46 protein-coding genes and 2 tRNA genes (2 of these 48 running past the window's edge) are annotated in these 57,671 nt (G+C 72.5%); 38 read left to right on the forward strand and 10 right to left on the reverse strand.

What is annotated here, in order from left to right; all coding sequences use genetic code 11:
• The 4 genes from AB0411_RS15165 to obgE all read left to right on the forward strand — a co-directional run.
• Window positions 1–2,665, forward strand: the 3' portion of a protein-coding gene (locus tag AB0411_RS15165) for an Rne/Rng family ribonuclease (protein WP_366417723.1). The gene continues 971 nt to the left of window position 1, outside the view; the window shows 2,665 of its 3,636 coding nt (coding positions 972–3,636); its start codon lies beyond the left edge, outside the window; it ends in the stop codon at window positions 2,663–2,665.
• 282 nt (window positions 2,666–2,947) lie between these two features.
• Window positions 2,948–3,268, forward strand: a complete 321-nt coding sequence (gene rplU / locus AB0411_RS15170; protein ID WP_006605648.1) for a 50S ribosomal protein L21 — start codon at window positions 2,948–2,950, stop codon at window positions 3,266–3,268.
• 14 nt (window positions 3,269–3,282) lie between these two features.
• Entirely contained in the window at window positions 3,283–3,540 is a 258-nt protein-coding gene (gene rpmA / locus AB0411_RS15175; RefSeq protein ID WP_018088248.1) for a 50S ribosomal protein L27, read from the forward strand.
• Between the two features lie 159 nt (window positions 3,541–3,699).
• Window positions 3,700–5,136 carry a GTPase ObgE gene (gene obgE, locus AB0411_RS15180; protein WP_366417724.1) on the forward strand — a complete coding sequence of 479 codons (1,437 nt, stop codon included), beginning with the start codon at window positions 3,700–3,702 and terminating at the stop codon, window positions 5,134–5,136.
• 132 nt (window positions 5,137–5,268) lie between these two features.
• Here the strand turns inward: obgE and AB0411_RS15185 are convergent, their stop codons facing one another.
• Complete coding sequence (locus AB0411_RS15185) at window positions 5,269–7,356, reverse strand: hypothetical protein (protein ID WP_366417725.1); 2,088 nt, start codon at window positions 7,354–7,356, stop codon at window positions 5,269–5,271.
• Between the two features lie 441 nt (window positions 7,357–7,797).
• On the opposite strand from AB0411_RS15185, the gene proB reads away from it, so the two are divergent.
• The 5 genes from proB to AB0411_RS15210 all read left to right on the forward strand — a co-directional run bounded on the left by proB (window position 7,798) and on the right by AB0411_RS15210 (window position 12,946).
• The gene (proB, locus tag AB0411_RS15190; RefSeq protein ID WP_437042113.1) at window positions 7,798–8,922 is read left to right on the forward strand and encodes a glutamate 5-kinase; all 1,125 of its coding nucleotides are present in this window, start codon (window positions 7,798–7,800) and stop codon (window positions 8,920–8,922) included.
• Between the two features lie 237 nt (window positions 8,923–9,159).
• Window positions 9,160–9,654, forward strand: a complete 495-nt coding sequence (locus AB0411_RS15195) for a hypothetical protein (RefSeq protein ID WP_366417727.1) — start codon at window positions 9,160–9,162, stop codon at window positions 9,652–9,654.
• Between the two features lie 72 nt (window positions 9,655–9,726).
• Window positions 9,727–10,995, forward strand: a complete 1,269-nt coding sequence (locus tag AB0411_RS15200) for a glutamate-5-semialdehyde dehydrogenase (protein ID WP_366417728.1) — start codon at window positions 9,727–9,729, stop codon at window positions 10,993–10,995.
• Between the two features lie 62 nt (window positions 10,996–11,057).
• Window positions 11,058–11,714 carry a hypothetical protein gene (locus AB0411_RS15205; RefSeq protein ID WP_366417729.1) on the forward strand — a complete coding sequence of 219 codons (657 nt, stop codon included), beginning with the start codon at window positions 11,058–11,060 and terminating at the stop codon, window positions 11,712–11,714.
• 107 nt (window positions 11,715–11,821) lie between these two features.
• Window positions 11,822–12,946, forward strand: a complete 1,125-nt coding sequence (locus AB0411_RS15210; protein ID WP_366417730.1) for a hypothetical protein — start codon at window positions 11,822–11,824, stop codon at window positions 12,944–12,946.
• On the opposite strand, the gene AB0411_RS15215 is transcribed toward AB0411_RS15210, so the two are convergent.
• Window positions 12,943–14,034, reverse strand: coding sequence for a M48 family metallopeptidase (locus AB0411_RS15215; protein WP_366417731.1), 1,092 nt, complete (start codon window positions 14,032–14,034; stop codon window positions 12,943–12,945). The genes AB0411_RS15210 and AB0411_RS15215 overlap by 4 nt on opposite strands.
• A 153-nt stretch (window positions 14,035–14,187) precedes the next feature.
• On the opposite strand from AB0411_RS15215, the gene AB0411_RS15220 reads away from it, so the two are divergent.
• The 9 genes from AB0411_RS15220 to AB0411_RS15260 all read left to right on the forward strand — a co-directional run bounded on the left by AB0411_RS15220 (window position 14,188) and on the right by AB0411_RS15260 (window position 19,572).
• On the forward strand, window positions 14,188–14,337 hold the full coding sequence (locus tag AB0411_RS15220) for a hypothetical protein (RefSeq protein ID WP_366417732.1): 150 nt from the start codon (window positions 14,188–14,190) through the stop codon (window positions 14,335–14,337).
• 117 nt (window positions 14,338–14,454) lie between these two features.
• Window positions 14,455–14,616, forward strand: a complete 162-nt coding sequence (locus AB0411_RS15225; RefSeq protein WP_366417733.1) for a hypothetical protein — start codon at window positions 14,455–14,457, stop codon at window positions 14,614–14,616.
• Between the two features lie 52 nt (window positions 14,617–14,668).
• Window positions 14,669–15,280, forward strand: a complete 612-nt coding sequence (gene nadD, locus AB0411_RS15230; RefSeq protein WP_366417734.1) for a nicotinate-nucleotide adenylyltransferase — start codon at window positions 14,669–14,671, stop codon at window positions 15,278–15,280.
• A 24-nt stretch (window positions 15,281–15,304) separates the two neighbouring features.
• Complete coding sequence (locus AB0411_RS15235) at window positions 15,305–17,140, forward strand: LytR C-terminal domain-containing protein (RefSeq protein WP_366417735.1); 1,836 nt, start codon at window positions 15,305–15,307, stop codon at window positions 17,138–17,140.
• Window positions 17,141–17,395: 255 nt separating this feature from the next.
• A complete protein-coding gene (rsfS, locus tag AB0411_RS15240; protein ID WP_086718168.1) occupies window positions 17,396–17,830 on the forward strand; it encodes a ribosome silencing factor in 435 nt (144 codons plus the stop codon).
• On the forward strand, window positions 17,827–18,480 hold the full coding sequence (locus AB0411_RS15245) for a histidine phosphatase family protein (protein ID WP_366417822.1): 654 nt from the start codon (window positions 17,827–17,829) through the stop codon (window positions 18,478–18,480). The genes rsfS and AB0411_RS15245 overlap by 4 nt, the downstream gene beginning before the upstream one ends.
• 113 nt (window positions 18,481–18,593) lie before the next feature.
• A tRNA-Ala gene (locus AB0411_RS15250) sits at window positions 18,594–18,666 on the forward strand.
• A 420-nt stretch (window positions 18,667–19,086) separates the two neighbouring features.
• On the forward strand, window positions 19,087–19,335 hold the full coding sequence (locus tag AB0411_RS15255) for a hypothetical protein (RefSeq protein WP_366417736.1): 249 nt from the start codon (window positions 19,087–19,089) through the stop codon (window positions 19,333–19,335).
• A 3-nt stretch (window positions 19,336–19,338) separates the two neighbouring features.
• Complete coding sequence (locus AB0411_RS15260) at window positions 19,339–19,572, forward strand: hypothetical protein (RefSeq protein ID WP_366417737.1); 234 nt, start codon at window positions 19,339–19,341, stop codon at window positions 19,570–19,572.
• A 103-nt stretch (window positions 19,573–19,675) separates the two neighbouring features.
• Here AB0411_RS15260 and AB0411_RS15265 read toward each other — a convergent pair whose 3' ends face one another.
• Window positions 19,676–21,043, reverse strand: a complete 1,368-nt coding sequence (locus AB0411_RS15265) for a glycosyltransferase 87 family protein (RefSeq protein ID WP_366417738.1) — start codon at window positions 21,041–21,043, stop codon at window positions 19,676–19,678.
• Between the two features lie 153 nt (window positions 21,044–21,196).
• On the opposite strand from AB0411_RS15265, the gene AB0411_RS15270 reads away from it, so the two are divergent.
• From AB0411_RS15270 to AB0411_RS15305, 8 genes are all read left to right on the forward strand, one after another.
• Window positions 21,197–21,269, forward strand: a tRNA-Ala gene (locus AB0411_RS15270).
• 362 nt (window positions 21,270–21,631) lie between these two features.
• Entirely contained in the window at window positions 21,632–23,590 is a 1,959-nt protein-coding gene (locus AB0411_RS15275) for a S53 family peptidase (RefSeq protein WP_366417739.1), read from the forward strand.
• Between the two features lie 312 nt (window positions 23,591–23,902).
• Entirely contained in the window at window positions 23,903–26,800 is a 2,898-nt protein-coding gene (locus tag AB0411_RS15280; protein WP_366417740.1) for a leucine--tRNA ligase, read from the forward strand.
• A 403-nt stretch (window positions 26,801–27,203) separates the two neighbouring features.
• Window positions 27,204–27,968 carry a hypothetical protein gene (locus AB0411_RS15285; RefSeq protein WP_366417741.1) on the forward strand — a complete coding sequence of 255 codons (765 nt, stop codon included), beginning with the start codon at window positions 27,204–27,206 and terminating at the stop codon, window positions 27,966–27,968.
• Window positions 27,969–28,295: 327 nt separating this feature from the next.
• On the forward strand, window positions 28,296–29,141 hold the full coding sequence (locus AB0411_RS15290) for a DegV family protein (RefSeq protein WP_366417742.1): 846 nt from the start codon (window positions 28,296–28,298) through the stop codon (window positions 29,139–29,141).
• A 554-nt stretch (window positions 29,142–29,695) separates the two neighbouring features.
• Complete coding sequence (locus tag AB0411_RS15295) at window positions 29,696–30,637, forward strand: ComEA family DNA-binding protein (protein ID WP_366417743.1); 942 nt, start codon at window positions 29,696–29,698, stop codon at window positions 30,635–30,637.
• Window positions 30,634–33,912, forward strand: a complete 3,279-nt coding sequence (locus tag AB0411_RS15300; protein ID WP_366417744.1) for a ComEC/Rec2 family competence protein — start codon at window positions 30,634–30,636, stop codon at window positions 33,910–33,912. The genes AB0411_RS15295 and AB0411_RS15300 overlap by 4 nt, the downstream gene beginning before the upstream one ends.
• Window positions 33,893–34,687, forward strand: coding sequence for an arylamine N-acetyltransferase family protein (locus AB0411_RS15305; protein WP_366417745.1), 795 nt, complete (start codon window positions 33,893–33,895; stop codon window positions 34,685–34,687). The genes AB0411_RS15300 and AB0411_RS15305 overlap by 20 nt, the downstream gene beginning before the upstream one ends.
• 145 nt (window positions 34,688–34,832) lie before the next feature.
• Here AB0411_RS15305 and AB0411_RS15310 read toward each other — a convergent pair whose 3' ends face one another.
• Window positions 34,833–35,099 carry a hypothetical protein gene (locus AB0411_RS15310; RefSeq protein WP_366417746.1) on the reverse strand — a complete coding sequence of 89 codons (267 nt, stop codon included), beginning with the start codon at window positions 35,097–35,099 and terminating at the stop codon, window positions 34,833–34,835.
• A gap of 185 nt (window positions 35,100–35,284) precedes the next feature.
• Here AB0411_RS15310 and holA point away from each other — a divergent pair, with 185 nt between their 5' ends.
• Complete coding sequence (holA, locus tag AB0411_RS15315) at window positions 35,285–36,268, forward strand: DNA polymerase III subunit delta (RefSeq protein WP_366417747.1); 984 nt, start codon at window positions 35,285–35,287, stop codon at window positions 36,266–36,268.
• A gap of 886 nt (window positions 36,269–37,154) precedes the next feature.
• On the opposite strand, the gene AB0411_RS15320 is transcribed toward holA, so the two are convergent.
• Together AB0411_RS15320 and rpsT are read right to left on the reverse strand one after the other, a co-directional pair.
• On the reverse strand, window positions 37,155–38,057 hold the full coding sequence (locus AB0411_RS15320; RefSeq protein ID WP_366417748.1) for a hypothetical protein: 903 nt from the start codon (window positions 38,055–38,057) through the stop codon (window positions 37,155–37,157).
• Between the two features lie 878 nt (window positions 38,058–38,935).
• Window positions 38,936–39,202 carry a 30S ribosomal protein S20 gene (gene rpsT, locus AB0411_RS15325; RefSeq protein ID WP_152104422.1) on the reverse strand — a complete coding sequence of 89 codons (267 nt, stop codon included), beginning with the start codon at window positions 39,200–39,202 and terminating at the stop codon, window positions 38,936–38,938.
• A 475-nt stretch (window positions 39,203–39,677) separates the two neighbouring features.
• Here rpsT and lepA point away from each other — a divergent pair, with 475 nt between their 5' ends.
• The 4 genes from lepA (at window position 39,678) to hemW (ending at window position 47,482) form a co-directional block, all read left to right on the forward strand.
• Window positions 39,678–41,552, forward strand: a complete 1,875-nt coding sequence (gene lepA, locus AB0411_RS15330; protein ID WP_366417749.1) for a translation elongation factor 4 — start codon at window positions 39,678–39,680, stop codon at window positions 41,550–41,552.
• 306 nt (window positions 41,553–41,858) lie between these two features.
• Entirely contained in the window at window positions 41,859–43,748 is a 1,890-nt protein-coding gene (locus AB0411_RS15335; RefSeq protein WP_366417750.1) for an AMP-dependent synthetase/ligase, read from the forward strand.
• A 312-nt stretch (window positions 43,749–44,060) separates the two neighbouring features.
• Window positions 44,061–46,181, forward strand: coding sequence for an ATP-binding SpoIIE family protein phosphatase (locus tag AB0411_RS15340; protein WP_366417751.1), 2,121 nt, complete (start codon window positions 44,061–44,063; stop codon window positions 46,179–46,181).
• A gap of 68 nt (window positions 46,182–46,249) precedes the next feature.
• On the forward strand, window positions 46,250–47,482 hold the full coding sequence (hemW, locus tag AB0411_RS15345; RefSeq protein ID WP_366417752.1) for a radical SAM family heme chaperone HemW: 1,233 nt from the start codon (window positions 46,250–46,252) through the stop codon (window positions 47,480–47,482).
• 20 nt (window positions 47,483–47,502) lie between these two features.
• On the opposite strand, the gene AB0411_RS15350 is transcribed toward hemW, so the two are convergent.
• The gene (locus AB0411_RS15350) at window positions 47,503–48,336 is read right to left on the reverse strand and encodes a DUF3097 domain-containing protein (protein ID WP_366417754.1); all 834 of its coding nucleotides are present in this window, start codon (window positions 48,334–48,336) and stop codon (window positions 47,503–47,505) included.
• Between the two features lie 46 nt (window positions 48,337–48,382).
• Window positions 48,383–49,117, reverse strand: coding sequence for an MBL fold metallo-hydrolase (locus AB0411_RS15355; RefSeq protein WP_366417755.1), 735 nt, complete (start codon window positions 49,115–49,117; stop codon window positions 48,383–48,385).
• 194 nt (window positions 49,118–49,311) lie between these two features.
• Between AB0411_RS15355 and hrcA the strand changes: the two genes are divergently transcribed.
• The 4 genes from hrcA (at window position 49,312) to AB0411_RS15375 (ending at window position 53,391) form a co-directional block, all read left to right on the forward strand.
• Window positions 49,312–50,328: a heat-inducible transcriptional repressor HrcA gene (gene hrcA / locus AB0411_RS15360; protein ID WP_086720412.1), complete on the forward strand. Its 1,017-nt coding sequence runs from the start codon at window positions 49,312–49,314 to the stop codon at window positions 50,326–50,328.
• Complete coding sequence (gene dnaJ / locus AB0411_RS15365; protein WP_260638721.1) at window positions 50,329–51,465, forward strand: molecular chaperone DnaJ; 1,137 nt, start codon at window positions 50,329–50,331, stop codon at window positions 51,463–51,465.
• A gap of 97 nt (window positions 51,466–51,562) precedes the next feature.
• Window positions 51,563–52,651 (forward strand): nitronate monooxygenase, encoded by a 1,089-nt coding sequence (locus AB0411_RS15370; protein ID WP_366417756.1) that lies wholly within the window; start codon window positions 51,563–51,565, stop codon window positions 52,649–52,651.
• Window positions 52,648–53,391: a 16S rRNA (uracil(1498)-N(3))-methyltransferase gene (locus tag AB0411_RS15375; RefSeq protein ID WP_366417757.1), complete on the forward strand. Its 744-nt coding sequence runs from the start codon at window positions 52,648–52,650 to the stop codon at window positions 53,389–53,391. Before AB0411_RS15370 ends, AB0411_RS15375 begins: the two co-directional genes overlap by 4 nt.
• A gap of 65 nt (window positions 53,392–53,456) precedes the next feature.
• Here AB0411_RS15375 and AB0411_RS15380 read toward each other — a convergent pair whose 3' ends face one another.
• Complete coding sequence (locus AB0411_RS15380; protein WP_366417758.1) at window positions 53,457–53,885, reverse strand: OsmC family protein; 429 nt, start codon at window positions 53,883–53,885, stop codon at window positions 53,457–53,459.
• Between the two features lie 192 nt (window positions 53,886–54,077).
• Here AB0411_RS15380 and AB0411_RS15385 point away from each other — a divergent pair, with 192 nt between their 5' ends.
• Both AB0411_RS15385 and AB0411_RS15390 read left to right on the forward strand, forming a co-directional pair.
• Window positions 54,078–54,437: a histidine triad nucleotide-binding protein gene (locus AB0411_RS15385; RefSeq protein WP_086720407.1), complete on the forward strand. Its 360-nt coding sequence runs from the start codon at window positions 54,078–54,080 to the stop codon at window positions 54,435–54,437.
• 6 nt (window positions 54,438–54,443) lie between these two features.
• Window positions 54,444–55,349, forward strand: coding sequence for a ribonuclease Z (locus AB0411_RS15390; RefSeq protein ID WP_366417759.1), 906 nt, complete (start codon window positions 54,444–54,446; stop codon window positions 55,347–55,349).
• 40 nt (window positions 55,350–55,389) lie between these two features.
• Here the strand turns inward: AB0411_RS15390 and AB0411_RS15395 are convergent, their stop codons facing one another.
• Window positions 55,390–56,205: an HAD family acid phosphatase gene (locus AB0411_RS15395; protein ID WP_366417760.1), complete on the reverse strand. Its 816-nt coding sequence runs from the start codon at window positions 56,203–56,205 to the stop codon at window positions 55,390–55,392.
• Between the two features lie 204 nt (window positions 56,206–56,409).
• On the opposite strand from AB0411_RS15395, the gene AB0411_RS15400 reads away from it, so the two are divergent.
• On the forward strand, window positions 56,410–57,671 hold the 5' portion of the coding sequence (locus AB0411_RS15400) for a glucarate dehydratase family protein (RefSeq protein WP_366417761.1). It continues 46 nt past the right edge of the window; only the first 1,262 of its 1,308 coding nucleotides appear in the window; it begins with the start codon at window positions 56,410–56,412; the stop codon falls past the right edge of the window.

Here is a 57,671-nt window from a genome sequence, read left to right on the forward strand (position 1 = left end):
CGCCGAGGAGGAGCCCGCCCAGGAGGCGCCGCAGCGCGGCCGCCGCCGGGCGCAGCGCCCGCCGACAGCCGTCTTCCAGGCGCCGGTCTTCACCGAACCGATGTTCCAGACGCCGGAGACCGCGGCCGCCGCCCATGCCGCGGCCCGCCAGGAGGAGACCGCGGCCGAGCCGGCCGTGGAGGAGCAGCCCGCCGCCGGTGCGCGCCGCCGTCGCCGCCGTGGCGCCCCGGCCGAGCCCGAGCAGGTGTCCGCCGCCCCCGTGGCGGAGCCGGCGGCCGAGGAAGCCGAAGCAGCGGCCGAGCCGGAGACCGCGCAGGCCGAGGGCGGCCAGGGCGAGGACGAGTCCGGCGACCGTCCCTCGCGCCGTCGCCGCCGTGGTGGCCGTCGCCGCCGTCGCGGTGAGGCCGCCGAGGGCGCCGACGAGCAGCCCGCCGAGGAGCGGGAGGGCGCGCAGGCCGAGTCCGAGGAGGCCGAGGAGGAGTCCGGGGCCGACGAGGAGGCCGAGGAGCAGTCGGCCGGCGGCTCCAGCAGCAGCCGCCGTCGCCGTCGCCGCCGCCGTCGCACCGGTGACGCGGGCGAGGAGGGCACCGGCGGCACCGACGACCCGGAGCGCACGGTCGTCAAGGTCCGCGAGCCCCGCAAGAAGGACGAGAGCACCAGCGCCGACGAGGTGCAGTCGATCAAGGGCTCGACGCGCCTGGAGGCCAAGAAGCAGCGCCGCCGGGAAGGCCGCGAGCAGGGCCGCCGCCGGGTGCCGATCATCACCGAGGCGGAGTTCCTCGCCCGCCGCGAGGCCGTCGAGCGGGTGATGGTCGTCCGCCAGAGCGGCGAGCGCACCCAGATCGGCGTTCTCGAGGACAACGTGCTCGTCGAGCACTTCGTCAACAAGGAGCAGGCGACCTCGTACGTCGGCAATGTCTACCTCGGCAAGGTGCAGAACGTCCTGCCGTCGATGGAGGCCGCCTTCGTCGACATCGGCAAGGGCCGCAACGCCGTGCTGTACGCCGGTGAGGTCAACTTCGAGGCGCTCGGCATGGCCAACGGCCCGCGCCGCATCGAGACCGCGCTGAAGTCCGGCCAGTCCGTGCTGGTGCAGGTCACCAAGGACCCGATCGGCCACAAGGGCGCCCGGCTCACCAGCCAGGTCTCGCTCCCCGGCCGCTACCTGGTCTACGTGCCCGAGGGCTCGATGACCGGCATCAGCCGCAAGCTGCCCGACACCGAGCGGGCGCGGCTCAAGCAGATCCTCAAGAAGATCGTCCCCGAGGACGCGGGTGTCATCGTCCGCACCGCCGCCGAGGGCGCGAGCGAGGACGAGCTGGCGCGCGACGTCCAGCGGCTGCAGGCGCAGTGGGAGGAGATCCAGAAGAAGGCGAAGGCCGCCTCCACCAGCTCCCCGTCGCTGCTCTACGGCGAGCCGGACATGACCGTCCGGGTCGTCCGCGACATCTTCAACGAGGACTTCTCCAAGGTCATCGTCAGCGGTGACGACGCGTGGCAGACCATCCACGGCTATGTCGCGCACGTCGCCCCGGACCTCACCGACCGGCTGCAGAAGTGGACTTCGGACGTCGACGTCTTCGCGACGTACCGCATCGACGAGCAGCTGATGAAGGCGCTGGACCGCAAGGTCTGGCTGCCCAGCGGCGGTTCGCTGGTGATCGACAAGACCGAAGCGATGGTCGTGATCGACGTCAACACCGGGAAGTTCACCGGTCAGGGCGGCAATCTCGAGGAGACCGTCACCAGGAACAACCTGGAGGCGGCCGAGGAGATCGTGCGCCAGCTGCGGCTGCGCGACCTCGGCGGCATCGTCGTCATCGACTTCATCGACATGGTGCTGGAGTCCAACCGGGACCTGGTGCTGCGGCGGATGCTGGAGTGCCTGGGCCGGGACCGTACGAAGCACCAGGTCGCCGAGGTCACCTCGCTCGGCCTGGTCCAGATGACCCGCAAGCGGGTCGGCCAGGGTCTGCTGGAGTCCTTCTCCGAGTCGTGTGTGCACTGCAACGGCCGCGGCGTCATCGTCCACATGGACCAGCCGACGACGGCCGGCGGCGGTGGCAAGCGCAAGAAGAAGGGCAAGGGCACCCAGCCCGAGCCGCACGTCCACGAGGTCGAGGCCGCCGAGCCGACGCCGGACGGCGGTGCCCCCGAGCTGGAGCCCGCCCCCGTGACGGAGGCCGAGCTGCAGCCCGCGGTGGACGGGACCGACGAGTGGTTCAGCAGCCCGGCCGAGGCCGAGGCGGCCGCCGGGCGCGGCCGGGGCCGCCGCCGGGCGAGCCGGAAGGTGTCCGCCCCGGCGGGCGCTCCCAAGGCTGCCGAGGAGGCCGCGGAGATCGTGGTGCCGGCCGAGCAGGCCCCGGCGGCCGAGCCGGTCGCCGAGCCGGAGCCGGCCGAGGTCCCGGAGCCCGCCGAGGGTGCCGAGGCGGAGCCCGCGGCCAAGAAGACCGCGAAGAAGGCGACGACCAAGAAGGCCGCCGCCAAGAAGACCGCGGCGAAGAAGACCACGGCCAAGAAGACGGCGGCGAAGAAGACCACCACCGCCAAGAAGGCCACGGCGAAGAAGACCACCACCAAGAAGGCGACGACCAAGAAGGCGGCGGCCAAGAAGACCGCTGCCGCCGGGGAGTCGTCGGTGGCGCAGGCGGAGGGCGCGGCGTAAGCCGCTCCGGCCGAGCCCCCGGTGCCGCACCGGGGGCTCGGCCGGAGGCCCGAGCAGCAGGGCCGTGCCCCGGACCGCCTCGGCGGCCCCGGGGCCGGTTTGACCCCCTGGTCAAGGCCCCGTAACCTTGACCGTCGGTGTCTGTGACACCAAACCCCTGAGCACACACCTCTCGGTCCGCCGAGGGAGGCCGCTCGTCCTTTCGGATTCCACGGGCCCTATCCCGAGCCCGTGTGAGCGGCTGGCATCAGAGGATCCGTTTCTAGCGAAAGAGAGTTCCGCGTGTACGCGATCGTGCGCACCGGCGGACGCCAGCAGAAGGTTGCTGTTGGCGACGTCATCGAGGTTGACCGTATTTCCACCAGCAAGGTCGGCGACACCGTCGAGCTCTCGACGCTGCTGGTCGTCGACGGCGACTCGGTCACCAGCGACCCGTGGGTCCTGGCCGGCGTGAAGGTCCAGGGCGAGGTCGTCGACCACCACAAGGGCGACAAGATCCGGATCCAGAAGTACAAGAACAAGACCGGTTACAAGAAGCGGATCGGCCACCGCCAGCTCCACACGGCGCTGAAGATCACCGGCATCGACGCTCCGGCGAAGTAAGGGACTGAGGAGACATGGCACATAAGAAGGGCGCATCGTCCACTCGGAACGGTCGCGATTCCAATGCTCAGCGGCTCGGCGTGAAGCGCTTCGGCGGTCAGGCCGTCCTCGCCGGTGAGATCCTGGTCCGCCAGCGTGGCACCCACTTCCACCCCGGCACGGGCGTCGGCCGCGGCGGCGACGACACCCTGTTCGCCCTCGCTGCCGGTGCGGTGCAGTTCGGCACCCACCGTGGCCGCAAGGTCGTGAACATCGTTCCGGTCGCCGAGTAATTCCGGCCTGACCGAGCGATAGCTCAGCATCAGCACCACTCAGGGGCGGACCGCCTTCTCCCGCGCGAGCGGGAAGGCCGGTCCGCCCTTGCGTGTTAGTACAGACATATGCGCGCAAGCACAGCGACACACCCGTAGTTATCTGGAGGCACCCCCACCATGACCACCTTCGTGGACCGCGTCGAGCTGCACGTCGCCGCGGGTAACGGAGGCCACGGCGTGGCCTCCGTGATGCGGGAGAAGTTCAAGCCACTGGGCGGCCCGGACGGCGGCAACGGCGGCCGCGGCGGTGATGTGATCCTGGTGGTCGACCAGGACGTCACCACGCTGCTCGACTACCACCACCACCCGCACCGCAAGGCCACCAACGGCCAGCCGGGCGCGGGCGACAACCGCTCCGGCAAGAACGGCCAGGACCTGGTCCTGCCGGTCCCCGACGGCACCGTCATCCTGGACCGCGCGGGCAATGTGCTCGCCGACCTCGTCGGCCAGGGCACCACCTTCGTCGCCGGGCAGGGCGGCCGCGGCGGCCTCGGCAACGCCGCGCTGGCCTCCGCCCGCCGCAAGGCGCCCGGTTTCGCGCTGCTCGGCGAGCCCGGTGAGGCCCGCGACATCGTGCTGGAACTCAAGACCGTCGCGGACGTCGCGCTGGTCGGCTACCCGAGCGCCGGCAAGTCCTCGCTGATCTCGGTGCTCTCCGCCGCCAAGCCCAAGATCGCCGACTACCCCTTCACCACCCTGGTGCCCAACCTCGGTGTGGTGACGGCCGGTTCGACCGTCTACACCATCGCGGACGTCCCCGGCCTGATCCCCGGCGCGAGCCAGGGCAAGGGCCTGGGCCTGGAGTTCCTGCGGCACGTCGAGCGCTGCGAGGTGCTGGTGCACGTCCTGGACACCGCGACCCTGGAGTCCGACCGCGACCCGGTCTCCGACCTCGACGTCATCGAGGAGGAGCTCACGCAGTACGGCGGCCTGGAGAACCGGCCCCGGATGGTCGTCCTCAACAAGATCGACGTCCCGGACGGCAAGGACCTCGCCGACCTGGTCCGCCCCGACCTGGAGGCGCGCGGCTACCGCGTGTTCGAGGTCTCCGCGGCCGCCCACACGGGTCTGAAGGAGCTGTCCTACGCGCTCGCCGACGTGGTCGCCAAGGCCCGCGCCGCCAAGCCCGTGCAGGAGGCCACCCGTATCGTCATCCGGCCCCAGGCCGTCGACGACGCCGGCTTCACGGTGACGGAGGAGGGCGAGAACTTCTTCCGCGTGCGCGGCGAGAAGCCCGAACGCTGGGTCCGCCAGACCGACTTCAACAACGACGAGGCCGTCGGCTACCTCGCCGACCGCCTCAACCGTCTCGGTGTCGAGGACGCGCTGCGCAAGGCGGGCGCGCACGCGGGCGACGGCATCGCCATCGGCCCCGAGGACAACGCGGTCGTCTTCGACTGGGAGCCGATGATGGCGGCCGGTGCGGAGATGCTGGGGCGGCGCGGCGAGGACCACCGCATGGAGTCGCCCCGGCCGGCCGCGCAGCGCCGCAAGGACCGCGACCTGGCACGGGACGAGGCCGACCAGGAGTACGACGGCTTCCAGCCCTTCTGACGGTCCGCCCGGCCGTACGGGCCACGCGCAGGCCAACGGGGAAGGCCCCCGGGAGTTCTCCTCCCGGGGGCCTTCCCCGTTGCTGCGCCGCGCCGCGGTGCCGGCGCGAGGCCGTGAGCGGCCCGCTGCGGCCTAGACGGCGGCCGTGGTGTCCGAGGCGCCGTTGGACTCCTGTCCGGCCGTCTCGGAGGCGTCCACGTCCTCCTGGGAGCGCTGGCCGGGGATACCGGACAGCCGGTTCTCCATCCGGACGCGCCGCTCGTCGGCCTTCGCGGCCAGATCCAGGGCGGCCTGGTTGAAGCGGACCGACGACGGCGGGTCCGACGGGCCCAGCAGGTGCTCCTTGAGCTCGGCCCGCTCCGCGGCCAGGGTGTCCTGCCCCGGGTCGCGGACCGCGCCGAGGAGACCGGCCACGCCGTCCGCCTCGGGCGTGAGGATCGTCGCCGCCCGCACCGTCGGGAAGTTCGCGCGGAAGTCGTCCTCGGTCATCCCCGAGGTGTTGGCGACCGCGTAGGGCTTCTCGCTGCTGAGGTAGTCCGAGACGACGCTGGAGACATCGCTGATCAGCACGTCCGCCTGGTTGAAGCAGCTGAAGATGCCGGGGCGGGCGGTGGTGATGATGCGGTGCTCCCACTCGGGGAACGAGTTCCAGTACGCGGCCTCCCAGGCGGTGACGGCCGCGTCCACGGCGGCGGCGCGGCCCTCCTGGGGAGTGCCCTGCAGCCGCATCCGCTCCAGCTCGTCCGCGCTCTTGCGGAACGCGGAGGTGGTCAGCGCGTTGAGCTCCTCGGTGCGGCGGGCCAGTTCGGCGGCGGCCTCAGGGCCGGGCCGCGCCCCGCTGCGCCGGGTGTTCGCCTCCGTGATCATCGTCTGGATGCGGGTGTTGGCGGCGCCCGCGCGCGGGTCCACGGAACCGGTCATCGGGTGCGGCTTGTACAGCAGCCGCACGTTCTCGTCGGCGAGCAGCTCGCGGACGATGTTCTCGCCCGCCAGGATCACCGAGGTGTTGCCCGGGTTGCCGTCCCAGCCTTCCCAGGTCGGGGCGTACAGCACGGTCGTCATCCGGTCGGCCGGGGCGCCCGCGTACGGCTGGATCGGGGCCAGCTGGGGGCGGCCGACCTCGATGACGTCCTTGTCCTCGACGCCGATGTCGGCGAGCTGGTAGCGGTCACGGGCCGCCGGGCCCGCCACCCACACCTCGTCGTACGCCTTGGCGTACGGGTTGCAGGAGGACAGCTTGTCGCTCTCGCCGTGGTTGGTGAAGGCGTGCTTGATGGAGGGGATGCGCAGGATCTGCGAGGTCTTGCCGGAGTTCGCCGGGTGCAGCAGGACCTTGAGCGTGGAGTGCTCCAGGCGCATCAGGTTGGCGACCTTGGGGATGCAGACGATCGGCACGTCCGTGGCCTCGATCTTCTGCACCATGAAGCGCTCGCGGAGCACGATGATCGGGTTGCCGTCCAGGGAGGCCAGGGTGCTCAGCCACATGTTGGCCTGGTAGGCGGAGGAGGAACCGCCGGAGAAGTACATGCCGACGGTCGGCTGGTACTCCGTCAGCCAGTTGTCCAGCCACGCCAGGGCCTGCTTCTCGCCGGCCACCCGCTTCTTGGGCAGCAGCCAGGTGCCCAGGTAGAGGGTGCCGCCGGCGGACAGGGCCAGGGAGACGGCGAGGCCGATGCCGCCCCAGTACGCGTCGGTGGTGATCGCGGTGAGCATCATGCCGGTGGTGGTCGGCACCGAGAAGCGCAGCAGGCGGCGGCCCGTCTGGCGGGAGAGGATGCGCGGCGGGGCGTCGGACAGCCGCAGCGCGCTCGCGTCGATGTTGCGGGTCACGAACGGCAGGCTGCGGGTCCTGCGGACCAGCACCGCGACCGCCTGGCACACGAAGTGGGTGCCGTAGAAGAGCAGCAGCGTGATGGTGAGCGGCGCCTGCTCCTCGAGCGGGTTGATGCCGTCGATGTGCAGCAGGCCGACCAGTATCAGCATGTCGCGCAGCAACTGGCGCACCGTGACGTCGAACCGGATCCGGCCGAGCACCGCGAGCAGGCCGGGCTGCTTGTGCTGGAGGACCAGGTCGAGACCCAGGTTGACCACGGATGCGGCGATGAACAGCGGGATGACGGGCAGCAGCGCACCGACCAACTGGGCGGTGAACGCGACCATCATCGCAAGGAGTGCCGCGAGCTGGACGGCTCGGCGGGGGGCGATTCCGGCGGAAGGCACGGGGGAGGGCTCCTGGCAGCACGAAAGGTCAAAGGGGAGGCCGAGGGGGGCGGCCGGGTCCCGCGCTGCGACGCCGCCGGAGCGGCGATACGGGACCGATGGACACCCGACCGTATGACCTTGTTGGCCTTGGTGACAATCTGCTGTGGCTCTCATCACCGCGAAAGCGGACCAATCGAACGCAACCTCTTGGCCTCGGCTTCCGTCTTAAGGAAAACCGTATAGGGGAGAAAAAGCCAGGAACTCCGGCGCCCATTCTGCGCCCCTTCCGGCGCGCCGTGGCAGGGGGGTCCGGGCCCCGGCCGGGTGTCCGCAGGGCGTCCGCCAGGCGATATCGCGAAGCGCCGGTGGGCCGGCCTGCCGTAGATTGCGCCCGTAGGGCCGTGGTGCGGGCCGGACGGCAGTCCCCCGTACGGCGGTGGGATCGGCAAGCACAGGGGTATGCAGGTGGCAGGCGCAAGGCAGGACGTGAAGGATGCTCGCCGGATCGTGGTGAAGGTCGGCTCGTCCTCGCTGACCACGGCCGCCGGGGGACTGGACGCGGACCGTGTGGACGCGCTGGTGGACGTGCTGGCCAAGCACCAGGACAAGGAGATCGTGCTGGTCTCCTCCGGAGCCATCGCGGCCGGCCTGGCCCCCCTGGGGCTCGAACGGCGCCCCCGCGACCTGGCCCGGCAGCAGGCCGCCGCCAGCGTCGGCCAGGGCCTGCTGGTCGCCCGCTACACCGCGTCCTTCGCCCGCTACGGCCGCCGGGTCGGCCAGGTCCTGCTGACCTCCGACGACACCAGCCGCCGGGCCCACTACCGCAACGCCTACCGGACCCTCGACCAGCTGCTGGCCATGGGCGCCGTGCCGGTCGTCAACGAGAACGACACCGTCGCCACCGACGAGATCCGGTTCGGCGACAACGACCGCCTGGCGGCCCTGGTCGCCCACCTCGTCCGCGCCGACCTGCTGATCCTGCTCTCGGACGTGGACGGCCTCTACGACGGCGACCCGTCCGCCCCCGGCACCTCCCGGATAGCGGAGGTGCGCGGGCCCGGGGACCTGGAGGGCGTCTCCATCGGCAGCGCGGGCAAGGCCGGTGTCGGCACCGGCGGCATGGTCACCAAGGTCGAGGCGGCCCGGATCGCGGCCGCGGCCGGCATCCCGGTCGTCCTGACCTCCGCCGTGCACGCCGCCGAGGCGCTGGCCGGCGGCTCGACCGGCACCCACTTCCTGCGCACCGGACGCCGCTCCGCCGACCGGCTGCTGTGGCTCGCGCACGCCTCCACGCCGCGCGGCGCCCTGGTCCTGGACGACGGGGCCGTGCGGGCCGTCGTCGAACGGCGCTCCTCCCTGCTGCCGGCCGGCATCGCCTCCGTCGACGGCGAGTTCTCCGCCGGTGACCCGGTCGAGCTGCGGGACGCCGAAGGCCGCGCGGTCGCCCGGGGCCTCGTCAATTTCGATGCCAGGGAAATCCCCCGATTGATGGGGCGTTCGACCCGCGATCTCGCCCGTGAGCTGGGCCCCGCCTACGAGCGGGAGGTCGTGCACCGCGACGATCTGGTGCTGCTGCACCCCTGACGGCACCCGCCGGCCGACCGTCGTCACGTTCCGTGCACACCCGCCACCGCGCGGTGCGGAGACCAGCCTTTCCGTACAGACCTTGGTGAAAACGCCCCCGCGACGGGCCGCGGGCTGGTCAACTTTGTTGCGGGGGCGCCGTGGGGAGCGGCGCCCGCAGCGCGCGAGCGCACCCGCCGACGTACGACGGCTCCGCACCCCCGGGGGCGGAGCGATTCTCATCACAGGAGGCCGCCGGTGAGACGAGGGCGCCCAGGGGCGCTGCCCCGAGGGACGGCGGAGCGCGCACTGACCAGCGTCGGCACCGGCGAGGACACCGTCCGGCCGGACGACCGCGGTGCCCGGCCGGACGGGACGGCACGGCACGGCCCGGAGGGCGGGCGCCGCGAGACCTCCCGGCTGTGGCACATCACCCTCAGCGTCTCGGGCGCCGAGTCCCCGCTGAAGGAGGTCCGGCGGGCGCTGGAACAGCTCGCCCACGACCATCCCTTCCTGCTGACCAGCCGCTACGCCAACGACCACGCCGAGATCCGCTACTGGGAGGAGGCCCGGGACCTGCACGACGCCGCGGCGGTCGCGCTGCGGCTGTGGGGCGAGCACCGCTCGACGGCCAAGCTGCCGCCGTGGGAGATCGTCGGCCTGGAGGTCATCGACCGCGAGACGTACCACCAGCGCGTCGCGGAGGGTTACGGTCCGCCACCGGCCTCACCGGTCGGCGTCCATCCCTTCTGACCCGCGGTCGTCCGCGTCCCGCGCTGTGAGATACCGCGTGGCCGCGGCCCGCCGCCCCGTTAGGCTGCGGCCATGACCAGCAGCGCATCGCACACCTCGCCCGTCCTCGAGACCGCCCGCCGCGCGCGGGAGGCCGCCGCCGTCCTGGCGCCGCTGCCGCGTACGGCCCGTGACGCAGCGCTGCTCGCCATCGCCGACGCCCTGGTGGAGCGGACCGGGGAGCTGGTCGCCGCCAACGCCGAGGACATCGCCAGGGCGCGGGCCGCGGGCACCGCCGAGTCGATCGTGGACCGGCTCACCCTCACCCCCGAGCGGATCGCGGCCATCGCCGCCGACGTCCGCCAGGTCGTGGCGCTGCCCGACCCGGTCGGCGAGGTGGTGCGCGGCTCGACCCTGCCCAACGGCCTCGACCTGCGGCAGGTCCGGGTCCCGCTCGGTGTGATCGGCATCATCTACGAGGCCCGGCCGAACGTGACGGTGGACGCCGCCGCGCTGTGCCTGAAGTCCGGCAACGCGGTGCTGCTGCGCGGCTCGTCCTCCGCCTACGCCTCCAACAGCGCCCTGGTGGAGGTGCTGCGCGACGCCGTCCAGAGCGCCGGGCTGCCCGCCGACGCGGTGCAGCTGGTGCCCGGCGAGAGCCGCGACTCGGTGCGCGAGCTGATGCGCGCCCGCGGCCTGGTCGATGTGCTGATCCCGCGCGGCGGCGCGTCCCTGATCCGTACGGTCGTCGAGGATTCCACGGTCCCGGTGATCGAGACCGGCACCGGCAACTGCCACGTCTACGTCGACGAGGCCGCCGACCTCGACATGGCCGTCGACATCCTGGTCAACTCCAAGGCCCAGCGGCCCAGCGTCTGCAACTCCGCCGAAACGGTCCTGGTGCACGCCGGGATCGCCGAGAAGTTCCTGCCGCGCGCCCTGGAGGCGCTGACCCAGGCCGGCGTGATCGTGCACGGCGACGCCGCCTGGCAGCAGGCCGGCCCCGGGCTGGTCGCCCCCGCCACCGACGAGGACTGGGCGACGGAGTACCTCTCCTACGACATCGCGGCCGCCGTGGTGCCCGACCTGGACGCGGCGGTGGCGCACATCCGCCGCTGGACCTCCGGCCACACCGAGGCGATCGTCACCACGTCCCAGGCCGCCGCCCGCCGCTTCACCCAGTTGGTGGATTCCACCACCGTCGCGGTCAACGCCTCCACCCGCTTCACCGACGGCGGCCAGTTCGGCTTCGGCGCGGAGATCGGCATCTCGACGCAGAAGCTGCACGCCCGCGGCCCGATGGGACTGCCGGAGCTGACCTCCACCAAGTACATCCTCACGGGCGACGGCCACACCCGCTGAAGCGTCCCCCGGATTCCCCGTTCTCCCTGCCCAAATCGACGGCCCGGGGCTAACCTGGACGGGTGCCGGACGACGTGGGGGGCAAGCCGTTCCCGGACGGTGAAGAGCCCGACGAGCACCACCACGGGAGCCACGGAAACGCGGACGAAGAATTCGCCTCCGTGGTCTTCGACGAGGAATTCGTCCGGTCCGCGCAGATCCACGAGCCCTCGGCGGTCGAGCGCATGCTGGCCGCCGCCGAGGCGCGGGCCGAGGCCGAGGCGGCCCGCTCCGGGCCCGGCTTCGGCCCCGAGGGCGACGACCCCGACGAGCCCGGGTTCCGCGGCCACCGCCGCGCCCGCGGGGACGCCTACGACGGGTACACCGACTACGCCGAGTACGACGACGGCGAGCTCGGCGACTACCCGCCCTACGGCCCGTACGGCCCCTACGGCGGCGCGCTGCGGCCCTACCGCAGCAGCACCCGCTGGCACCGCCCGGTCGCCTGGGTGCTGGCCGTGGTGATGGGCATCGGGCTGGTCGCGCTGGCCTTCAGCGCCGTCTACCGCGGCTCCTCGGGGCGGAACCAGAGCCCGGCACCGGCGCCCACGTCCAGCGGCGTGGACGCCCCCACCACCAGCGGGGTGGACAGCGTCCGCACGGCGCGCCCCGGCCTGCCGTCGCTGCCGTCGGCCGAGCCCCTGCGCCCGTCGTTCTCGGCGGTGCCCAGGCCGGACTGACGGCGTGGCGCCGTGCCCGCAAAACGGGATTTCGAAACGCGATCCCGCGGCAAAGTTGCCCGCCGCCCCGGCGTTTACCTTCGCCCCGGCCGACCTACTCTTGTTGTATGACCGGGCCTGGTGACCCTCCCGAAGGGACGCCCAACGGCGCCCCGGGAGGTGGTGAGGACGAGTACCGATCCGTCGTCTTCGACGAATCGTTCGTCCGGGCTGCGCGACTACAGGAGTTCTCCGCCGACGAGCGGCTGGGCGAGCACCACTCGCCGGCCGTCCGGACCCGGCACGCGTGGATGCGGCTGGGCGGCTCCCGGCAGGCCGTCCTGCTGGTGCTGCTGATCGTGCTCGCCTTCGGCACCGCCGTCTACATGGGCATCCGCCACCCCTACAAGACCCCGGAGACCGTCCGGGCGCAGCCGCTGCGGTCCGCGGTGGTGCCGCTCGCGCCGTCCGGGGCGGTACCGGGCGCAAAGCCCGCCGACCTCTTCGCCCACAGCCCCGCGGCCAACTACCGGATCGGTGCCGCGGGCATCAACCTGCCCGCCGTCGTCCGCACCGAGCACTTCTCCGACGGCCAGATCGTCTCCGCCCTGACCATCGCGAAGGACTACATCGTGCGGTCCTCGCTGGACCCGGGCACCCTCACCGGCGGGTCCGTACGGCCGGTACGGCTGCTGCTCGACACCGGCCAACTCGACCAGTTCGACCGCAGCCTGGCGCGTCCCGACGACAACGGCCACGACGCGGCGACCGGGTGGCTGGTCCGCTTCGACCCGAAGCAGACCCGGCTCGCCGACCGGAGCGTACGGGTCAACGGCACGCTCGCCGCTTCGGAGTTGAGCCCGGACGCGCTCGACGTGACCGCCGACTACACCTTCGTCTACGCCGTCCGGCCCGCCCCCGGCGCGCCGGGCACCGGCCCGGGCCAGGGGGTCGGCAAGCCCACCCCGGGCGCCGCCTCGCTGGTCACCGTCCGGCGCGAGGTGCACTTCCGGCTGAGCCGGGAGAACCTCAACGACCACCGCCTGGAGGTCGTGCAGAGCAGCCTGCAGGCCGGGCCGCTGGCCTGCTCCTCGCGGCCCGCCGACGCGCTGCGCCCGCTGTTCGCGGGACAGCACGCCGGCCAGGACCGCCCCAGGGGCACCGACCCCTACGCCAGGGACCGCGCCAACCCCTCGCTCTGCGGTGAGCTGGCGTCCTCCGCCCAGCCGAAGCCGAGCCACCCGCTGCGTTAGGAGTCCTCCGGACGGCCGGTGCCGCCGGTGCCGTTGCTGCCCGGGCCGTCGGGGCGGCCGCCGCCGCGGAAGACCGTGTCGCGCAGCTTGCCGCCCAGGTCGCCCGCACCGCCCGCGATGTCGCGCACCAGGCCCATCAGCGGGTCCTTGCTGTTGCGCACCGAGTCGGCGTAGTGGGCCGCGGAGTCCCGGAACGAGTCGGAGACCGAGGTGTCCTTGTCCTCGTCCCGCCGCGGGTAGTGGCCGTCCATGATCCGCTGGTAGTCGCGGCTGGCCGCCCACTTCTTCAGCTCGGCCGCCCGCACGGTCGTGAACGGGTGGCTGCGCGGCAGCAGGTTGAGGATCTTCAGCACGGAGTCGCGCAGATCGCCGCCCGCCTCGTACTCGTCGGCCTGCTTCAAGAAGGCGTCGACGTTCATCTCGTGCAGGTGGTTGCCGCCGGCCAGCTTCATCAGCCCGCGCATCGAGGCCTGCAGGTCCTGCCCGACGAGCAGCCCGGCGCGGTCCGCCGACAGCTCCGACTTGCGGAACCATTCGCGCAGCGCGGTCACGATCGCCATGATCGCGACGTTGCCCAGCGGGATCCAGGCGACCTTCATCGCCAGGTTCGTCAGGAACAGCAGGATCGTGCGGTAGACGGCGTGCCCGGACAGCGCATGGCCGACCTCGTGGCCGATGACCGCCCGCATCTCCTCCTCGTCGAGCAGCTCGACCAGGCCGGTCGTCACCACGATGATCGGCTCGTCCAGACCGATGCACATGGCGTTGGGCTGCGGGTCCTGGTTGACGTACATCGGCGGGACCTTCTCCAGGTCCAGGATGTAGCAGGCGTCGCGCAGCATGTCGTAGAGGTGCGCGAACTGCTGCTCGCCCACCCGCACCGAGTCCGACAGGAACAGCAGCCGCAGGCTGCGCTCCGGAAGCAGGCCGCTGAGCGTCTTGAAGACGGTGTCGAACCCGCTCAGCTTGCGCAGCGCCACCAGCGCCGAGCGGTCCGCCGGGTGTTCGTACGACCGCGACGAGATGCCGGGGAACCGCCGCCGGTCCCGGCTCGGTACGTTCGCGCTGCCGCCTGGGCTCTCCGTCATTGGGGCCTCCCCCTGTTCGACTGCGTGTGATTCAGACTAGAGGACGCCACCGACAGGAGATTGGATGCTCGGGCGTACGCTGGCGATCGCACCGATGACCGCACAGACCCGCCCGGATCACCGCGCGGGCCGTACCCGAGGGAGCGCACCGTCATGCCGTATCCGAGCGTGCTGCTCGCCGCAGCCCAGGAGACCGCCAGGGACGGCGGACCCGGATGGATCCTGCGCACCGTGATCATTGCCGGCGTCGTGGGCGCCGCCCTGCTCGCCTGGTTCCTGCTGCGCGGCTACGGCCAGGACTGAGGCCGCGAGGCCTCTTCCGGGGCGCGGGGACGGAGTCGGCGTGAGCCCGGGGTGAGGCGGCGCTTACGATGTGGTGGAAGTCTCTGCCCGCCCCAGCCCGGATTGGTCCTGCTGACGATGAGCCTGCACACCACCGCACAGTCCCTGGTTTCCCTCGCCGCCGAGCCCGGACACGAGGGCGGTCACGCCAGCCTGAGCCCCTTCGTGACCGGCGGCGGCGCCCTGTTTGTCCTGATCCTCCTGCTCTGGATCACGACCCGTTTCAACCGGGACCGCTGAGCCCCGGCACCCGGCCCCCGGCATCACGCGGCGCCCAGTAGGGTCTGCACGCATGGGAGAGCACACAGGGCCCGTGAAGCGGCGACTCGGAGTGATGGGCGGGACGTTCGACCCGATCCACCACGGACACCTGGTCGCCGCCAGCGAGGTGGCCAGCCAGTTCCACCTCGACGAGGTCGTCTTCGTGCCGACGGGACAGCCGTGGCAGAAGAGCCACAAGCAGGTGTCCCCGGCCGAGGACCGGTATCTGATGACGGTCATCGCGACCGCGTCGAACCCGCAGTTCTCCGTCAGCCGGATCGACATCGACCGCGGCGGCAAGACGTACACGATAGACACGCTGCGTGACCTTCGTGCGGAGCACAGTGACGCGGATCTGTTCTTCATCACCGGCGCCGATGCGCTCAGCCAGATCCTGACCTGGCACGACGCCGCGGAGCTGGTCTCGCTCGCCCACTTCATCGGGGTGACCCGGCCCGGCCACGTCCTCGCGGACCCCGGGCTGCCCGCGGGTGCGGTGTCCCTGATCGAGGTGCCGGCGCTGGCCATCTCCTCGACCGACTGCCGGGCGCGCGTCGCCCAGGGGGATCCGGTCTGGTACCTGGTGCCGGACGGTGTGGTGCGCTACATCGACAAAAAACAGCTGTACCGCAACGACCGCTGACGGGGCTGACGGAAAGGGGCACCGGTGAGCGACCGACACGATCCGTACGGGCCGCAGGACCCGTATGCCCACGACCCCTATGCCCAGGAGCAGCAGGGGCAGACGAGCTACACCTACGACGCCTACGGGCAGCCGGTGTACCGCGACGCCGCACAGCCGTCGTACGAGCAGCACTACGACGCCTACGGGCAGCAGCCCGCCCCGTCCGCCTACGAGGGCTACGACCCCTACGGCGGCCAACAGGGCGGCGGCCAGGCGGCGCAGGGGCAGCACGGGCACGGGACGTACCAGGGGCAGACGGAGTACGGCTACGACGCCTACGGCCGTCCCCAGGTGCAGGACCGCCACGGCCACCCCCAGCAGTACGACCCCTACGCCCGGCCCGAGCAGGCCCCCCAGCAGCAGCCGCACCAGCAGGAGTGGATCCCGCAGCAGGCCCAGCAGTCCCCGTACGAGCAGGCCTCCTACGCGGAACAGCCCCGCTACGACGAGCCCGCCCCGCAGCACGACGCGCAGCCCCGGCCGCCGGCCCAGCGCCGCGCCCCGGCGCAGGAGGGCGCGGAGCCGGCCGCGGCGGGCGGCCCGCCCGGTCCCCCCGGCGAGGGCGAGGAGTACCACACCGAGCAGTTCTCCTTCATCGAGGAGCCGGACGAGGACTCCGAAGACGTCATCGACTGGCTGAAGTTCACCGAGAGCCGCACCGAGCGGCGCGAGGAGGCCAAGCGGCGCGGCCGCAGCCGGATCGTCGCGCTGTCCGTCGTGCTGGCCCTGCTGGTCGCCGGCGGCGCGGGCTACCTGTGGTGGGCGGGCGAACTGCCCGGCCTGGCCGGCTCCGCCGCGGGCCCGGCGGCCGCCGCCGGCGGGCAGAAGCGCGACGTCCTCGTCGTCCACCTCCGGGACACCAAGACGGGCAGCAGCTCCACGGCGCTGCTGGTGGACAACGAGACCACCCACAAGGGCACCACCGTCCTCCTGCCCAACAGCCTGGTCGTCCCCAAGGACGACGGCAGCAGCACCACCCTCGGCAAGTCCGTCAAGGACGACGGCACCGAGCCGACCCGCGACTCCCTCAACAGCCTCCTGGGCGCCGATCTCAAGGCGAGCTGGCGGCTGGACACTCCGTACCTGGAGAACCTCGTCGAGACGGTGGGCGGGATCACGCTCGACACCGACGCCACCGTGCCCGGCGCCAAGAAGGGCGCCTCCCCGGTCGTCAAGCAGGGCAGGGCCCAGGACCTGGGCGGCCAGGCCGCCGTCGCCTACGCCACCTACCAGGCGCCGGGCGAGCCCCAGACCCGCCAGCTCCAGCGGTTCGGCCAGGTCATGCAGGCGACCCTGAAGAAGGTCTCCAGCGACGCCGACGGTGCCACCGCCACCGTGAAGTCGCTGCTGCAGGTGCTCGACCCGCCGCTCACCGAGGGCCAGCTGGGCAGCTCGCTGGCGCAGCGGGCGGAGCTGGCGAAGACCGGCGCGTACCGCACGGCGCTGCTGCCCGTACAGGCCAACGGCACGCTCAGCCAGGCCGCCGCGACCGGTGTGGTCAAGAACGTGCTCGGCGGCACGGTCAAGAAGACCGCTCCCGACGCGACCGCCCGGGTCGCCGTCCGCAACGCCACCGGCACCAAGGGCGCCACCGGCAAGGCGCAGGTCGCGCTGCTCAACGGCGGCTACAGCTTCGTCGACGCGGGCACCGCCGGCCCGGCCGCCGCGTCCAAGATCACCTACGCGGACGCCGCCCAGAAGGCCAAGGCCGCCGAGGTCGCCAAGACCCTGGGCCTGCCCGCGGGCGTGGTCGGGCAGGGCAAGGGCGCCTCGAACGCCGACATCACCGTGGTCCTGGGACAGGACTTCAAGGGCTGACGGGAGGCGCGCCCGGCCCCGTCGGTCCTGACCGGCGGGCCGGGCGCCCCTGTGCCCCCGCGCTGACCAGCCCGGACACCGGAACCGACCGGCTGGTTCGAAAACCCAGTCGGGAGTGTCGGTGGTCCGTGAGACCCTTGAGGGGTACTTGACCGCCGATCCGGTCGCCCATGGGGACCGCGGCCCGCGCCGCGGCTCAGCAGTGAGCCATGCCCCTGCCGCCGGAGAGGCTGCCCTCGACCCGGAAAGCCGCTTGTGACCGCCACGGACCGTTCCCTCGAGCTCATCAACGCCGCCGCGCAGGCCGCGGCCGACAAGCTCGCGCACGACATCATCGCGTACGACGTCAGCGACGTCCTCTCGATCACCGACGCCTTCCTGCTGGCCTCGGCGCCCAGCGACCGCCAGGTCAAGTCGATCGTCGACGAGATCGAGGAACGCCTCAACAAGGACCTCGGCGCCAAGCCGGTGCGCCGCGAGGGCGACCGCGAGGCCCGCTGGGTCCTGCTGGACTACGTCGACATCGTGGTGCACGTCCAGCACAGCGAGGAGCGGGTCTTCTACGCGCTCGAGCGCCTGTGGAAGGACTGCCCCGAGATCGACCTCCCCGAGGAGGCCAAGGCCACCCGCGGCAAGGCCGCCGAGCACGCCGAGGCCACGGCGGGCGAGCAGGACGGAGAGCTGCGCTGAACGGCACCAAGGGCGGCCGGGGCCGCCGCATCGTCCTCTGGCGCCACGGCCAGACGGCGTGGAACCTGGAGCGCCGCTTCCAGGGCTCGACGGACATCGAGCTGACCGAGGAGGGCCGCGGCCAGGCGCGCCGCGCCGCCCGGCTGCTCGCCGCCCTGCGGCCGGACGTCATCATCGCCTCCGACCTGCAGCGGGCCGCGACCACCGCGAGCGAGCTGGCCGCGCTCACCCGCCTGGAGGTCACGCACGACGCGGCCCTGCGGGAGACCTACGCGGGCTCCTGGCAGGGGCTGACGCACGACGAGATCCTCGCGCAGTACGGCGAGCAGTACACCGCCTGGAAGCGCGGTGAGCCGGTACGGCGCGGTGGCGGCGAACTGGAGACCGAGGTCGCCGACCGGGCCGCACCCGTCGTCCTCAACCACGCCGACAAGCTGCCCGACGACGGCACCCTGGTCGTCGTCAGCCACGGCGGCACCATCCGCACCACCATCGGGCGGCTGCTCGGCCTGGAGGCCCACCACTGGGAGGGCCTGGGCGGCCTGTCGAACTGCTGCTGGTCCGTGCTGGGCGAGGGCGCCCGGGGCTGGCGCCTGCTGGAGCACAACGCCGGCACCCTGCCGGAGCCGGTGCTCGGCGACGACGACTGACCCCGTCGGACCGCCCCGGCCGACCCGGATTTCACATCCGGGCAGGTCGCAGGCTAAAGTTCTTCTTGTTCGCGGCGCCGCCGGGGGAAACCCGGGGGAGCGGAACAAGACCCGGGGCTATAGCTCAGTTGGTAGAGCGCCTGCATGGCATGCAGGAGGTCAGGAGTTCAATTCTCCTTAGCTCCACAACCCGGAAGATCCCGCCTCCAGACGGAGGCGGGATCTTTGCGTAGGACGCGATCTCCGTCTCCGTGGCCGAGCGCTGCCGGTGTGGTGCCCGGCCTCCGTACGGGCCGGGCCGTGCGCCCCGGTCCGCGCGAGACCGCCCCGTGCCGCCGTCTCCGGCCGTGTCTCCCGTGCGGCGATGTCATGGGGGAGGCGGCGTGGGGCTGCCGAGGACCGTGCCGCGGCACGACGTCCTCGGCAACGGCCGTCACAGGAGGATGCCGCCCCCGCGGGGCGCCGGACCGCCCGCCAACGCCGCGGCGCAAAAGTCCCGTTGGCAGGGCGCATGGGAGGCTTGCCGCGATGGCGAGAAGGCGGACCTGACCCGGTCCGTGGTCCGTGGCAGAATCGGACGGCGCCGGCAGGGGAGGAGACAACGCGATGCCCACGAGCATCCTCGAGGAGGTCAACGACCTGCTCGAAGTGGCCGAGGCGCAAGGTGATGACTGGCTTCCGGAGTACGCGCTCCGCTTCACCTGCCCCGTTGATGCTCCCCTCCCCCTGGCCGCCGGCGACGACGGTGCTGCGCTGCAGTGCCCGTCCTGCGGCTCCTCCCATGTGGCACAGGTGCTGGGGGACCACGGGGGCATCTCCTTCGTTTGTACGGCCTGCGGCCACAGTTGGAGCTGATGGATGGGCGCCCACAGCAGGAAATGCGACTGGTGCGGCAGCGGTACGCCGATCGTCCGCGACATGGAACCGCTCAACACCGACTACCAGTACTGGTGCGAGGAATGCGCCCGCGCCCTGGTCATAAAGGGCGACCCCATCGAGACCTACCGGGAGCTCGACGGGGAGCCGATCTACGGACGGCTGCTGGACGAACACTGCACGCTGAAGCGGTTCTACTCGTTCGCCACGGCCTGAGCGGGACCCGCCCCGGCGAAGGCGGCGGCAGCCAGGACGCGGCGGAACTTCCCCAGTCGCGGGCGGCGTTGGAACCGGGGGCTCGACGGCCGCCACGTCCTTGTCACTCCGCCGCCCGGGCGGACGGTTCCGCACCCCCGCCGGCAGCGGCCGTCCGGGGCCCGTTGCCCTTTTCCGGCCGTCTGCCGTGCCGCCACAGCCGGGCGCCGGTGAGTGCCAGCAGGGCCAGGCCGGCGAGCGGATAGACGTCGGAGAGCAGCATCTGGACGCCGTTCTGGTGCAGTTCCTCGTGGCGGTGCCAGCGGTGCGGCACCCACCACAGCGCGAAGGAACCGAAGCACAGGCCCAGTGCGAGGGTCGCCGCCCACCAGCGGCGGGCGGCGGGGCCGGTCCGGCGCAGCGCCTCGGAGCCGAGCAGGATCAGCGTCGGCACGCCCCACACCCAGTGGTGGGACCAGGAGATCGGACTGACCAGGAGGGCGGTGGCCGCGCAGGCGACGGCCGCCCAGGCGCGGTGCCCGTGCAGCAGCGACCGGACCGCCAGCGTCAGGCCGAGGGCCGCGGCCAGGGCGGCGGCCACGATCCAGACGAGGCCGGGGTCGTGGGTGTGCAGCAGCCGGGCGAGGGCGCCGCGCAGCGACTGGTTCGCGGTGATCTCCACCTCGCCGACCCGGTCGGCGGCGAAGACGGTCCCGGTCCAGAAGCGGTGCGAGTCGCGCGGCAGCACCAGCGCGGCGAGGAGGGCGGTGGCCAGGAAGGCGGCGGTGGCGACGCAGGCCTGCCGCAGCCAGGGGTTCCAGGCGCCGCGCGGGCCCGCGCCGGAGCGGAGCAGCCGCCCGGCCCGGACGGCCCCGGCCAGCGCGAGGAACACGGCGAACAGCGCCGGGGTGAGCTTGAGGCCGGCCGCGATGCCGATGCCGAGGCCCGCGAGCCGCCGGCTGTCCTTGCGGGTCAGGTCCCACAGGACGAGGGCGGCGAGCAGCAGGTTGATCTGGCCGTAGCGCAGCGTCGTCCACACCGGCTCGCACCACACCAGCAGCGCCGAGAGCGCCAGCGTGGCCGCCGGTCCGGGGAGCCGCCGGGGCCGGCCCACCAGGCGCAGCGAGAGGTGGACGACGGCGAGGAGCAGCAGGAGGTTGCCGGCGGTGGCGAGGGTGCGCATCGCCGGCACGCCGAGGAGGGTGAGCGGGGTGAACAGCAGCGCGGCGAAGGGCGGGTAGGTGTTGGGCAGGTGCGCCGAGGTCGCCACCATGTCGTAGAGGGACCCGCCGTTGCGGACGGTGAGGCCCTCGGCGCGGTAGACCATGAGGTCGAGCATCGTCACATGGGCGAGGCGCTGCACGATCCAGAAGGCAGTGAACGAGACCAGGCAGGCGAGCGCCGCCGCGCGGGTGGGGTGCCGGCGGAGGATGCCCAGGCCGGAGCGGGTGCCGCGGGGGTCGGTGGGCGCTTCCAGCTCCAGCGCGGTCACGGCGTACGGCTCCCCAGGACGAATCGGGCACGGCGTGCCGACAGTACCGCGGGTCGCGCCGAGGGGCCCGGGCAGACGATTTGGCAGAAGCCGGGGAGGTCCGTGTAATGTAGGCGATGCCGCAGCGGGGAACCGGGGCGGGCAACAGAATACGGGGCTATAGCTCAGTTGGTAGAGCGCCTGCATGGCATGCAGGAGGTCAGGAGTTCAATTCTCCTTAGCTCCACAGTGAACAGAGCGGGTCGTCCGATACGGACGGCCCGCTTTGTCGTGCACCTCCGGGAGTCGGCCGGCCTGGGGCTCCGGCCTCGGCGGGAGTTCTGCCCGTATTGCGCTGATATCCGGTCAGTGGGGCGTCCGTTATGGCGAGTTGGGTGTTCGCTCCCTGCCGGTTTCTGGTTCCTCCTTGCCATTCCTTGGGCTCTTCTTGGTGATCGCATGTCCCTGACATGAACGGTTCACCGAAAGAGTGGCGCATCGCGTGAACGTCACATCCCGCGCATTCACCGCGTGTGCGGTGCCGTGCGCGTGCGCCCCGGCGCAGCGCGGCACCCCGCAGCACACCGCATCGCCACAGCAGGGGGTTACATGAGATCGAGCCGCACCAGATCACTGCGCGCCCGCGCCGGTCTGGCCTGGGCAGCGACGCTGCCGCTGGTCGCCGGCGCGCTCGCGCTCGGCGCGCCCGCCGCCGACGCCGCGGGTCACGACGGCGGACGGCACGCGCTGCAGGGCACCAAGCCCCTGTGGGCCACCCGGCAGGCCGACCAGGGCGACACCTCCGCCTCCGCGGCCGTCACCGCCCGCATCTACCTGGCCGGCCGCGACGCCAAGGGGCTCGCCGCCTACGCCGGGGCCGTGTCGGACCCGCACTCCGCCGCGTACGGGAAGTACCTGAGCCCCGCCCAGGTGCGTGCCCGCTTCGGCGCCACGCACGATCAGATAGCCAAGGTGACCGACTGGCTGAAGAAGTCCGGCCTGACGGTCACCGGCACCACCAACCGGTATGTCACGGTCCACGGCGACGCGGCCGCCGCCGAGCGGGCCTTCGCCACCGACCTGCACAACTACCGCAAGAGTGGGCACATCTACCACGCCCCGTCGACCACCGCCTCCGCGCCCGCCCCGCTGGCCGACGCGGTACTGACGGTCACCGGCCTGAACAACGCGCCGCGGCGCGCCAAGCACCACTCCAGCGAACTGCCGCCGCCGGAGGGGGTCTTCCGCAACTCCGGCCCGTTCTCGTCGTACTACGGCTCCAGGACCGACAAGAAGCTGCCGTCCGCCTACGGGGGCAAGGCGCCGTACGCGATCAAGGGCTACACCGGCAAGCAGCTGCGCGCCGCCTACGGGGCGAAGAAGTGGACCGGCAAGCACGTCACCGTGGCGATCACCGACGCCTACGCGTCGCCGACCATCGCCCGGGACGCGGACAAGTACGCCGCGCGCAACGGTGACCCCCGCTACCGCCGCGGCCAGCTCTCCCAGGTGCTGCCCAAGGACTACACGCACATCGAGGACTGCGGCGCGGCCGGCTGGTACGGCGAGGAGACCCTCGACGTCGAGGCCGTCCACGCGGTCGCCCCCGACTCCGACATCGTCTACGTCGGCGGCGCCTCCTGCATGGACGACGACCTGCTCGACTCGCTCGGCAAGGTCGTCGACGGGCACCTCGCCGACATCGTCTCCAACTCCTGGGGCGACATCGAGGCGAACGAGACCCCGGACGTGGCCGCCGCCTACGACCAGCTCTTCCAGCAGGGCGCGGTGCAGGGCATCGGCTTCTACTTCTCCTCGGGCGACAACGGCGACGAGGTCGCCAACACCGGCACCAAGCAGGTCGACACCCCGGCGAACTCCGCCTGGGTGACCGCGGTCGGCGGCACCTCCCTGGCCGTCGGCAAGCACGACGCGTACCAGTGGGAGACCGGCTGGGGCACCCTGAAGGCGCCGCTCTCCAAGGACGGCAACGACTGGACCGGCTTCCCCGGTGCCTTCAACGGCGGCGCCGGCGGCGGCACCAGCAAGTCCGTCGCGCAGCCCTTCTACCAGCGCGGCATCGTTCCGGACGGGCTGGCGAAGGCGAACGGCGGCGGCGCGATGCGCACCGTCCCGGACATCGCCGCGGTCGCCGACCCCAACACCGGCTTCCTCGTCGGCCAGACCCAGACCCTGCCCGACGGCAAGCTCGGCTACGACGAGTACCGCATCGGCGGCACCTCGCTGGCCGCGCCGGTGATCGCGGGCGTCCAGGCGCTCGCCCAGCAGGCCCGGCACGGCGTCGCCATCGGCTTCGCCAACCCCGGCATCTACCAGCGCTACGGCACCGCCGCCTACCACGACGTGACCGACCACCCGCTGGGCGCCGGCCGTGACCTGGCCGTCGTCCGCGTCGACTACGTCAACGGCGCCGACGGCAGCAAGGGCACCACGACCTCGCTGCGCGGCCTGGGCAAGGACAGCTCGCTGCACGCGGGCGTCGGCTACGACGACGTCACCGGCGTGGGCTCGCCGGGCGCCGGATATGTGAGCTCCTACCGCCCCTGACACCGGGGCGCGGCACCGCCTCCCCGTACCGCCCGTGACCCGGTGGGGCGGCGGCAGGGGCAAGGGGCCACGGGGGCGGGGCCCGCGTCGGGGGAATCCTCGGCGCGGGCCTCGTACGCCCTGCGGTACCCTGACGCCATGCGTGCCGTACGCCTTCTGCTTAGCGGGCCGCGCTGATCAGTGCCGACGGATCACAGATCCCGTCGGAATCGGCGCGGCGTCCCCTCCTGTGCGAGGGGCCTTTTTGTTTCCGGCGTGCCGGATTGTGGCGCGTTTCCGCAGGCAGAGACGATCGATGGAGCTTTGAGGACGATGAGCGAGACGACCACTGCTGCCGAGGTGGCAGCGCCGCACCGCTATACGGCCGCGCTGGCCGCCGACATCGAGGCACGCTGGCAGGACTTCTGGGAGACCGACGGGACCTATGAGGCCCCGAACCCCGGTGGCACGCTGGCCGGCGACGCCGCGGTGGCGGCCCGCCCCAAGAAGTTCATCATGGACATGTTCCCGTACCCGTCGGGTGCGGGCCTGCACGTCGGCCACCCCCTGGGGTTCATCGCCACCGACGTCTACGCCCGCCACCAGCGCATGACGGGCCACAACGTCCTGCACACCCTGGGCTTCGACGCCTTCGGGCTGCCCGCCGAGCAGTACGCGGTCCAGACCGGCACCCACCCGCGGGTCTCCACCGAGGCCAACATCGTGAACATGCGGCGCCAGCTGCGCCGCCTGGGCCTGGGCCACGACCAGCGCCGTTCGGTCGAGACGATCGACCCGGCGTACTACAAGTGGACCCAGTGGATCTTCCTGCAGATCTTCAACTCCTGGTACGACCCGGAGGCGGACGCGGCCCGCCCGATCGACACCCTGGTCGCCCAGTTCGAGGCCGGCACCCGCCCCACCCCGGACGGCCGGGACTGGAGCGCCCTGAGCCCCATCGAGCGCGCCAACATCCTGGGCGAGTACCGCCTGGCGTACGCCTCCGACGCGCCGGTCAACTGGTGCCCCGGCCTGGGCACCGTACTGGCCAACGAGGAGGTCACCGCCGACGGCCGCTCCGAGCGCGGCAACTACCCGGTCTTCAAGGCCAAGCTGCGCCAGTGGAACATGCGCATCACCGCCTACGCCGACCGGCTGCTGAACGACCTGGACGCGCTGGACTGGCCGGAGGCCATCAAGCTGCAGCAGCGCAACTGGATCGGCCGCTCCGAGGGCGCCCGCGTCGACTTCCCGGTGGGCGACGAGAAGATCACCGTCTTCACCACCCGCCAGGACACCCTGTTCGGCGCGACGTACATGGTGCTGGCGCCCGAGCACCCGCTGGTCGCCGGCGCCGAGAACGGCAGCGGAACCGGCCCGGTCGTCCCCGACGCCTGGCCCGAGGGCACCCACGACGTGTGGACCGGCGGGCACGCCACCCCGGCCGACGCCGTCGCCGCCTACCGCAAGCAGGCCGCCTCCAAGTCGGACGTCGAGCGGCAGGCCGAGGCCAAGGACAAGACCGGTGTCTTCACCGGCGCCTTCGCGACCAACCCGGTCAGCGGCGAGCAGGTCCCGGTCTTCATCGCCGACTACGTCCTGATGGGCTACGGCACCGGCGCGATCATGGCCGTGCCCGCGCACGACAGCCGTGACTTCGCCTTCGCCCGCGCCTTCGAGCTGCCCATGCGCTGTGTGGTCGAGCCGTCGGACGACCGCGGCACCGACCCGTCCACCTGGGACGACGCCTTCGCCTCGTACGACGCCAAGATCGTCAACTCGTCGAGCGCGGCGGTTTCGCTGGACGGCCTGGACGTGACCGGCGCCAAGGCGCGGATCACCGACTGGCTGGCCGCCGAGGGCATCGGCGAGGGCACCGTCAACTTCCGGCTGCGCGACTGGCTGTTCAGCCGGCAGCGCTACTGGGGCGAGCCGTTCCCGATCGTCTACGACGAGGACGGCGTGGCCCACGCGCTGCCCGCGTCGATGCTGCCGCTGGAGCTGCCCGAGGTCGAGGACTACTCGCCGCGCACCTTCGACCCGGACGACGCCGACACCCAGCCGGAGACCCCGCTGTCCCGCAACGAGGACTGGGTCCACGTCGACCTGGACCTGGGCGACGGCAACGGCATCAAGCGCTACCGCCGCGAGACCAACACCATGCCCAACTGGGCGGGTTCGTGCTGGTACGAGATGCGCTACCTGGACCCGGGCAACGCCGACGCGCTGGTCGCCCCGGAGATCGAGCAGTACTGGATGGGCCCGCGCGAGGGTCAGCCGGCCGGCGGCGTCGACCTGTACGTGGGCGGCGCGGAGCACGCGGTGCTGCACCTGCTGTACGCCCGCTTCTGGTCCAAGGTGCTGCACGACCTGGGCCACGTCTCGTCCTCCGAGCCGTTCCACAAGCTGTACAACCAGGGCATGATCCAGGCCTTCGTCTACCGGGACAGCCGCGGCATCGCCGTCCCGGCCGCCGAGGTCGAGGAGCGCGACGGCGGCTACTACTACCAGGGCGAGAAGGTCAGCCGCGTCCTGGGCAAGATGGGCAAGTCCCTGAAGAACGCCGTCACCCCCGACGAGATCTGCGCGGAGTACGGCGCGGACACCCTGCGCCTGTACGAGATGGCGATGGGCCCGCTGGACGTGTCGCGGCCGTGGGACACCCGGGCCGTCGTCGGCCAGTACCGCCTGCTGCAGCGCCTGTGGCGCAATGTCGTCGACGAGGCGACCGGCGAGGTCACCGTCGTCGACACCGAGCCGGACGAGGCCACCCTGCGGGCCCTGCACAAGGCGATCGACGGCGTCACCCAGGACCTGGCGAACCTGCGCTTCAACACCGCCATCGCCAAGGTGACCGAGCTGAACAACCACCTGACCAAGACGGGCGGCCCCGTCGCGCGCACGGTCGCGGAGCGGCTGGTGCTGCTGATCGCCCCGCTGGCGCCGCACATCGCCGAGGAGCTGTGGCGCAAGCTGGGCCACACGGAGACCGTGGTGCACGCGGACTTCCCGGTGGCCGACCCGGCGTATGTCGTCGACGAGACCGTGACCTGCGTCGTGCAGATCAAGGGCAAGGTCAAGGCGCGCCTGGAGGTCGCCCCGTCGATCTCCGACGCCGACCTGGAGGCGACGGCGCTGGCCGAGCCCGCGGTGGTCGCGGCGCTGGACGGCGCGGGCATCCGGAAGGTCATCGTCCGTGCGCCGAAGCTGGTGAACATCGTTCCGGCTTAGGACGGTGTGGGGCGCCTCGGCGAGTAGGCGAGTGGGGCGGCCTGGGGCTGCGTAGAGCGGCTGGGGGTTGTTCCTCGCCGGGTGATCCCGGGTCCGGTGGGCCCGGGACCACCGGACCCGTCGGAGGCGGATCGGCCAGGTGGTCGGGGCGCTCTCGGGCCGGGTGGCCCGGCACGGGTCCCGGCCGGGCGGTCGGGAGCGCCTCTCGATCCGGGCGACCCCAGGCCCGGCGGCCGGGCGGTTCCGGTCCTGGTGGTCGGGGCCGCTCTTGCGCCATGGGTGGTTTCCCCTAAGGGCAGGTTGGGGGTTCGTTCGGAACCCGTGACCTGCCCCGGCCGTTTACCGTGGAGGTACAGGGCGCGGGCGAGACAACCGGCGCCGCCGACACGTCTGGGGAGAGCCCATGGAAGCCGCTGCCGCCATCCTCGGGCTGCTGTTTGTGCTGTTCGTCCTGGCAGGGGTGTTCGTCACGGTCAAGGCGGTGAAGGCGGCCAAACGCGGCGTCGACCGCACGGTCGCCCAGGCCCGCAGAACCGTCGAGGACACCGGCCTGCGCGCCCGGCAGTTGGCCCAGCCCGGTGTGGTCGGCGAACTCGCGCAGCTGCGGCTCTCGCTGCGTACGTCCATGCGCGCCACCCAGGACGTGCTCCACGGCGGCTCCGCCGACGATGCCTCCCTCAGCGAGGCGATCGGGCTCTTCGAGCGCCTGAGCGCTCATGGCCATGAGCTCGACGACGAACTGAAGCGGCTCGAACGCGAGCCCGACCGGGCCACCATCGCCGCCCGCCTCCCGGAGCTCCGGGAGCGTCTGGAACGGATCACGCATTCCGCGGAGTCGCTGCGCTGGGCCGCCCGCGACCGCGCCCGCAAGTTCGCGGAAGACGACTTGGCGTCGCTGAGCGACCAGATCGACGTCGAATCGGGGGCGCTGCGCCACTGGACCCGGGTCGACGACGCCGCGGACCCGCTGCGGGAGCCCATGGGCCCGCCTGCGGGTGAGCAGTCAGGGGCGCGTGCCACGGGGGGCGCCCGGGACGCGGCCGGGGGCGGCCAGTCCGGCGGCCCGGCCTCCGAGGACCCGCCGGCGATCACCGCCCGGGACCCGCGCACCCAGCCGTCCTACCCGTGGCAGAAGGCGCCCCGGCGGACGGAGGGCACGCCCACATGACGCCGTAGGACTGCGGAGGAGGCGAGGGGTGGGTGGGGGCGGGGCGGGGCCCCGGGGAAGAGCAACGGCAACGGGGGAGAGGCGGCGAAGCCGAGACGGGTGATGCGGAGCCGTGCGAGCCGTGATGCGGAGCCGTGCGAGCCGTGATGCGGAGCCGGGCGAACGGTGATGCAGAGCCGGGCGACGTCAGCACGGGCCCGCGTATCCGGGAGTGGGGACGGACGGCGGCTTCCGGGGCCCTCTTGGCAGAGCCTTGGGGAAACCTGGAAGATCTTGGGGAGGGGCCCGCACTGTGCGGCGTCCGGATCCCCGGATAACCTCCCATTCATGTCCCGCCATGTCGCGATCGTCACCGATTCCACGGCCTACTTGCCGCGGTCGGCGATCGAGCGTCACCGCATCACGGCCGTTCCGCTGACCGTCGTCCTGGGGGACCAGGCCCTGGAAGAGGGCACCGAGATCTCCGCGAGATCCGTCGCCCAGGCGCTCCAGAAGCGCCGGGCCGTGACGACCTCCCGGCCCAGCCCCACGGTGTTCGCGGACACGTACCGCAAGGTCGCGGCGGCCGGCGCGAGCGGCATCGTCTCGCTCCACCTCTCCTCGGAGATCTCCGGGACGTACGACGCGGCAGTACTGGCGGCCAAGGAGGCGCCGGTGCCCGTACACGTCGTGGACACCGGGATGGTCGCGATGGCCCTCGGCTTCTGCGCCCTCGCCGCCGCGGAGACGACGGAGGCGGGCGGAAGCATCGACGAAGCGGTGGCCGCCGCCGAGAAGCGTGCCGCTGCCACCTCTGCCTACTTCTACGTCGACACCCTCGACTATCTGCGCCGGGGCGGACGTATCGGCACGGCCCAGGCGCTGCTCGGCTCCGCGCTCGCCGTCAAACCGCTCCTTCAGCTGACCGACGGGCGGATCGAGCTGCTGGAGAAGGTCCGTACGGCCTCCAAGGCCATCGCACGGCTGGAGGAGATCGCCGCGGAGCGGGCGGGCGAGGGCCAGGTCGACATCGCGGTCCACCACCTCGACGCGGCGGAGCGCGCGGATGCCCTGGCCCAGCGGCTCAGGGAGCGGGTGCCGGGGCTCCACGAGCTGCTGGTGAGCGAGGTGGGCGCGGTGATCGGCGCGCACACGGGACCGGGGCTGTTGGGGGTCGTGGTTTCGGCGCGGTGAGAGGGGCGAACGGGAAGCCCTGTGGGTGACGCAGTTATCCACAACTGGGTGGCTGTCCACCGGAATTGCGGCTGCTCGGCGAGATCTGCGCGAGGTGCTTAGCGTCGGGCGGTATGAACTCGTCCCGATCCGCGTGGGGGGTCGTTCCGGCCTCGTCAGCTGTATCTGTTCCTTCGTCCACGGCTTCGTCCACGGCTTCCTCTATGTCTGTCCCTTCGTCGGGCCTGCCCGTGGCTTGGGCGGGCTTGCCGGGGGCTACGTCGGGCCTGCCGGTGGCGCCGTCGCCGGGGGTTTCCTTCGGGCCTTCGGGCGCCGCGGGCTCGGCCTCGGCCTCGGCCGCCGCAGGCTCGGCCTCGGGCTCCGCGGGCTCGGCCTCGGGCTCCGCGGGCTTCGGGTTCGCTGCGGCGCTGTCCGGTCCGCCTGGCCGTTCCGCTCCCTCAGGTTTCTCTGCTTCCCCTGCTTTCCCTGCTTCTCTTGGCTCTTCTGCTCCCACTGCTCCCACTGCTCCCACTGCTCCCGCTGCTGCCCCTGCTCCCTCGGCTTTCTTTGGCTCTGTGGCTCCATCCGGTGTGGTGGAGCGGCGGGAACGGGAGCGCGAGCGGGTGCGGGCTCGGGTGGCGGCGATCTTCGGTGACGCGGGGACGGCTGCGGGCGCGGGGTCGGGTGGGCTTGGGGGCACGGGGTCGGTGGCCGCGGCCGGGGGCGGTCCGCCGCCCCCGGGGCACGATCCGCCGGGCGTGGGCCGGCGGGAGCGGATGTGGCTCGCCGTGCGCGAACGGCTGCCGCTCTGGGTGCAGTTACGGTGCGGCACCGACCCGAAGGCGCTCGCCGCTCTGGTCCTGGTGCTTGTGCTGGCTGTGGGGTTCGCCGTGCAGCACTTCTGGGCCGGCCGACCCGAGCCGGTACGGGCACCGGCGGCCGAACGGCCCCCGGCGGCAGCCGACCGCACCCCGCGCTCACCGTCTCTGCCGTCGTCGTCGGCCGCCGTGACCTCGCACGGTCCATCGGGCGGTGCGGGGCGGCAACTGGTCGTCGACGTCACGGGCAAAGTCCGGAACCCGGGGATTCACCGGATGCCGCCGGGGTCGCGGGTGATCGACGCATTGCAGGCCGCGGGCGGGGTGTTGCGCGGAGCCGGCACCAGTGGTCTGAACCGGGCCCGCCTGCTGACCGACGGCGAACAGATCGTGGTCGGCGCCGGAGCGGGCGCGGGCGGTGGCGGGGGCGGGGGCACTTCCGGTCCGTCCGGCGCGGGAGCCGACGGGCCGGGAAGCGGGCCCCCGGGTGCCGGAGGCGGTCCGGCCGGACCGGTCAGCCTCAGTACGGCGAGCGAGCAGCAACTCGACTCCCTCCCCGGGGTGGGCCCCGTCCTGGCCCGGCACATCGTCGAATTCCGCACTCAGCACGGCGGGTTCACCTCCGTGGACCAGCTCCGCCAGGTGACCGGTATCGGTGACCGCCGCTTCGCCGATCTGCGCCCCCTGGTGCAGCCATGACCGGTGCCCGCACCACCGTGCACGCCACGGCGCCGTCGCCCCGCGGCTCCCCGGACCCGCATCAGGAGGGCCCGGCCGACCTGCGGCTCGTCGCCCCCGCACTGGCCGCCTGGGCGGGGGCGGTGATCAGCCTGGGCGCCCCCGGTGGGGGAGTGGCGGCGGTCTGCGGTGTGGCCGTGGCGCTCGCGCTGGCAGCGTGGCGGATAGCGGTGGTCCGGCGCAGGGCGGAGCAGTGTGCCCCGGAGCAGGACGAGCGGCCCGATGCCGCCCGGCGCGGGCCGCCCCGCCCCCGCTCTCCCGGCCGCTGGTCCGCAGGGGCCTTCCTGGCCCTGGCCGCGGTGCTGCTGTGTGCCGTGGCGGGGGCCGCCTCCGCGGCGCTGCATGCGGCGGACGTACGGCGCGGACCGCTGCCGGCTCTGGCGGAGCACTACGCAACGGTGAAGGCGGAGCTGGTGGTGACCGGCGATCCACGCCTGACCCGGCCCAAGGTACGGGGATCGCAACGAACGCCGCCGGTACTGGTGTTCACGGCCGATGCCGTCCGGGTCGCGGCGCCGGACGGTGCGGTCACCGCCGTACGCACCCCGGTGCTGGCGGTGGTGCAACAGCACGGAGGGGGTGGCGAGGCACGTGACGAGGAGCGCGGCAAAGAGCGTGGCCCCGAGGCGCGTGAGGGTCTCTCGTCGGCATGGCGGGGGCTGTTGCCCTCGACGCGTATCCGGGTGGCGGCGCATGCGGCACCGCCCCTGTCGCCGGCCGACCAGGTTGCCGCCGTGCTCCGCGTCGCCGGCACCGAGCCGCCGGTCGGCGCCGGTGCCCCGTCGCCCCTCCAACGACTGGCCGGACACCTGCGCGCCGGGCTGCGGGAGGCCACCGACGGGCTGCGTCCGGATGCCCGTGCCCTGTTGCCCGGTCTGGTGGTGGGGGACACCTCACGTGTGCCGCCGGATCTCGACGACGCCTTTCGTGCCAGCGATCTGACGCATCTGCTGGCCGTCTCCGGCAGCAATCTGACGATCGTGCTCGCCCTGCTGATCGGGCCGCCGCATCTCGCCACCCGTGCCGAGCGCCGGGGGCTGGCACCACGCCTGGGGCTGTCACTGCGCGGCACGGCCCTCATCGGCGGCACGCTCGCGCTCGCCTTCGTCGTGGTGTGCCGCCCGGACCCGAGCGTGCTGCGGGCCGCCGCCTGCGGCCTGATCACCCTGCTGGCGATCGGGACCGGCCGCCGTCGCTCGCTGCTCCCCGCCCTCGCCGCCGCGGTCCTGTTGCTGGTGCTCTACGACCCGTGGCTCGCCCGTAGCTACGGCTTTCTGCTGTCGGTTCTGGCGACCGGTGCGCTCCTGCTGCTCGCGCCGCGCTGGAGCGCCGGCCTGCAGCGACGCCGGGTACCACCCCGGATCGCCGAAGTGATCGCCGCCGCGGCCGCCGCCCAGGCGGTCTGTGCGCCGGTGGTCGCCGTGCTGGCGGCCCGGGTGGGCCTGGTCGCGGTGCCGTGCAACCTGCTGGCCGAAGTGGCCGTGGCCCCCGCGACGGTGCTGGGCTTCGCGGCCCTCGCCCTCGCCCCGCTCGCGATGCCGGTCGCCCAGGGGCTGGCGTGGTGCGCGGGCTGGCCGGCCTCGTGGATCGCCGACGTCGCCCGTACGGGGGCGGCGCTGCCGGGGGCGGAATTCGACTGGCCGGACGGCTGGGCCGGAGGGCTGATGCTGGCGGCTGCCCTGGCGGCCCTGGTACCGGTCGTCCGCAGGATGCTCCGCCGCCCCTGGCTGTGCGTGCTGTGTGCGCTGGCCGTGCTCCTGGCGGTGTGCCGCCCGGCTCCGTTCACCCGTGTCCTCACGGGCTGGCCGCCGCCGGGGTGGCGGGCCGTGGTCTGTGATGTGGGGCAGGGCGACGGTCTGGTCCTGGCGGCCGGGGACGGTACGGCGCTGGTGGTGGACACCGGGCCCGAGCCCCGTGCCATCGACCGCTGCCTCACCGACCTGGGCATCCGCCGTATCCCGCTCCTCGTTCTGACCCATTTCCACGCCGACCATGTGGACGGCCTCCCGGGGGCGCTCCGTGGCCGTGCGGTCGGCGCGATCGAGACCACGACACTGCAAGAACCCCCGGGGCAGGCGCAGTTCGTGCGCGGTACGGCTGCGGCGGCCCGGGTGCCGATCGTCCGCGCCGAACCGGGGGAGCGGCGCCGGCTGGGCCCACTCACCTGGGAGGTTCTCTGGCCGCCGGCTCCGCCCGCTCCGCCTGGCCTCCCGGGTCCCGACAGTCCCGTGTACCCAGCCGCCCCCGGCAGCCCACCGGTCGGTCCCGATGCCCTCGACGGCCCCAACGACGCCAGTGTGACCCTGCTCGTCCGCACGGGCGGGCTGACCCTCCTGCTGCTGGGCGATCTCGAACCACCCGCGCAGCGCGCGCTGTTGGCGGCTCATCCGGAACTGGGCGACGTCGATGTCCTGAAGGTGGCGCACCACGGTTCTGCTTACCAGGACCCGCCGCTGCTGCACCGGCTGGCGCCACGTCTGGCGTTGATCTCCTGCGGTCCCGGCAATCCGTACGGCCATCCGGCGCCCCGCACCATCGCGGCGCTGCGCGCCCAGGGCGCCCGGGTGCTGCGGACGGACACCGACGGATCGATTGCGGTCCTGGGCACCACGGCTCGGCTGTCGGCAACGGTCAACGGTCACCGGACCCGGGCCGGCCCGGCGAACGACCGGAGAGGCCGGGCCCGTAGCCGGCCCCGTCCAGCCGAGGGACGGCCGGCCGGCGGCCGCCGAGCCGGCAGTCGTCCAGCCCGTGGCGGTCGGTTCGGACGCCGCCGAGGGGGATGCCCTTGGGACGGATGCCGCCGAGCCGGTGGCTGTGGATCCCGTGCCCGCCTGGTCGAGATACGCGGGCCCGGCCGTCGGCGCTCGCGAGCCCGTTCCCGCGGCCCTCCCGCTGGCGGCCGCCGACAGCCTGGGAAACGCCGCCTGAGCGGACCTACGGAGGCGCCTGACCAGGTCTATAGACTCCAGATGGTGAGGCGGAGCGAGGGCGTCGAGTCGGGCCTTCACCGCGGCCTGACACTGACCTGGCTCGACGGTGACGGGCCGGCGTCCACCGCTCGGCCGGCTGCCTCGTTCGGGTTGCCGGCGGCGTACGTGAACAAGCGGCCGCAGGCGCTGGTCCGAGCCGGGATCCTGACGAGCTGGTGGCCACCCCCGCCTCGGCGGCGGGACGGACTCGTCGCTGGTTCGCCTCGGAAAGGATTTCCACCTGATGGATGCCGCTGCCGCTGACGCCTACCTCGCCCGGATCGGTGCCGCCCGCCCCGCGTCCCCCGACGCCGGGGCGTTGCGGACGCTGCACCTCGCTCATCTGCGTTCCGTCCCCTTCGAGAACCTCTCCATCCACCTCGGTGAAGAGATCGTGCTCGCGGAACAGCCGGTGCTGGACAAGATCGTCCGCGCCCGGCGGGGCGGCTTCTGCTACGAGCTCAACGGCGCCTTCGCCCTGCTCCTGGCCGCGCTCGGATACGAGGTCGAGCTGCTCTCCGCCCGCGTGTTCGGCGCGGACGGGCTCGGGATTCCGTATGACCACCTCGCACTGCGCGTACAGACGCCGGGCGGACCGTGGCTCGCGGACGTCGGCTTCGGCAGGAACAGCCACTTTCCGCTGCGCTGGGACAGCCGTGCCGAGCAGGCCGATCCCGCTGGGGTGTTCCGGATCGAGGAGACCGGTGAGGGGGACCTCGACGTCCTGCGGGACGGCGAACCGCAATACCGTCTTGAGCAACGTCCGCGTGCCTACCCGGACTTCGAGGCCGGATGCTGGTGGCACCGGACCTCGCCGAAGTCGCACTTCACCCAGTCCCTGGTGTGCTCACGGCTGACCGAGACCGGACGGGTGACGCTCACCGGACGCACGCTGGTGACCACGGGGGCGGATGGTGCACGGGATGAGCGTCAGGTGGGTGAGGACGAGGTTCTCGCCGTGTACCGGGAGCACTTCGGGATTGTTCTGGAGCGGGAGCCGGAGGTCGGCGCGGCGTGGCGAGGTACGGGCGCACGGTAGCGGAACTCGGCCCCGCAGCCCCCGCAGCCCCCGCAGCCCCGCGGCCCCGACAGACCTATGGCTGCCGCCCTCCCGTAGCCCCGGCAATCCCCGTGGCCTCGGCATCCCGGTAGCCCCGCGGGTTTCGCAGCCTGTGGGCCCGGCGTTACTCGGCCTCGCGCCAGCCCTCGTACTCGGCCGCGAGGTCGTCCAGTTGCGCCGGGTCGTGGGCGGCGTCCGGGTCCTCGACCACCACCAGCCACTGGGCGTCCTCGGCGTCATCCTCACCGGCCAGGGCGTCCCGTACGAGCTGGGGCTCCTCGGCGACCCCGAAGCGTTCGGTCAGGGCCTCGGCCACCTCCTCCGCGGTGTCGCGGTCGGGCAGTACCAGTACATGTCGTACGTGCGGTGGGTGTGGGGCAGCGTCATTCACCCCGCCATTGTCCGATAGGGGCAGGGCGCTGCGAACCGGCAGGGGGCCCGGTGCGGCAGGGGCCCGAGTGCCGCAAACGCTCCGGTCCGGCGAGGGAACCCTGGTCCGGTCCGGGTTGGCCCGGGCTGGGTCGGGTTGGTCCGGGCCGGGCGGGGCTGTCAGTGGGGCGTGGGATGCTGGACGCGATGGCCAGGAAGACAGCTCAAGACGACCCGCTCGCCCCCGTCACGATCGCGGTGGGCCAGGAAGACCTGCTGCTGGACCGCACGGTGCAGCAGGTGGTGGCGGCCGCCCGGGCGGCGGATGCGGACACCGATGTGCGCGACCTCACTCCCGAACAGCTCCAGCCCGGCACCTTGGCCGAGCTGACCAGTCCCTCGCTCTTCGCCGAGCGCAAGGTCGTCGTGGTGCGCGCCGCGCAAGATCTCTCCGCGGACACCATCAAGGACGTCAAGGCGTATCTCGGCTCGCCCGCCGAGGAGATCACGCTGGTGCTGCTGCACGCCGGCGGCGCCAAGGGGAAGGGCCTGCTGGACGCAGCCCGCAAGGCCGGGGCCCGGGAAGTGGCCTGCCCCAAGATGACCAAGCCGGCCGACCGGCTGGCCTTCGTACGGGGCGAGTTCCGCGCGGTGGGGCGCTCGGCGACGCCCGAGGCCTGCCAGTCGCTGGTCGATGCGATCGGCAGCGATCTGCGTGAGCTGGCCTCGGCCTGCTCGCAGCTTGCCGCCGACGTCGAAGGCACCATCGACGAGGCCGTCGTCGCGCGCTACTACACGGGCCGGGCCGAGGCGTCCAGCTTCACCGTCGCGGACCGTGCCGTCGAGGGCCGGGCCGCCGAGGCACTGGAGGCCCTCCGCTGGGCGATCGCCACCGGCGTCGCCCCCGTCATGATCACCAGCGCACTCGCCCAGGGTGTCCGCGCCATCGGCAAACTGGCCTCCGCCCCGCGCGGCGCACGCCCCGGCGACCTCGCCCGCGATTTGGGCATGCCGCCCTGGAAGATCGACCGGGTACGGCAGCAGATGCGCGGCTGGTCGGCGGACGGCGTGGCCACGGCGCTGCGCGCGGTGGCAGCGGCCGACGCGGGCGTGAAGGGCGGCGGTGACGATCCGGAGTACGCCCTGGAGAAGGCCGTCGTGGCGATTGCCCGGGCAGCCCGCTCGCGGTGACGCGGTAGCGCGGCGGGGGCGGGCGCAGTGTGGGCAGTCCGGCCTCTATCGGGCACGGTCCTCGGGGGCCTTGGCGTGACCAACGGGCCCTGGCGTCAGCCGTCAGCCGTCAGCCGTCAGCCGTCAGCCGTTGGCCGGCGGGTTCACCGCGCGGTCCACGTACGGGATCTCAGCGCGATCCATCGATGCGACGTCCATCGATGCGACGTCCGGCGGTGGCGACGACCGACTGTGGCGACGGGCGGCTGTGGCGACGACCGGCTGTGACGACGGCCGGGTCGATGGGGGCGTTGGCCGGCTGTCGTGTCGGCCATCCGTCCGTCGCCACAGCCGGATTGACGGCCGGCCGCCGCAGCGGTCAACGGCCGCGTCGGCCCACGACCACTGGCATCAACGGCACGGCATCAACGGCCGGGCGGCGCTTTATGGTGCGAAGACCAGCCTCAGCGAGGGCATTGCGCACCCCCCCGCCACTGCGGTCCGAGGCCCCAGCTAACCGGTTGCCCCAGCGGAGCGCTCGGGCTCACGGCAGCGACCGGCTGCACCGACCGACCGACCGGCCCAGGCGAACCGGTTGGCCCCACTGGACGGTCGGCTTCACACGCCCCACCCGACCGTCCGGTCTTCCGCGGCCGACCGCCTTCACCGGGCCCACCGGCCTCACCGGACCGAACGGCCTCCTCCGGTCTCCCGAGCCGTCTGGTCTCCCGCGGCCGTCTGGTCTCCCGAGCTGTCCGGTCTCCCGCGGCCGTCTGGTCTCCCGAGCTGTCCGGTCTCCCGCAGCCGTCTGGTCTCCCGCGGCCGTCCGGTCTCCCGAGCCGTCCTGTCTCCCGCGGCCTCCCGTCTCCCGAGTCGTCCGGCCTCACGGGGCCCACCAGCCTCACCGCTACCGTGAGTTCTGCAGGCGCTTGAGTGTCTCCGTGGCGCTGGACTTCAGCATCGTCGCCACCTCGGTGGCCGTGGGCTGCTTGCTGCCGCTGCTGCTCGATGTGTAGCTCGACCACGTCGACTGGTAGGTCATCCAGCCGTCGCGGACGCCGAGGATCACATACGAGCTGTTGCTCGTGCTGCCCTCGTCCTTACGGGTCACCAGATAGGCCTCGTCGCCGATGCCCGGCACGGCCTCGACGCGGTAGCCGACGGAGGTGTCCTGCTTCTCGTACGAGCGGTAGGTGTCGGCGAACTCGGGCGTCGGGTCGGCCTTCCGGTGCAGCGTGGCGGTGTTGTAGAGCCAGGTCGAGGAGTAGCCGGAGCTGCTCGTGCCGTCCTGCTCGAACGAGACGTTGCACGTCATCGTGTCCAGGGAGGTGAGCTGGGCGCCGCTGTGCTGCGGGTTGGCGTCCTTCGAGGTGGTTCCGGTGTTCGCCTTGGTCCTGAAGTGGGCGTTTTCGAAGGGGGTCAACGAGGTGTCCGCGCACAGATCGCCGGTGTAGGCGTACCCCGCGAGGTCGGGGCTGGGCTCCGAGGAGAAGCCTCCGGTGGCGAACAGCACCGAGCCCCAGATCGCGGACGCGGCGACCACCCCGCCGAGGGCCCACAGCCAGCCGGACACGCCGCGGCCCGCGCCACCACCGGGTGCCGTTACGGGTGCCCCGGCGGGTGGCCCCGGGGGAGGGGCGGGTACGCCGGGTGCCGGATAGCCGTATCCGCCGGCCTGCCCCTGCGGAATGGTCTGTTGTGCGTAGGGATTCTGCTGTGGAGGCACCGGATTCTGCGGTGCGGGCACCTGGCCGTAGGGATTGGGCTGCGGCTGGGAGTACGGATTGTTTTGGTCCCCCGAATGCGACATGGCGGCAGCGTAGCGGAACCCGCGGAAAGCGAACCCGGCTCTGGGGTATCGAATTTCCCCCCGGGAGGCAGGTCGTAGGGCGCCTCCCGCCTGGCCCCATCCGTCGGCTCACGTAGCTTGCGTACCACGGCAGAAGGCTCACGCGGCCTCCGGCTCATGGCCACTCCCGGTCGGCCACCGCCCTCCCGGCTACGCATACGCCGCCGCAACGGGTCTCTCTGCGCAACTCCACGCGCATTTCCCAACGGAACTCGACAAAGAACAAAGAACTTCGCCACAGAGGCCTCTGTCAAAAGTCCCGTCCCAAAAGCCCCACGAAAGACCCACCGCCACCCAACACGGCAATACAAGGCAGCGGAAAACCTCGCAGTAATTCACCGCAACGAACCCACACGGGAACCCCCACAGAGAACCCGCACCGCACGGGGAACCCGCACGGAGAACCCCCACAGAGAACCCACACGGGGACCCCGCACCGCAAAACCGCCCGGCGCCCCCGGCGTATCCCCACATCGAACCCGCGACCTGCGCCCGAGCCCCGCGCCCCGCCCACCCCCACCGACAAGAACCCCGCGCCCCACCACCCACGAACGAAGGCCCCGCCTCCCCCTGGGGAAGAACGAAGGCCCCGCCTCCCCCTGGGGAAGGGGGAGGCGGGGCCTTCGTATCAAGCTGTTGCGGCCCGGTCGGCGGTGTACGCCGAGTGGGCCGGGTGCGCCGCACCCGCGTGGCGAACGCAGGCCGTGTGCGGCGCGGTGGTGCATCGGGTCAGGGAGCGGAGAGAGGGGCCGCTGGGTCCCTGCCGACAGACGTGTTGCAGGTGTTGCGGTGGAGGAGGGTCAGGCCTGGAAGGCCGATGACCTTCTCCGGGGGGAAGGTCAGGCCTTGAGGGCCGCGACCTTCTTGGCCAGCGCCGACTTCTTGTTGGCGGCGGCGTTCTTGTGGATGACACCCTTGCTGACGGCCTTGTCGAGCTTCTTGGCAGCCTCGGCCTGGGCGGTGGTGGCCTTCTGCAGGTCACCGGCCTCCACGGCCTCGCGGGTGCGACGGATCGCGGTCTTCAGAGTGGACTTGACAGCCTTGTTGCGCTGACGAGCCTTCTCGTTGGTCTTGATCCGCTTCATCTGGGACTTGATGTTCGCCACGAAAGAGCCTTTTCAGGTTCGTTGGAGTTTCGAGTTGCGCCGCGCACTAGAGAGGGCACGAAGCGCAGTGGACCAGGCTACCAGCAGGGTCTACGCCCTCCCAAACCGGACCGCCCGCGCCACCCGGCGCCCCTCGCCGACCGTCCGCCCGCCCCCGCCAGCGACGGCCCCGGCCCCAGCCCAGAGCGGGCCGCAGGTCCCAGAAGCAGGCCGCGAACCCCAGAGCCGGCCGCACGCCCCAGAGCCGGCCGCAAGCCCCAGAGCCGGCCGCAAGCCCAGGGCAGGCCGCAGCCCTGGCTGCGGAGCCGTCCACACCCCGCTCCCATCCCCGTGAAGCCCCTGGAGAAGCCCCGGAGAAGCCCCCGGCCCCCGCCTCACCCCGCCCAAACCGGACCGAGCCCCTCGCTCATGGGACGATGGGGGTGACGTCACATACCCGAGTCCCGCCTACCCGCGTTCACTGAATGGACCCTGCGTGCCCGCGACCCCTACGAACGTGCCGGAGCCGAGCCGTACCGATCCGGCCCTCCTCCGTAACTTCTGCATCATCGCGCACATCGACCACGGCAAGTCGACGCTCGCCGACCGGATGCTCCAGATCACCGGTGTCGTCGACCAGCGGCAGATGCGCGCGCAGTACCTCGACCGCATGGACATCGAGCGCGAGCGCGGCATCACGATCAAGTCCCAGGCGGTCCGACTGCCCTGGGAGCCCACCGAGGGTGAAGAGGGAAGTGGCACGACCCACATCCTGAACATGATCGACACCCCGGGCCACGTCGACTTCACCTACGAGGTCTCGCGCTCGCTCGCCGCGTGCGAGGGCTGCATCCTCCTCGTCGACGCCGCTCAGGGCATCGAGGCCCAGACCCTCGCCAACCTGTATCTGGCGATGGAGCACGACCTCACGATCATCCCCGTCCTCAACAAGATCGACCTGCCGGCCGCCCAGCCCGAGAAGTTCGCCGCCGAGCTGGCCAACCTGGTCGGCTGCGAGCCCCAGGACGTGCTGCGGGTCTCCGCCAAGACCGGCGTCGGCGTGGCCGAGCTGCTGGACAAGGTCGTCCGCGAGGTGCCGGCCCCCGTCGGCGTCAAGGACGCCCCCGCCCGCGCGATGATCTTCGACTCGGTCTACGACGCCTACCGCGGCGTCGTGACCTACGTGAAGGTCGTCGACGGCACGCTCAGCAAGCGCGAGCGCATCCGGATGATGTCGACCGGCGCCGCGCACGAGCTGCTGGAGATCGGCACCAACTCGCCGGAGATGAAGGCGGCCGACGGGCTGTCCGTCGGCGAGGTGGGCTACCTGATCACCGGCGTGAAGGACGTCCGGCAGTCCAAGGTGGGTGACACGATCACCCAGCTGAACAAGGGTGCCGAGGAGCCGCTGGGCGGCTACAAGGACCCCAAGCCGATGGTGTTCTCGGGGCTGTACCCGCTGGACGGCTCGGACTACCCCGAGCTGCGCGACGCCCTGGACAAGCTGCAGCTCAACGATGCCGCGCTCGTCTACGAGCCGGAGACCTCCGCGGCCCTGGGCTTCGGTTTCCGCGTCGGCTTCCTCGGACTGCTGCACCTGGAGGTCATCCGCGAACGCCTGGAGCGCGAGTTCGGCCTCGACCTGATCGCCACCGCGCCGAACGTGGTCTACCGCGTCGACATGGAGGACGGGACCGAGCACGAGGTCACCAACCCGAGCGAGTTCCCGACCGGCAAGATCGACAAGGTGCACGAGCCGGTCGTCCGGGCCACGATCCTGGCGCCCAGCGAGTTCATCGGCGCGATCATGGAGCTGTGCCAGAACCGCCGCGGCAACCTCCTCGGCATGGACTACCTCTCCGAGGACCGCGTCGAGATCCGCTACACCCTCCCGCTCGCCGAGGTCGTCTTCGACTTCTTCGACCAGCTCAAGTCCAAGACCCGGGGCTATGCCTCGCTGGACTACGAGCCCACCGGCGAGCAGATCGCCGACCTGGTGAAGGTCGACATCCTGCTGCACGGCGACAAGGTCGACGCGTTCTCCGCGATCTGCCACAAGGACAAGGCGTACGCGTACGGCGTCCGGCTGGTCGCCAAGCTGCGCGAGCTGATCCCGCGACAGAGCTTCGAGGTGCCGATCCAGGCCGCCATCGGCAGCCGGGTCATCGCCCGTGAGACGGTCCGCGCCATCCGCAAGGACGTCCTCGCCAAGTGCTACGGCGGTGACATCTCCCGTAAGCGGAAGCTGCTGGAGAAGCAGAAGGAAGGAAAGAAGCGGATGAAGATGGTCGGCAGCGTGGAGGTCCCGCAGGAGGCCTTCATCGCGGTGCTGTCCTCGGACTCCGACGGCGAAGCGAAGTCGAAGAAGTAAGAAGAGCAAGCGGAAGACGGCGGGAGGCAGGGCGCGGGTCCCCGGTGAGGGGGCCGGCGCCCTGTCGGCTTTCCGCCGGATCACGGCTGCCGTCCGGTCCGGTTCCCGGTCCCCGGCAGCCCGCTGCGGACGCTTGCCGCAGCCCCCTATCGGACATTGCGCGTGCTACCTACACCTATCGCACTGGTCACATCCTTAACCAGTAGGTCGTAGCCCCTTACGTGCGGGCGGATCGCGCTCTAGTCTGATCACTGCTCAAAGGTTACTCGCGAGTCACCAGCATCGAAGCGGGCCCCGGAGGACGCCGTGACGGACACCCACACGCTGATCGAAAACCGGCCGCCTTCCGTGGCGCACCTGTTCCTGGAACGGGTCGAGGCCACGCCCGACATCGAGGCCTATCGCTATCCGGTCCCCCCGGCCTCCGGGCAGGGCGCGGACGACTGGAAGGCGATCAGCTGGGCCCAGGCCGCCGAGCGGGTCTACGCCGTGGCCGCCGGGCTCATGGCGCTCGGCATACTGCCCGAGGAGCGGGTGGCGCTGGCCGCCAACACCCGCGTCGAGTGGATCCTCGCCGACCTCGGCGTGCTCTGCTCGGGCGCGGCCACCACCACGGTCTACCCCAGCACCAACGCCGAGGAGACCGCCTACATCCTGGCCGACTCCGGCAGCCGGGTGCTGATCGCGGAGGACGCCGGGCAGCTCGCCAAGGCGCGGGAGCGGCGCGCCGAGCTGCCCGATCTGGCGCATGTCGTCGTCATCGACGAGGCCGGCGCGGAGCCCGCCGAGGGCGACCCGGAGGGCTGGGTGCTCACCCTTGCCGAGCTGGAGAAGCGCGGCACCGCCTATCTGCAGGACCACCCGGACTGCGTCAAGGAGCGGGTCGCCGCGCTGCGCGCCGACCAGCTGGCCACGCTGATCTACACCTCCGGGACCACCGGCCGTCCCAAGGGCGTGCAGCTGCCGCACGACTGCTGGGCGTACATGGCGCGGGCGATCCCGGCGACCGGCATGGTCACCGAGGAGGACGTGCAGTACCTCTGGCTGCCGCTGGCGCACGTCTTCGGCAAGGTGCTCACCGCGGGCCAGATCTCGGCCGGCCATGTGATCGCGGTCGACGGCCGGGTCGACAAGATCATCGAGAATCTGCCGGTGGTCCGGCCCACGTACATGGCGGCCGTGCCGCGGATCTTCGAGAAGGTCTACAACGGTGTCGCGGCCAAGGCCCGGCAGGGCGGCGGCGCCAAGTACAAGATCTTCCAGTGGGCGGCCGAGGTGGCCCGCGAGTACGCCAAGGTCTCGCAGGACAACTTCCGCCGCACCGGCACCGCCTCGGTGCCGTTCGCGCTCGGCGCCAAGCACAAGATCGCCGACGCCCTCGTCTACGCCAAGCTGCGGGACGCCTTCGGCGGCCGGCTGCGCGCCGCGGTCTCCGGCTCGGCCGCGCTCTCCCCGGAGATCGGATACTTCTTCTCCGGCGCCGGCATCCACATCCTGGAGGGCTACGGCCTGACGGAGTCCAGCGCCGCCAGCTTCGTCAACCCCGGCGAGGCCTACCGCACCGGAACGGTCGGCAAGCCGCTGCCCGGCACCGAGGTGCGGATCGCCGAGGACGGCGAGATCCTGCTGCGCGGCCCCGGCATCATGCAGGGCTACCACGGCCTGCCGGACAAGACCGCCGAGGTCCTGGAGGCGGACGGCTGGTTCCACACCGGTGACATCGGGGAGCTCTCCCCGGACGGCTATCTGCGGATCACCGACCGCAAGAAGGACCTGATCAAGACCTCGGGCGGCAAGTACATCGCGCCCGCCGAGGTCGAGGGTCAGTTCAAGGCGGTCTGTCCGTTCGTCTCCAATGTGCTGGTGCACGGCGCCAACCGGAACTTCTGCACCGCGCTGATCGCCCTCGACGAGCCGACGATCCTGACCTGGGCCGCGGAGCACGGCCTGGAGGGCAAGCCGTACGCCGAGGTCGTCGCGACCGCGCAGGTCCGCGAGCTGATCGACGGCTATGTCGAGCGGGTCAACGAGGGGCTGCAGCGCTGGCAGCAGATCCGCAAGTTCCGGCTGCTGCCGCGTGACCTGGACATCGAGCACGGCGAGGTGACCCCCAGCCTCAAGGTCAAGCGGCCGGTGGTGGAGCGGACGTTCAAGGACCTGCTCGACGAGATGTACGCGGGGACGCGCGAGGCGTAGCCGCAGGGCCCGGCGGCACGGGACGGGGCGGCGCACTCGCTGCCGCCGCGCGCTCTCAGGAGCGCCCCTGCCGCCGTGCCCGTACGGGTGGACGGCGGCCGCCCGGCGAGGGAAGCGCGGCCGCCTCCTGAGGCGGTCCGGGCGGCCCCCCGGCGGCGCTTGGCGCGCGTCGGCCAACTCCCGCGGTGCGTCAGCCGAATTGACGGCTGTGACCACCCACTTCTGTGACTCAGTGCTTATGGCTGCGCTCGTTCTGTCACTCTGGTCGTCGGCGCATCCGGCGCTGTAGCGGAGCTGCTCGGGAGTTGCTCAATGCGGACGACCACTTCGTCTCCACGGGACGACGACGTCACGGCGATGCGCAGGGCGAGGCCGGCCGGGTCCTGTGGCGGGCCCGCGGCCGCACCTGCCGAGGGGGCCGCGGCCCGGTCCCGCCGGGTCAGCCTGCCCGGTGATCCGCAGGCCGCTGCCGCCGCCCGCCGCTTCGTCCGGGCCGCGTTCGCCGACTGGGCCGGCCAGGAGCTGCCCGGCGCGGACGCCCTCTCGGGCCGACTCGGGGACGAAGCGGTGCTGCTGGTCAGCGAGTTGGTGACGAACGCGGTGGTGCATGCGGGCACCACCGTCGAGCTGCGCTGCCGGCTGGAGCCGGAGCGGGAGCCGGGCGCGGAGTCCCGCGGCGGCCGGGGCGGCGGGCCCTACGCGAGCCGGAGCGGGGAGCCCTACCCGGCGCCGTACGCGCACGCCCCCGGCCCGGGCCCCGACGGCGCACCCGGCCCCGGCCTCCTCATCGAGGTCTCCGACCACCACCCCGCCCAGCCGGTCCGCGCCCACGACGACGGCGCCGCCGAGGACGGCGGCCACGGGCTCCAGCTGATCAGCGCCGTCGCCGAATCCTGGGGCGTCACCTACCGCCGGGCCATGAAGACCGTCTGGTTCCGGCTGCCCCTGGGCGCCCGGGACGGCGCCGGGCCCGATACGGAGCTCGCCTTCGACGGCCGGCTGCTGCAGCGCGGACTGCGCGCCGCCGAGCTCCTCGCCCCGGCCCCGCGCCGGTCCGCCCCGCCGGACCACGAGGCCGACCGGGTCGGCAACGGCGCCCTCTCCTTCCTCGCCGAAGCCTCCGACCTGCTCTCCGGCCAGCTCGACGCCGACCAGGTCGCCGCGCTCGCCGCCCAGTTGATCGTGCCGCGGCTCGCCGAATGGTGCGCGGTGTGGCTCTACGACGGCGACAGCGGCGCACCCGGCCGGGGCATCGCGCCGGACGGCGAGGAACAGCGGCTCGCCCGGGTCTGGCACACCTCGGAGAACCGCATCGACGCGCTGCGCACGGCGCTGGAGAAGCAGCCGCCGGACGTGCCCGCCGACGGCCCGCCCAGCGGCGCGCCCGGCGCGGTCCCCTGGCCCTGGCCGTACGAACCGGGCGGCTACGGGCCGGGCGGCGCCGCCCTCGCCTGCCCCCTGGTCGCCGGCGGCCGCCGCCTCGGCACCCTGCTGCTCGGCCGGGGCGGGCTGGTGCGCTTCCCCGACGAGGTGGTCGGGCTGATCGAGGACCTGGGCCGCCGGGTCGCCCGCGCCGTCGCCACCGCCCGCGCCTACAGCCGCCAGGAGCGCATCAGCCAGGTCCTGCAGCGCCGGCTGCTGCCGCGGGGACGGGCACAGGTGCCCGGCGTCGAGTCGGCGGTGGTCTACGAACCGCGCGAGGGCGCCTGGGCGGGCGGCGACTTCTGGGACCTCTTCGACGCCGGGGACGGGCGCTGGTGCTTCGCCCTCGGCGACGTCTGCGGCAGCGGGCCCGAGGCGGCCGCGGTGACCGGGCTGGCCCGCCCGGTGCTGCGGCTGCTGGCCCGGGACGGCTTCGGGGTGGCCGCGGTGCTCGACCGGCTCAACAAGACCATGGCGCGGGAGGCCGCGGACTCGGTCGCGGCGGTCGCGGCGGCGGTCGCGGCGGCCGGCGCGGGGGCGGAGGCGCCGGTCGAGATCCGCGAGGAGGGCGAACAGGCCCGCTTCCTGTCCCTGCTCTACGGCGAGATCGTCCCCTACCCCGGCGGCTCCGGCGGCGCCCGCTGCACCCTCGCCAGCGCCGGCCATCCGCTGCCGCTGGTGCTGGGCGCGGACGGCACGGTCCGGATCGTCGCGGCACCGCAGATGCTGCTGGGGGTGGTCGAGGACGCGGCGTACGTCAGCGAATCGTTCGACCTCCGCCCCGGGGAAACGCTTCTGTGCGTCACCGACGGAGTGACCGAGCGGCGCTCGGGGCGGCGGCTCTTCGACGACGAGGACGGTCTGGCCACCACCCTCGCCGCCGGCGTCGGCCTGGGCGCCACCGACCTCGCCGACCACATCCGCAACACCGTCCACGCCTTCGGGCCGACCCCGCCCGACGACGACCTGGCCCTGCTGGTCCTCCAGGCGGCCGGGCCGGGGATGCCGTAGGCCCGGGGTGCCGCAGGGCACACCTCGCCCGGACCGGCAGCGCCCCGCCATGACGGACAATGGATCCCATGCCTTCCGCACTGCCCGATGGTGAGCCGATGCCCGAGGACGGGGCGCTGCCCGGTCCCGCGACGGCGGGTGCCGCCGGCCGGCCCCTCGGCTTCTACCTGCATGTGCCGTACTGCGCGACCCGCTGCGGCTACTGCGACTTCAACACCTACACCGCGAACGAGCTGCGCGGCTCCGGCGGCGCCCTGGCCTCCCGCGACAACTACGCCGACACCGTCGTGGACGAGATCCGCCTGGCCCGCAAGGTGCTGGGCGACGACCCGCGCCCCGTCGAGACGGTCTTCGTCGGCGGCGGCACCCCGACCCTGCTGCCCGCCGCGGACCTCGGCCGGATGCTGGCCGCGATCCGCGAGGAATTCGGCCTGGCACCGGGCGCGGAGATCACCACCGAGGCCAACCCGGAGTCCGTCGACCCCCGCTACCTCGACGGGCTGCTCGCGGGGGGCTTCAACCGCGTCTCCTTCGGCATGCAGAGCACCCGGCAGCACGTCCTGAAGATCCTCGACCGTACGCACACCCCCGGCCGCCCCGAGGCCTGTGTGGCCGAGGCCCGCGCGGCCGGCTTCGACCACGTCAACCTCGATCTGATCTACGGCACCCCGGGGGAGACCGACGACGACTGGCGCGCCTCCCTGGACGCCGCGATCGGGGCCGGCCCCGACCACGTCTCCGCCTACGCCCTGATCGTCGAGGAGGGCACCCAGCTGGCCCGCCGGATCCGTCGTGGCGAGGTCCCGATGACCGACGACGACGTGCACGCCGACCGCTACCTCATCGCCGACGAACGCCTCGCCGCGGCCGGTTTCACCTGGTACGAGGTCTCGAACTGGGCCACCACCGACGCCGCCCGCTGCCGCCACAACGAGCTGTACTGGACCGGCGCCGACTGGTGGGGCGCGGGCCCCGGCGCCCACAGCCATGTCGGCGGCGTCCGCTGGTGGAACGTCAAACACCCCGGCGCCTACGCCCAGGCCCTCACCGAAGGCCGCTCCCCGGGTGCCGGCCGCGAGCTCCTCGCGGACGAGGACCGCCGGGTCGAACGCATCCTCCTGGAGCTGCGCCTCGCGGACGGCTGCCCGCTGGAGATCCTCGCCCCGGCGGGAGCACGGGCGGCCTCCCGCGCGCTGTTGGACGGCCTGCTGGAGCCCGGCCCGTACGAGGCGGGGCGGGCCGTCCTGACCCTGCGGGGACGGCTGCTGGCGGACGCGGTGGTGCGGGATCTGGTGGACTGAGAAGCTGCTGTGCTCGAACGTCAGGCCGCACCGCCGGCCGTGACGAAGTCGATCAGCTCCTCCACCCGCCCCAGCAGCGCCGGCTCCAGGTCCTTGTAGGAGCGCACGCAGGACAGGATGCGCTGCCAGGCGGCGCCGGTGTTCTCCGGCCAGCCCAGCGCCCGGCACACGCCCTTCTTCCAGTCCTGGCCGTGCGGGACGGACGGCCAGGCCGCGATCCCGACCGAGGACGGCTTCACCGCCTCCCAGATGTCGATGTAGGGGTGGCCCACCACCAGCGCATGGTCCCCGGTCACCCCGGCCGCGATGCGCGACTCCTTCGAGCCGGGCACGAGATGGTCGACGAGGACGCCGAGACGGGCGTCCGGTCCGGGGGCGAAGCCGCGGACGATCGCGGGCAGGTCGTCGATGCCCTCCAGGTACTCCACGACCACGCCCTCGATGCGCAGGTCGTCGCCCCACACCCGCTCCACCAGCTCGGCGTCGTGCCGGCCCTCCACGTAGATGCGCCCGGCGCGGGCGACCCGCGCGCGGGCGCCGGGCACGGCGAGCGATCCCGATGCGGTGCGCGCCGGAGCGGTGGCCGCCGGCCTGTCCTGGGGGCGTACGAGCGTGACCACCTTCCCCTCCAGGAGGAAGCCGCGCGGCTCCATGGGGAAGACCCGGTGCTTGCCGAAGCGGTCCTCGAGGGTGACCGTCGGGCCCTCGGCCGTCTTCTCGCAGCGGATCACGGCGCCGCAGAAGCCCGAGGCGACCTCCTCGACGACCAGATCGGGCTCGGCCGGCACCTCGGGCGCGGGCCGCTGCTTCTTCCAGGGCGGGGTGAGGTCGGTGCTGTAGCGCTTGCTGTGCATGGGGCCTGTTCCGTCGGGAGGGCGGGCGGGGGCAGGAGCGGGGGTGTCAGGAAGGCGCGACGCCGAAGCGGGCGGCCAGGGCGTCGCGTTGGGCTCGGACGAAGGCGGCGTCCACCACGGCGCCGTGACCGGGAACGTACCGTGCGTCCTCGCCGCCGAGGGCCAGCAGCCGGTCCAGCGCGCCGGGCCACTGCCCGGGCAGTGCGTCGGGGCCCGCCTGGGGCTCGCCGGACTCCTCGACCAGGTCGCCGCAGAAGACGATCTCCGGCTCGCCGTGCCGGCCCGGCACCAGCACGGCCAGGTCGTGGGCGGTGTGCCCGGGGCCGACGTTGGCGAGCAGCACCTGCCGGTCGCCCAGCTCGACGGTCAGCTGGCCGTGGACGTGGTGGTGCGGGGCGACCAGCAGATCGGCGGCCTCCGCGGCGGCGTCCGGGGCGACGCCCTGCCGTACCGCGTCGTGCCGCAGCTCGTCCTTGCCGCGGCGCAGCAGCTCGCCGAGGCCGGCCGCGCCGAACACCTCGACGCCCGCGAAGGCCGCCGTGCCCAGGACATGATCGAAATGCGGGTGGGTGAGCGCGACATGCGTCACTTCCCGGCCCAGCACACCGCGGATCGTCCGGCGCAGGTCCGCGCCGTCGCGCAGGGTCGCGCCGGTGTCGACGATCATGACTCCGGTGCTCCCCGCGATCACCCCGATCGTCTCGTCCCAGCCCGGCATCCGGCGCCTGGCGACACCGTCACCGAGTCGTTCCCAACCCGCCTCTTCCCAAGCAGTGTGCATACCGAGACGCTAGCGCCATCGCGATAGCGTTGCCCGACAGATCGACCGAACACGGTCATCGCGCGGGTGCTCCGCAAGTCGGCCCTTGCCGCGCCCGTGCTACCCGGCCGTACACTGGCTCAAGGTCTGGCACTCGGCCCGGGTGAGTGCCAGGGGTGACGAGACGGCGGACGGCCGGACTGGAGGTGCGCGGGATGCTCAGTGAACGCAGGCTGGAGGTGCTGCGTGCCATCGTCCAGGACTATGTCGGGACGGAGGAGCCGGTCGGCTCCAAGGCGCTCACCGAACGCCACCGGCTCGGGGTCTCCCCGGCCACCATCCGCAACGACATGGCCGCCCTGGAGGACGAGGGGTTCATCGCCCAGCCGCACACCAGCGCCGGGCGGATCCCGACCGACAAGGGCTACCGCCTGTTCGTCGACAAGCTCGCCGGCGTCAAGCCGCTGTCCAGCCCGGAGCGGCGGGCGATCCAGAACTTCCTGGACGGCGCCGTCGACCTCGACGACGTGGTGGGCCGCACGGTCCGGCTGCTGGCGCAGCTGACCCGGCAGGTCGCCGTCGTGCAGTACCCGTCCCTGACCCGGTCCACGGTCCGGCACGTCGAGCTGCTGGCCCTGGCCCCGGCCCGGCTGATGCTCGTCCTGATCACGGACACCGGACGGGTCGAACAGCGGCTCATCGACTGCCAGGCGCCGTTCGGCGAGACGTCCCTGGCGGATCTGCGGGCGCGGCTCAACAGCAGGGTCGTCGGCCGCCGGTTCGCGGATGTGCCGCAGTTGGTGCAGGATCTCCCGGAGTCCTTCGAGCAGGACGACCGCGGCACCGTCTCGACAGTGCTGTCGGTGTTGCTGGAAACTCTGGTGGAAGAGACCGAGGAACGGCTGATGATCGGCGGCACCGCCAATCTCACCCGCTTCGGTCACGACTTCCCCCTGACGATCCGGCCGGTGCTGGAGGCCCTCGAGGAGCATGTGGTGATGCTCAAGCTGCTCGGGGAGGCCAAGGACTCGGGCATGACCGTACGCATCGGGCATGAGAATGCCCACGAAGGCCTGGCGTCCACATCGGTCGTCACGGTCGGCTACGGTTCGGGCGACGAGGCAGTCGCCAAACTCGGCGTGGTCGGACCGACCCGCATGGACTACCCCGGAACGATGGGAGCGGTACGCGCAGTGGCACGTTACGTCGGACAAATCCTCGCGGAGTCGTAAGTGGCCACGGATTACTACTCGGTCCTCGGTGTCGGCCGCGACGCCTCGCAGGACCAGATCAAGAAGGCCTTCCGCCGACTGGCGCGCGAGCTGCACCCGGACGTCAATCCGGACCCCAAGACCCAGGAGCGGTTCAAGGAGATCAACGCCGCTTACGAGGTGCTGTCGGACCCGCAGAAGAAGCAGGTCTACGACCTCGGCGGGGACCCCCTCTCGCAGGCCAACGGCGGCCAGGGCGCGGGCGGCTTCGGCGCGGGCTTCGGCAACTTCTCCGACATCATGGACGCGTTCTTCGGCACCGCGTCGCAGCGCGGTCCGCGCTCGCGCACCCGCCGCGGGCAGGACGCCATGATCCGGCTCGACATCGAGCTGAACGAAGCGGCCTTCGGCACGACCAAGGACATCCAGGTCGACACCGCCGTCGTCTGCACGACCTGCACCGGAGAGGGCGCGGCGCCCGGCACCTCGGCGCAGACCTGCGACATGTGCCGCGGCCGCGGTGAGGTCTCGCAGGTCACCCGGTCCTTCCTCGGCCAGGTCATGACGTCGCGGCCCTGCCCGCAGTGCCAGGGCTTCGGCACGGTCGTCCCGACCCCGTGCCCCGAGTGCGCCGGCGACGGCCGGATCCGCTCCCGCCGCACGCTGACCGTCAAGATCCCGGCCGGTGTCGACAACGGCACCCGCATCCAGCTCGCGGGGGAGGGTGAGGTCGGCCCCGGCGGCGGCCCCGCCGGTGACCTCTACGTGGAGATCCACGAGGTGGCGCACCCGGTCTTCCAGCGGCGCGGCGACGACCTGCACTGTACGGTCACCATCCCGATGACGGCGGCGGCGCTGGGCACGAAGTGCCCGCTGGAGACGCTGGACGGGGTGGAGGAGATCGATGTCCGGCCCGGTACCCAGTCCGGCCAGTCGATTCCGCTGCACCAGCGCGGGGTGACCCACCTGCGCGGCGGCGGCCGGGGCGACCTCATCGTGCACGTCGAGGTGATGACGCCGTCCAAGCTCGACGCCGACCAGGAAGACCTGCTGCGGCGGCTGGCCAAGCTCCGCGGCGAGGAGCGGCCCACGGGGCAGTTCCAGCCGGGACAGCAGGGCCTCTTCTCGCGGCTGAAGGACGCCTTCAACGGGCGATAGTCCCAGGTGGGCCCGGGGCCGCAGCGGTCGCCCGGGCCCGGCGCGGCGGCCTCGGCCCCGGTTCGGAGCGGGCCGGTGGGCGTGACACGATGTGCTCATGCCCACCGCACCGACCGATCTCTGCCGCTACCCGATCGTGCAGGCCCCGATGGCGGGAGGCGGCTCGGGACCCGAGCTGGCCGCCGCCGTCTGCGGCGCCGGCGGTCTGGGCTTCCTCGCCGCCGGCTACAAAACCGCCGACGGCATGTACCAGGAGATCAAACAGCTGCGGTCGCTGACCGACCGGCCCTTCGGCGTCAACCTCTTCATGCCGCAGCCCTCGCTCGCCGACGGCTCCGTCGTCGAGGTCTACCGCGAGCAACTCGCGGGCGAGGCGGCCTGGTACGAGACCGAGCTCGGTGACACCGACGGGCCCATCGACGACGGCTACGAGGCCAAGCTCGCCATCCTGCGGGACGATCCGGTGCCGGTGGTCTCCTTCACCTTCGGCTGCCCCTCGCGCGCCGTCCTCGACGCCTTCGCCAAGGTCGGCACGTACACCGTCGTCACGGCCACCACCGCCGCCGAGGCGCAGGCCGCGCAGTGGTCGGGCGCCGACGCGGTGTGCGTGCAGGGCGTGGAGGCCGGCGGCCACCAGGGCACCCACCGGGACGATCCGCACGCGGACGGCACCGGCTCGGGGCTGGGCCTGCTGGCGCTGCTCGGCCAGGTGCGCGAGGCCGTGCAGATCCCGGTGATCGCCGCGGGCGGGCTGATGCGCGGGGCGCAGATCGCGTCGGTGCTGGCCGCCGGGGCGAGCATGGCGCAGCTGGGCACGGCCTTCCTGGCCACCCCCGAATCGGGCGCCAACCCGCTGCACAAGCAGGCGCTGACCAACCCGCTGTTCACGCATACGGAGTTGACCCGGGCGTTCTCCGGGCGGCCGGCCCGCGGGCTGGTCAACCGCTTCCTGCGCGAGCACGGCCCGTACGCCCCGGCCGCCTACCCCGCCGTCCACTACCTCACCTCCACCGTGCGCAAGGCCGCGGCGAAGGCGGGCGACGCGCAGGGCATGAACCTGTGGGCGGGGCAGGGGCACCGGCTGGCGCGGGAGCTGCCCGCCGGGCGGCTCGTGGAGGTATTGACGGTCGAACTCGACGCGGCGCGCGCCGCGTTGGGCCGCCCGGGCGCCGGCGGCGCCGCATGACCGCCCCGGTCTTCCTCGTCGACTCGCTCGCGGACGTACGGGCCGGCGGCACCCTGACCCTGGACGGTCCCGAGGGCCGGCACGCGGTGTCGGTGCGCCGGCTGCGGGCCGGTGAGGAAGTCGTCCTGACGGACGGTCACGGCACCGGCGCGCTCGGCACCGTCGCCGCGGCCGAGGGCAAGGACCGGCTCACGGTCGCCGTCGCGGAGCTGCGCACCGAGGCGCCGCCGGAGCCCACGATCACCGTCGTCCAGGCGCTCCCCAAGGGCGACCGCGGCGAGCTGGCCGTCGAGACGATGACCGAGACCGGTGTGGACGCCATCGTGCCCTGGGCGGCGGCGCGTTGTGTGACGCAGTGGAAGGGCGAGCGGGCGGCCAAGTCGCTGGGCAAATGGCGCGCCACGGCCCGTGAGGCGGGCAAGCAGTCGCGCCGGCTGACGTTCCCCGAGGTCGCCGATCCGCTGACGACCAAGCAGGTGGCCGCCCTGCTCGCGGACGCCGACTTCGCCGCCGTCCTCCACGAGGAGGGCAGCACCCCGCTCGCCACCGCCGCACTCCCCGCCGAGGGCCGGATCGTGCTGGTCGTCGGGCCGGAGGGCGGCGTCTCCCCGGAGGAGCTCACGCTCTTCGCCGAGGCCGGCGCCAGGCCCTACCGCCTGGGGCCGAGCGTGCTGCGCACCTCCACGGCGGGCACCGCGGCGACCGCGCTGCTGCTGGGGCGCACGGGGCGCTGGAGCTGACCCCCGCCGTCCGCTCCGGGCGGACGGCGGGAGGGTGGGGCAGGAGCGTGGTCCCGGTGCTCCGGTCAGACCAGCTCGGCCGCCAGCGTGATGTTCTTGACGCCCGCGAGCGCCTGGCTCACCGGGCAGTTGGCCTTGGCGTCCTGGGCCGCCGCCTGGAAGTCCTCCTCGGACAGGCCGGGGACGCGGGCCTTGACGGTCAGGGCGATGCCGGTGATGCCCTCACCGGGCTGGAAGGTGACGTCGGCCCGGGTGTCCAGGGCCTCGACGGTGTAGCCCTTGCCCGCCAGACCGTGCGAGAAGGCCATGGAGTAGCAGGACGAGTGGGCCGCCGCGATGAGCTCCTCGGGGCTGGTGGTGCCGTTCGGCTGCTCCGCGCGGGCGGGCCAGTTCACGTCGTACGTACCGACCTTGGAGGACTCCAGGGCGACGGTGCCCTTGCCCTCCATGAGGTTGCCTTCCCAGTGGGTCTTGGCGGTGCGCGTGGTGGCCATGGTGCACAACTCCCGGTGATGGGCGTAAGCGATCACCGGCCAGCTTAGAGGGCCCGGGGCGCCGATGCGCGGTGGGCGGGCCGTGGCGGCCGCGCGGCGCGGGGTGGGGTGGGCCCCGGGGTTCGGCCCGCCCGGTAGCATCCGAGGCCGTGCGCACCGTGCGCACGGCAAACGACCCGGGAGGTGTCACCGGTGGCGGGAGAACCGCAGGCCGACTGCCTGTTCTGCAAGATCGTGGCGGGGGAGGTGCCGGCGACCATCGTCCGGGAGACCGACACCACGGTCGCGTTCCGCGACATCAACCCCCAGGCGCCCACGCACGTCCTGGTGATCCCCAAGGTGCACTACCCGGACGCGGCGAGCCTGGCCGCCGCCGAACCGCAGGTCATCGCCGACATACTGCGCGAGTCGCGCGAGGTCGCGGCCGAGGACAAGGTCGAGGACCGGGGCTACCGGGTCGTCTTCAACACCGGCGCCGGCGCGGGCCAGACCGTCTTCCACGCCCATCTGCACGTGCTCGGCGGCCGCGGCCTCCAGTGGCCCCCCGGCTGAACGCCCGTGTCCGTACGTGAACTGGTGGTCCTGGGCACCGCGAGCCAGGTCCCCACGCGGCACCGCAACCACAACGGCTATGTGCTGCTCTGGGACGGCCAGGGGCTGCTCTTCGACCCCGGTGAGGGGACGCAGCGCCAGATGCTGCGCGCCGGGGTCGCCGCGCACGACCTCCACCGGATCTGCGTCACGCACTTCCACGGCGACCACTCGCTGGGCCTGGCCGGGGTGATCCAGCGGATCAACCTCGACCGGGTGCCGCACCCGGTCACCGCCCACTACCCGGCCAGCGGCCAGCACTTCTTCGACCGGCTGCGGTACGCCACCGCGTACCGGGAGACGGTCCGGCTGGTCGAGCGGCCGGTGGCGGTCGACGGCGAGCTGGAGCGCTCGGCGTCGTACGCCCTGGAGGCGCACCGGCTCTCGCACCCGGTCGAGTCGTACGGCTACCGCCTCGTCGAGCCGGACGCGCGCCGGATGCTGCCGGAGCGGCTGGCGGCGCACGGCATCGCCGGGCCCGACGTGGGGCGCCTGCGGCGGCTCGGCGAGCTGAACGGCGTCACCCTCGACGAGGTCAGCGAGGTGCGCCCCGGGCAGCGGTTCGCGTTCGTCATGGACACCCGGCTGTGCGAGGGCGTCCATGCGCTGGCGCAGGGCGCGGACATGCTCGTGATCGAGTCGACGTTCCTGGACGAGGACGTCCGACTGGCCACCGACCACGGGCACTTGACCGCCGGGCAGGCGGCGCAGGTGGCGGCGTCGGCGGGGGTGCGGCACCTCGTGCTGACGCACTTCTCGCAGCGCTACGACGATCCCGCACAGTTCGAGCGGCAGGCCCGTGCGGCGGGCTTCACGGGCGAGCTGACCATCGCCAGGGACCTGATGCGGGTGCCGGTGCCCAAGCGGCGCTGAACGCCCGGCGGAGGACGGTCCGCCGGGCGGGCGCCGTCCCCTACGGCAGGAAGTACATCGGGTTCGGCATCTTGAACGTCCGGTCGCCGGCGCCGCCGTCCAGATCGCTGTACTGGTCCCCGAAGTTGGCGACGACGTCGTAGCCGAGGGACTCGATGTGCTTGCGGGTGCCCGACTTGTACTCGACGGTCGTGCAGGTGGCGCCGCAGGGCAGGTAGGCCGGCGGGTGCTCCTTGTCCTTCAGGAAGACGTGCCGGCGGTCCAGCGCCACCTGGTAGCCGACGTTCTTGAGGTTGCGCACGCTCCAGGCGCGCTGCGCCTCCTTGCGGCCGGTCAGGAAGAAGACCTCGGCGCCCTTGTCGTGCGCCCAGTTGACCAGGCGGTTCATCCCGAAGACCGGGTCCATGTCGGTGTGCGCCAGGTACGTGTCCTGGCTCTCCTCGGTGAAGTGGAAGCCGACCTGGAGCTCGTAGTTGTAGGTGAGCAGGGTGGTGTCGTCGATGTCGAGGACGATCGCCGGCTTGCCCTTCCGGCCCGTCCGGTCGTGCCGGGCGAGGGCCTTGGACAGGTAGCCGCGGGCCTTGGCCTCGATGCCGCGGACCTGCCGCGCGTAGTTGCTGTGCGGGGAGGCGTAGTGCTCGCCGTCCGCCGTCACCGTGTCCCCGTAGTACGCCTTTATCTTGTCCTGGACCTGCGTGAGGTTGGGGATCTCCTTGTCGGTGCGCGGCACGGAGTGCTCGGCGGTGGCCTGGCCGACGCCGAAGGCCGCGGTGCCGGCGACGAGGGCGGCGACCGTGGCGGCGCCGACGCGGGCCCTTCGGGAGAGGGCGGGGCGGAAACGGGCGGGGCGGGGCATGCGCGGCTCCTTGGGAGACATCAGCGGACCCAGTAGGTCTAACAGAGCCTCAATTCGGTATCTACGCGCGAAGATTCAACCCTTGGTAAAGGCTGCTGCGGTGCGGGCTCTTGACGGTCGCGCGGCGGGCTCCCTACCCTCCAACTCCATCTGTAGACGTCATCTACATAGGAAAACGCCCTCGATCGCGTAGGAGCCTGCCGGATGACGGACGCCCAACACAGCCTCACGATCACCGAAGTCCGGCTCACCCCGATCCTGGTGGCCGACCCGCCGCTGTTGAACACCCAGGGCGTGCACCAGCCCTACACCCCCCGGCTGATCATCGAGCTGACCACCGAGGGCGGCGCCACCGGGCTCGGCGAGACCTACGGGGACACCGCGTACCTCGACCTGGCGCAGCCGTTGGCCACCGCGCTCATCGGCCGGTCGGTCACGGACCTGAACACCCTGCCCGCCCTCGCCGCCGAGGTGTGCGGTGATTCGCCGGCCGCGACCGGTGCCGGGGCGGTGGACGCCGGCGGCCTGCGCGGCGTCCGGACCGCCGGCAAGCTGCGGCTGTCCGTCCTCTCCGGCTTCGAGGTCGCCTGCCTGGACGCCTGGGGCCGGTCGGCCGGACTGCCCGTGCACGCCCTGCTCGGCGGCAAGGTCCGCGACCGCGTGGAGTTCAGTGCCTACCTCTTCTACCGCTGGGCCGAACACCCCGGCGGCCGCGGCGAGCGCGACGACTGGGGCGCGGCCCTCGACCCCGCCGGCATCGTCGCCCAGGCCCGCCGCTTCGCCGGCACCCACGGCTTTTCGTCCTTCAAGCTCAAGGGCGGCGTCTTCGCCCCCGCCCAGGAGGTCGCCGCCATCCGGGCGCTGGCCGCCGAGTTCCCCGGGCAGCCGCTGCGGATCGACCCCAACGGCGCCTGGAGCGTCCGCACGTCGCTGGAGGTGGCCCAGGAGCTCGGGGACGTCCTGGAGTACCTGGAGGACCCGACGAGCGGCACCGCCCGGATGGCGGAGGTCGCGGCCGGCACACCGCTCCCGCTCGCCACCAACATGTGCGTGACCACCGTCGACGAGATCGCCGCGGCGTTCACCCGCGGCGCCGTACGGATCGTGCTCAGCGACCACCACTACTGGGGCGGACTGCGCGCCACCCGTGAACTCGCCGCCGTCTGCCGCGCCTTCGGCGTCGGCCTGTCCATGCACTCCAACACCCACCTGGGCATCAGCCTCGCCGCGATGACGCAGGTCGCGGCCACGGTGCCGGGCCTCGACCACGCCTGCGACAGCCACTACCCCTGGCAGACCGAGGACGTCCTCACCGAGCGGCTCGCCTTCCGCGACGGACGGCTGGACGTCGGTGACGCCCCCGGCCTCGGCGTCACCCTCGACCGCGACCGGCTCGCCGTACTGCACCGCCGCTGGCTCGCCGACGACGGCGGGCTGCGCGACCGCGACGACGCCGCGGCGATGCG

The organism is Streptomyces angustmyceticus, from assembly GCF_040701845.1.
In the GTDB taxonomy this organism is placed as follows: Bacteria; Actinomycetota; Actinomycetes; order Streptomycetales; family Streptomycetaceae; genus Streptomyces; species Streptomyces angustmyceticus_A.

Coding starts and splice junctions, on each gene's coding strand:
- AB0411_RS15255 (WP_366417736.1), top strand. CDS start 19,087: ATGCCCACGAGCATCCTCGAGGAGGTCAACGACCTGCTCGAAGTGGCC.
- AB0411_RS15210 (WP_366417730.1), top strand. CDS start 11,822: ATGACCGGGCCTGGTGACCCTCCCGAAGGGACGCCCAACGGCGCCCCG.
- nadD (WP_366417734.1), top strand. CDS start 14,669: ATGGGAGAGCACACAGGGCCCGTGAAGCGGCGACTCGGAGTGATGGGC.
- AB0411_RS15320 (WP_366417748.1), bottom strand. CDS start 38,057: ATGTCGCATTCGGGGGACCAAAACAATCCGTACTCCCAGCCGCAGCCC.
- AB0411_RS15370 (WP_366417756.1), top strand. CDS start 51,563: ATGCCCACCGCACCGACCGATCTCTGCCGCTACCCGATCGTGCAGGCC.
- AB0411_RS15215 (WP_366417731.1), bottom strand. CDS start 14,034: ATGACGGAGAGCCCAGGCGGCAGCGCGAACGTACCGAGCCGGGACCGG.
- hrcA (WP_086720412.1), top strand. CDS start 49,312: ATGCTCAGTGAACGCAGGCTGGAGGTGCTGCGTGCCATCGTCCAGGAC.
- AB0411_RS15300 (WP_366417744.1), top strand. CDS start 30,634: ATGACCGGTGCCCGCACCACCGTGCACGCCACGGCGCCGTCGCCCCGC.
- AB0411_RS15225 (WP_366417733.1), top strand. CDS start 14,455: ATGAGCCTGCACACCACCGCACAGTCCCTGGTTTCCCTCGCCGCCGAG.
- AB0411_RS15305 (WP_366417745.1), top strand. CDS start 33,893: ATGGATGCCGCTGCCGCTGACGCCTACCTCGCCCGGATCGGTGCCGCC.
- holA (WP_366417747.1), top strand. CDS start 35,285: ATGGCCAGGAAGACAGCTCAAGACGACCCGCTCGCCCCCGTCACGATC.
- AB0411_RS15200 (WP_366417728.1), top strand. CDS start 9,727: ATGACCAGCAGCGCATCGCACACCTCGCCCGTCCTCGAGACCGCCCGC.
- AB0411_RS15280 (WP_366417740.1), top strand. CDS start 23,903: ATGAGCGAGACGACCACTGCTGCCGAGGTGGCAGCGCCGCACCGCTAT.
- AB0411_RS15395 (WP_366417760.1), bottom strand. CDS start 56,205: ATGCCCCGCCCCGCCCGTTTCCGCCCCGCCCTCTCCCGAAGGGCCCGC.
- AB0411_RS15275 (WP_366417739.1), top strand. CDS start 21,632: ATGAGATCGAGCCGCACCAGATCACTGCGCGCCCGCGCCGGTCTGGCC.
- rpmA (WP_018088248.1), top strand. CDS start 3,283: ATGGCACATAAGAAGGGCGCATCGTCCACTCGGAACGGTCGCGATTCC.
- proB (WP_437042113.1), top strand. CDS start 7,798: ATGCAGGTGGCAGGCGCAAGGCAGGACGTGAAGGATGCTCGCCGGATC.
- obgE (WP_366417724.1), top strand. CDS start 3,700: ATGACCACCTTCGTGGACCGCGTCGAGCTGCACGTCGCCGCGGGTAAC.
- AB0411_RS15380 (WP_366417758.1), bottom strand. CDS start 53,885: ATGGCCACCACGCGCACCGCCAAGACCCACTGGGAAGGCAACCTCATG.
- AB0411_RS15260 (WP_366417737.1), top strand. CDS start 19,339: ATGGGCGCCCACAGCAGGAAATGCGACTGGTGCGGCAGCGGTACGCCG.
- AB0411_RS15220 (WP_366417732.1), top strand. CDS start 14,188: ATGCCGTATCCGAGCGTGCTGCTCGCCGCAGCCCAGGAGACCGCCAGG.
- AB0411_RS15290 (WP_366417742.1), top strand. CDS start 28,296: ATGTCCCGCCATGTCGCGATCGTCACCGATTCCACGGCCTACTTGCCG.
- AB0411_RS15355 (WP_366417755.1), bottom strand. CDS start 49,117: ATGCACACTGCTTGGGAAGAGGCGGGTTGGGAACGACTCGGTGACGGT.
- AB0411_RS15340 (WP_366417751.1), top strand. CDS start 44,061: ATGCGGACGACCACTTCGTCTCCACGGGACGACGACGTCACGGCGATG.
- AB0411_RS15375 (WP_366417757.1), top strand. CDS start 52,648: ATGACCGCCCCGGTCTTCCTCGTCGACTCGCTCGCGGACGTACGGGCC.
- AB0411_RS15350 (WP_366417754.1), bottom strand. CDS start 48,336: ATGCACAGCAAGCGCTACAGCACCGACCTCACCCCGCCCTGGAAGAAG.
- AB0411_RS15285 (WP_366417741.1), top strand. CDS start 27,204: ATGGAAGCCGCTGCCGCCATCCTCGGGCTGCTGTTTGTGCTGTTCGTC.
- hemW (WP_366417752.1), top strand. CDS start 46,250: ATGCCTTCCGCACTGCCCGATGGTGAGCCGATGCCCGAGGACGGGGCG.